Origin of the sequence: Pseudomonas sp. NPDC089530 (genome assembly GCF_050280705.1) — a bacterium.
GTDB lineage: Bacteria > Pseudomonadota > Gammaproteobacteria > Pseudomonadales > Pseudomonadaceae > Aquipseudomonas.
Genome location: NZ_JBNNVU010000002.1, coordinates 114,479 through 171,097, shown reverse-complemented (window position 1 = coordinate 171,097; position 56,619 = coordinate 114,479). Strand labels below are relative to the sequence as shown.

Below are 56,619 nucleotides of genomic sequence, written 5' to 3'. Positions count from 1 at the left end.
CCCCAGCCGATCCAATAATGAGCCGGCCCTGCGCCGAGCGTGCACCGTGAGGACATCCGCCATGCCTCAAACCCTTGCCGTCGAAAGCCTCGATGGCGGCGTTCGACTGATTACCCTGCAACGCCCCGCCGCCCTGAATGCCCTGACCACCGAATTGCTCGGCGAACTGGCCGCCGCCTTGGGCGCCGCCCAGGCCGACAGCGATGTCCAGGTCGTGGTGCTGACCGGCAGCCGCAAGGCATTCGCTGCCGGCGCCGACATCAATGAAATGGCCGAACGCAACCTCACCGGCATCCTCGACGACCCGCGCCAGGCTTCCTGGCAACAGATCACCAGCTTCAGCAAACCACTGATAGCCGCCGTCAACGGCTTCGCCCTCGGTGGCGGCTGCGAGCTGGCCATGCACGCCGACATCCTCATCGCCGGCGAGGACGCACGCTTCGGCCAGCCGGAAATCAACCTCGGGATCATGCCCGGCGCCGGCGGCACCCAGCGCCTGCTGCGAGCGGTCGGCAAGTCCCTGGCGATGCAGATGGTCCTCGGCGGCGAGTCGATCGATGCCCGCCATGCCTTGCGCGCCGGCCTGGTCAGCGAAGTCACCCAACCGGAACTCACGGTCGAGCGCGCCCTGCAGCTGGCACGGCTGATCGCCGCCAAAGCGCCGCTGGCCTTGCGCCTGGCCAAGGAGGCGCTGCTCAAGGCACTGGACACCGACCTCGCCAGCGGCCTGCGCTTCGAGCGCCACGCCTTCACGGTGCTGGCCGGCACCCGCGACCGCGAGGAAGGCATCCGCGCCTTCCAGGAAAAACGCCGACCCAGCTTCACCGGCCACTAAGGCCGCCTTAGCGGCCAACGACTCACACGACCTGTCAGAGAGCGCCAGAACCATGAACTTCGAACACATCCTGTTTTCCGTCGAGGCAGGCGTCGCCCTCCTCAGCCTGAACCGCCCCGAGCAGCTCAACAGCTTCAATGCGCAGATGCACGGCGAGGTCCGCGAAGCACTCAAGCAAGTGCGCGCCAATCCCGGGGCCCGGGTGCTGTTGCTGACCGGCGAAGGCCGTGGCTTCTGCGCCGGCCAGGACCTGAGCGATCGCAACGTGGCCCCCGGCGCAGCAGCGCCGGACCTGGGCGAATCCATCGAACGCTTCTACAACCCGCTGATCCGCCAGTTGCGCGACCTGCCGTTGCCGGTGATCTGCGCGGTGAACGGTGTGGCTGCCGGGGCCGGGGCCAACATTCCCCTGGCCTGCGACCTGGTGCTGGCCGCCCGCTCGGCGAGCTTTATCCAGGCGTTCTGCAAGATCGGCCTGATCCCCGACTCTGGCGGAACCTGGACCTTGCCACGACTGGTCGGCATGGCGCGGGCCAAGGCCCTGGCCCTGCTGGGCAATCGCCTGACGGCCGAACAGGCCGAGCAATGGGGCCTGATCTATCGCTGCGTCGAAGATGCCGAGTTGCGTGAGGAGGCCCTCAAGCTCGCGCGCCACCTGGCCACCCAGCCGACCTACGGCCTGGCGCTGATCAAGCGCAGCCTCAACGCCAGCCTGAACAACAGCTTCGACGAACAGCTGGAACTGGAAAAAGACCTGCAACGCCTGGCCGGACGCAGCGAGGACTACCGCGAAGGCGTGAGCGCCTTCATGGACAAACGCACACCGACCTTCAAAGGACGCTGAGCATGAGCGCACTGACACCCCAGGCCCCTGTCGCGGTGATCGGCGCCGGCGCGATGGGCGCCGGCATTGCCCAGGTCGCGGCCCAGGCCGGCCACCCGGTATGGCTACTGGACAATCGCCCGGGCGCCGCGGCGCAAGCCATAGCCAGCATTGACCGGCAACTCGCCAAGCGCGTGACCAACGGCAAGCTCGATGCCCAGGCTCACACGGCGGCCATGGCCCGGCTGCAGGCGGCCGAAGCCATCGAGCAACTGGCCGACAGCGAGCTGATTATCGAAGCCATCGCCGAGAACCTCGAGGCCAAGCGTGAGCTGTTTCGCCAGCTGGAAAACCTGTGCCGCGACAGCTGCATCCTCGCCAGCAACACCTCTTCGCTGTCGATCACCCGCATCGCCGCTGGCCTGAAGCACCCCGAGCGCCTGCTGGGCCTGCACTTCTTCAACCCGGCACCGGTCATGCCGCTGGTCGAGGTCGTCTCGGGGCTGGCCAGCGACCGACAACTGGCGCAATGCCTGTACGACACCGCCGCCCACTGGGGCAAGAAGCCGGTGCACGCCCGCTCCACACCGGGTTTTATCGTCAATCGCGTGGCCCGGCCGTTCTACGCCGAAAGCCTGCGCCTGCTGCAGGAGGGCGCAGGCGACTGCGCCACGCTCGACGCCCTGCTGCGCGAGGCCGGTGGTTTCGCCATGGGCGCCTTCGAGCTGACAGACCTGATCGGGCATGACGTCAACTACGCAGTGACCCGCTCGGTATTCGAGGCCTACTACGGCGACATGCGCTTTCAGCCGTCGCTGATTCAGCAGGAACTGGTGGATGCCGGGTATTTCGGACGCAAGACTGGCCAGGGTTTCTATGCCTATGCCGAGGGTGCCGAACGCCCCACACCTGTCGAACTGCACAGCGACCTTAGCATCGAGCACTGCGTGGTCGAGGGTGACCTGGGGCTAGCCCAGGGCTTGCTGCAACGCTTGCGCGAGTCCGGTGTGCGCCTGGTCGAGCGCGACGGCCATGGCCTGTTGCGGGTCGGCGACGCGGTGCTGGCCGTCAGCGACGGACGCCTGGCCAGCCAGCGCGCCCGCGACCAAGGCGTGAACAACCTGATCCTGCTTGACCTGGCCCATGACTATGCCAGCGCCGGCCGCCTGGCCATCAGTTGCTGCGCCACCACCAGCCCACTGGCCCGCGATCAGGCGGTGGCGCTGTTGCGGCGCGCCGGGTTCAAGGTCAGCCAACTCAGCGACAGCCCGGGGCTGCTGGTCATGCGCACCGTGGCGATGCTCGCCAATGAGGCCGCCGATGCCTTGCTGCAAGGCGTGGCCTCGGCGATGGACATCGACCTGGCGATGCGCGCCGGCGTCAATTACCCCGAAGGCCCCCTGGCGTGGGCCGACCGCATAGGCCTGCCGAAGGTACTCGAGGTCCTGCAAAACCTGCAGGCCGCCTACGGCGAGGAACGCTACCGACCGTCCCTGCTGTTGCGCCGCCGGGTCGCCGAAGGGAGGACTTTGCATGATTGATCACCCTGCCATGAGCCTGGCCAGCGCTTGCGCCCAGAGCCTGTTCAAGCGCGACAACGCCAGCCAGGCGCTGGGCATGCGCCTGCTGTCGGTGGCGCCCGGCGCCACCCGGCTCGGCATGAGCGTGCGCGAAGACATGCTGCAAGGCCATGGCACCTGCCACGGCGGCTTCCTGTTCACCCTGGCGGACTCGGCCTTCGCCTTGGCCTGCAATACCTACGACGAAGCCACGGTGGCCATCGGCTGCAGCATCGACTACATCGCCCCGGCCCGCCTGGGCGACACCCTGACCGCCGATTGCATCGAGCAAAGCCGCAGCGGCCGGACCGGCAACTACGACGTGCGGATCGAGAACCAGCATGGCGTGCTGATCGCCCTGTTCCACGGCAAATCCTACAAAGTGCGCGGCCCGGTGCTGGCGCAGGAGAATCCCAATGAATGATGCCCTGATCATCGATGCGGTCCGTACCCCGATTGGCCGTTACGGCGGCGCCCTGAGCAGCGTACGCGCCGACGACCTGGGCGCGGTGCCGTTGCGCGCCCTGATGCAGCGCAACCCCGGGGTCGACTGGAGCCGTGTCGACGAAGTGATCTACGGCTGCGCCAACCAGGCCGGCGAAGACAACCGCAACGTGGCGCGCATGTCGGCGCTGCTGGCCGGGTTGCCGGTGGAGGTCCCCGGCACCACCCTCAACCGCTTGTGCGGCTCGGGCCTGGACGCCATCGGCACCGCCGCCCGTGCCCTGCGCTGTGGCGAGGTCGGGCTGGTACTGGCCGGCGGCGTCGAATCGATGTCCCGCGCGCCGCTGGTGATGGGCAAGGCGCAGACCGCGTTTTCCCGCCAGGCCGAGCTGTTCGACACCACCATCGGCTGGCGCTTCGTCAACCCGCTGATGGAGCAAGGCTTCGGCATCGACTCGATGCCGGAAACCGCGGAAAACGTCGCCGCGCAGTTCGGCATTTCCCGCGCCGACCAGGACGCCTTTGCCCTGCGCAGCCAGCAGCGGGCCGCCGCGGCACAAGCCAGCGGACGCCTGGCCAGGGAAATCGTCGCGGTCCCCATTCCCCAGCGCAAAGGCCCGCCGACCCTGGTCGAACACGACGAACACCCGAGGGGTGACACCACCCTTGAACAGTTGCAGAAGCTTGGCACGCCGTTCCGCCAGGCCGGCAGCGTCACCGCAGGCAACGCCTCGGGGGTCAACGACGGTGCCTGCGCCCTGTTGCTGGCCGACGCCGTGACCGCGCAACGCTACGGCCTCAAGGCACGTGGTCGGGTGGTCGCCATGGCCACCGCCGGGGTCGAGCCCCGGATCATGGGCACCGGCCCGGTGCCGGCCACGCGCAAGGTGCTGGAACTGGCCCGGCTGAGCCTGGCGGACATGGACGTGATCGAACTCAACGAGGCATTCGCCGCCCAGGGCCTGGCAGTGCTGCGCGAACTGGGCCTGGCGGACGACGACGGGCGGGTCAACCCCAACGGCGGCGCAATCGCCCTGGGCCATCCCCTGGGCATGAGCGGCGCGCGCCTGGTGACCACGGCGCTGCACGAGCTGGAGCAGCGCCGGGGTCGCTACGCCTTGTGCACCATGTGCATCGGCGTGGGCCAGGGCATCGCCCTGATCATCGAACGACTTTAAGACCAGATACACCCGCGCCCGGAGCCCTGACGGGTATCCTTGGCGCAGGCACTCAAGACCCGTCCGCCGGCGGGTCGCAACACAACAATAATTCGAGTGACGCCATGAATATGCCAATTGCCAAAGCCGTGCCTGATCCCCAGCTGGACCCGCTGGAGACCGCCAGCGTCGACCAGTTGCGCCAGCATCAGCTGGAGCGCCTGCGCTGGAGCCTGAACCATGCCTATCGCAACGTGCCGCTGTACCGCCGGCGCTTCGACGAGCTGGGCGTGCACCCGGACGACGTGCGCAACCTGGAAGATCTGGCGAAGTTCCCGTTCACCAGCAAGTCCGACCTGCGCGACAACTACCCCTATGGCATGTTCGCCGTGCCGCTCCAGGACGTGGTGCGCTTGCATGCCTCCAGCGGCACCACCGGCAAACCGACGGTGGTCGGCTACACCCAGAACGACATCGACATCTGGGCCAAAGTGGTCGCGCGCTCGATCCGCGCCGCCGGCGGCCGGCGTGGCGACAAGGTCCATGTGTCCTATGGCTACGGCCTGTTCACCGGCGGCCTGGGGGCGCACTACGGCGCCGAGCGGCTGGGCTGCACGGTGATTCCCATGTCCGGCGGCCAGACCGAAAAACAGGTGCAACTGATCAGGGATTTCCAGCCGGACATCATCATGGTCACGCCCTCCTACATGCTCAACATCGCCGACGAGATCGAGCGCCAGGGCATCGATCCGCAAAAGCTCGCCCTGCGCCTGGGAATCTTCGGCGCCGAACCCTGGACCGCCGAGCTGCGCAGCGCCATCGAACAGAGACTGGGCATCACTGCGCTGGATATCTACGGACTTTCGGAAATCATGGGCCCGGGCGTGGCCATGGAATGCGCCGAGACCAAGGACGGGCCGACCATCTGGGAGGACCACTTCTACCCAGAGATCATCGACCCGGTGACCGGCGAGGTGTTGCCGGACGGCCAGATGGGCGAACTGGTGTTCACCTCGCTGAGCAAGGAAGCCCTGCCGATGATCCGCTACCGCACTCGCGACCTGACCCGCCTGCTACCCGGTACGGCGCGCCCCATGCGGCGTATCGACAAGATCACCGGGCGCAGCGATGACATGCTGATCATTCGCGGGGTCAACGTGTTCCCGACGCAGATCGAGGAGCAGGTGCTCAAGGTCCCGCAACTCTGCGAATGCTACGAAATCCACCTGTACCGCAACGGCAACCTCGACAGCGTCGAGGTACATGTGGAGCTCAAGCACGAACATCAGCAACTGGGCGATGAACAGCAGAAAGCCATCTGCGGCAAACTAAGCCGGCACATCAAGACCTACATCGGCATCAGCTCGCGTATCGTTTTGCGCCCGGCCTTTTCCATCAAGCGCTCCGAGGGCAAGGCCAGCCACGTGGTGGACAACCGGCAGAGATGAGCCTTTCGCGCTCAAAGCCCCGCTTCGGCGGGGCTTTTTTTGCCCGCGGGAAAGTTCTTGCCGGGCAAAGCGATACAAAAACAAATACAACACGATATTTTGTGTTTGATATTTTTTCTTGTATCACATATAAATTTCTCCATGCCCAGGCAATCCTTCACGGCAGGAGACGCACCATGTACGCACAGCTGGTAGAGACCGGAGTCAAAAGCATCAAGCCCCGTTCGGAGATGTCCGAACAGGAACGCACTTTCCAGGAAAAAATCGATTCGGAAATCAAGATCGAAGCCAAGAACTGGATGCCGGATGCCTATCGGCAAACCCTGATCCGGCAGATTTCCCAGCACGCCCATTCGGAAATCGTCGGCATGCTGCCGGAAGGCAACTGGGTGACCCGCGCCCCGACCCTCAAGCGCAAACTGCAGTTGATGGCCAAGATCCAGGACGAAGCAGGCCACGGCCTGTACCTGTACAGCGCGATGGAAACCCTGGGTGCCGACCGCGACGAGGAAATCGCCAAGCTGCACAGCGGCCGCGCCAAGTACTCGAGCATCTTCAACTACCCGACATTGAACTGGGCCGACGTGGGCGCGGTGGGCTGGCTAGTGGACGGCGCGGCGATCGTCAACCAGGTGGTGCTGCAACGCACCTCCTACGGTCCCTACTCCAGGGCCATGGTGCGTATCTGCAAGGAAGAGAGCTTCCACCAGCGCCAGGGCTACGAAATCCTCCTGACCATGATGCGCGAGGGCAACCAGGCGCAGAAGGACATGGTCCAGGACGCCATCAACCGCCTGTGGTGGCCGGCGCTGATGATGTTCGGCCCCAGCGACGAACACTCGCCCAACAGCGCGCAGTCCATGGCCTGGAAGATCAAGCGCCAGAGCAACGACGAACTGCGCCAGCGTTTCATCGACCAGACCATCCCGCAGCTGGAGCTGCTCGGCTGCACCTGCCCGGACCCGCACCTTGCGTGGAACGCCGAACGCGGTCACTACGACTTCGGCGAAATCCAGTGGGACGAATTCTACGAAGTGCTCAAGGGCAACGGCCCGTGCAACCAGGAACGCGTCGCCACCCGGCGCAAGGCCATCGAGGACGGCGCCTGGGTACGCGAAGCCGCGGTCGCCCACGCCCGCAAGAAAGCCAATAAAAACGCCGCGTGAACCCTGGCCGCCCCCCGCGACCACGGCTACATGGCTACAGCCCCCTGATGTGGAGTCACCCTTATGTCTGAATGGACCCTCTTCGAAGTCTTCGTGCGCAGCAAGCACGGGCTCAACCACAAGCACGTCGGCAGCGTGCACGCCGCCGACAGCGCCATGGCCATCGAGAACGCCCGCGAGCTCTACACCCGCCGCAGCGAAGGCGTGAGCCTGTGGGTGGTGCCCTCGGCGCTGATCGTCGCTTCGTCCCCGGATGAAAAGGACCCGCTGTTCGACCCTGCGGACGACAAGGTCTATCGCCACGCCAGCTTCTACGAGCTGCCGACCGAAGTCGGGCACATGTGAGGTCGACCATGAACACTCGAAGCGAATTGATCCAATACCTGCTGCGCCTGGGCGACAGCGCCCTGATCCAGGGCCAGCGCCTGTGCCAGTGGTGCGGCCGCGCGCCGGCCCTGGAAGAAGAACTGGCGCTGATGAACGTCGGCCTCGACCTGGTGGGCCAGGCCCGCAACTGGCTGGACTACGCCGCCGAGCTGCTGGACGACGGCCGCGATGCCGACCACCTGGCGTTCCGCCGTGACGAGCGGGCCTATCGCAACCTGCTGCTGGTGGAACAGCCCAATGGCGATTTCGCCGTGACCCTGCTCAAGCAGTTTCTCTACGACGCCTGGCACCTGGAAGTGCTCCAGGGCCTGGCCCGGTCCAGCGACGAGCGCCTTGCCGGGATCGCCGCCAAGGCGGTGAAGGAAGTCACCTATCACCTGCGCCGCTCCAGCGAATGGGTCGAACGCCTGGGCGACGGCACCGAGCACAGCCACCAGCGCATGCTGGAAGCGATTCCCCTGCTCTGGCGCTTCACCGTAGAGCTGATCAGCGGCGACGACAGCGAAAACCGCCTGCACGGCGCCGGCCTCATCGCCGATCCCGCGCAGGTCGCCAGCGCCTGGCAGGCCAGGGTGACGCGGATCTTCGCCAGCGCCACCCTGCCCCTGCCACCGGCACCCAGCCATTTCTACCTGGACGCGCGCCGCGGCCTGCACAGCGAGCACCTGGGCATTCTGCTGGCGGAAATGCAGGCGCTGCCACGAGCGTACCCCGATGCGACCTGGTGAGCTGATTTCCAGCGACCGCGGCGCCCGCGCCCAGCAGCCGGGCGACCTGGAAGCCGCCTGGAACGCCCTGGGCGCGGTCATGGACCCGGAGGTGCCAGTGGTCAGCGTGGTGGACCTGGGCATCGTCCGCGACCTCGACTGGCACGACGGCCACCTGCAGGTGGTGGTCACCCCGACCTATTCCGGCTGCCCGGCCACCGAGGTGATCGAGGGCGATATCCGCGCCGCCCTGGAACTCGCCGGATTTTCCGCGCCCCGGCTGCAACGCCGGCTGACCCCGGCCTGGAGCACCGACTGGATCACCGCCAGCGGTCGCGAACGGCTGCGGGCCTACGGAATCGCCCCGCCGCTGGGCAGTAGCAGCAAGCGCAGCCTGCTCGGCGAAAGGGCCGCTATCTGCTGCCCGCAATGCGGCAGCGCCCACACCGAACAGCTCAGCGAGTTCGGCTCGACCGCCTGCAAGGCGCTGTATCGCTGCCGGGACTGCCTGGAGCCGTTCGACTATTTCAAGTGCATCTGACGCCGTGTCAGTGGGAGAACAACAATGAGCAAATTCCACAACCTGACCATCAAGGATGTGCGCAGCGAAACCCGCGACGCGGTGTCCATCGCCTTCGAGATTCCGCAACACCTGCAGGACAGCTTTCATTTCACCCAGGGCCAGCACCTGGTGATGCGCACGCAGCTGGATGGCCAGGAGGTGCGCCGCTCCTATTCGATCTGCGCCGGGGTCAACGACGGCGAGCTGCGCATCGCCGTCAAGCGCGTGGCCGGCGGGCTTTTTTCGGCATTCGCCAATGACCGGCTCAAGCCCGGACATTGCCTGGACGTGATGCCTCCCGCCGGGCACTTCCATGTCGAACTCGATCCCGCGCGCCACGGCCAGTACCTGGCGGTGGCGGCCGGTAGCGGCATCACGCCGATCCTGTCGATCATCAAGAGTACCCTGGAAACCGAGCCCCACAGCCGCGTCACCCTGCTGTACGGCAACCGTTCCAGCTCCTCGGCGCTATTTCGCGAACAGCTGGAAGACTTGAAGAACCGCTACCTGCGCCGCCTGAACCTGATCTTCGTGTTCAGCCGCGAACAGCAGGACGTCGACCTCTACAACGGCCGGATCGATGCCGACAAATGCGCCCGGCTGTTCTCCCGCTGGCTCGACGTCAGGGCCCTGGACGCCGCCTTCATCTGTGGCCCGCAGGAGATGACCGAAACCGTGCGCGACAGCCTGAAAGAGCGCGGCATGGCCGCCGAACGCATTCACTTCGAGCTGTTCGCCGCCGCCGGCAGCCAGCACAAGCGCGAGGCACGCGAGGCGGCCCGACAGCTCGACGCGGCGGTCAGCCAGATCACCGTGATCAGCGACGGTCGCGCCCTGGTCTTCGACCTGCCGCGCAACAGCCAGAACATCCTCGATGCCGGCAATGCCCAGGGCGCCGAACTGCCCTATTCGTGCCGCGCCGGGGTGTGCTCCACCTGCAAGTGCAAGGTGATCGAAGGTGAAGTGGAGATGGACAGCAACCACGCCCTCGAGGACTACGAAGTGGCCGCCGGCTACGTTCTGTCGTGCCAGTCGTTCCCGGTCAGCGACAAGGTGGTGCTGGACTTCGACCAGCTCTGATCGGTAGCCGCTACCGCAGGCTGCGATCGGCCGTGAAGCGGACGTGCTCTTGAGGCCGCAGGAAGGTCCTCCGGAGCTACATAAGCAAAAGGAAATTCACCGCGTTTCAAGCAAAACAAAAACAACATCAAGAGAGCGCTCCCATGACCCCACAAGACATCGAACAGATCCGCCAGCACCCCGACTTCATCCAGCTGGTACGCCGCAAACAGAACCTCTACTGGTCCCTGACCCTGGCCATGCTGGTGATCTATTACGGCTTCGTGCTGCTGGTGGCGTTTTCCCCCAGCACCCTGGGGCGCTCGCTGAGTGGTGGGACGACCACGGTCGGCATGCTGGTGGGCGTGGCGATCGTGCTGCTGGCCTTCGCCCTCACCGGCTTTTATGTCTATCGCGCCAATAACGTGATCGATCCGCTGAACGAAAAACTCAAGCAGGAGTGCGCCCAATGAAGCGCTTGCTGAGGTTGTTCGCCCTGCCGTGCGTGTTCGCCACCGACCTGGCGCTGGCTGCCGAAGGCAGCGCGCGCCCCTTGAACTGGAACGCCATCGGCATGTTCCTGGTGTTTGTCCTGTTCACCCTAGGCGTCACCCGCTGGGCTGCCCTGCGCACCCGCTCGGCCAGCGACTTCTATACCGCAGGCGGCGGCATGAGCGGTTTCCAGAACGGCCTGGCGATCGCCGGTGACATGATCTCCGCCGCATCCTTCCTGGGCATCTCGGCGATGATGTTCCTCAACGGCTACGACGGCCTGCTGTACGCCCTGGGCGTGCTCGCCGGCTGGCCGATCATCCTGTTCCTGATCGCCGAACGCCTGCGCAACCTGGGCAAGTACACCTTCGCCGATGTGGTCTCCTACCGCCTGGAACAGACCCCGGTGCGCCTGACCTCGGCCTTCGGCACCCTGGCCGTGGCCCTGATGTACCTGGTGGCGCAGATGGTCGGCGCCGGCAAGCTGATCGAGTTGCTGTTCGGCATCAGCTACCTCTACGCGGTGATGCTGGTCGGCGTGCTGATGGTGTTCTACGTGACCTTCGGCGGCATGCTCGCCACCACCTGGGTGCAGATCATCAAGGCGGTGATGCTGCTGTTCGGCACCAGTTTCATGGCGTTCATGGTGCTCAGGCATTTCGGCTTCAGCACCGAGGCAATGTTCGCCGGGGCCAGCGCCGTGCATGCCAAGGGCAGCGCGATCATGGCCCCGGGCGGGCTGCTGTCGAACCCCATCGACGCCATTTCCCTGGGCCTGGGCATGATGTTCGGCACCGCCGGCCTGCCCCACATCCTGATGCGCTTCTTTACCGTCAGCGACGCCAAGGAAGCACGCAAAAGCGTGTTCTACGCCACCGGGTTCATCGGTTATTTCTATCTGCTGCTGATCGTGGTCGGCTTCGGCGCGATCGTCATGGTCGGCACCGATCCAGCGTTCCGCGATGCCAACGGCGCGATCATCGGCGGCGGCAACATGATCGCCGTGCACCTGGCCCAGGCGGTGGGCGGCAACCTGTTCCTCGGCTTCATCTCGGCGGTGGCCTTCGCCACCATCCTCGCGGTGGTCGCCGGCCTGGCGCTGTCCGGCGCCTCGGCGGTGTCCCACGACCTGTATGCCTGCGTGCTGCGCAAGGGCCAGGTCAGCGAGAAGGAAGAAATGCGTGTGTCGCGAGTCGCCACCCTGTGCATCGGCGTGCTGGCGATTGTCCTCGGTCTGTTGTTCGAGTCGCAGAACATCGCATTCCTGTCCGGGCTGGTGCTGGCCATCGCCGCCTCGGTGAATTTCCCGGTGCTGTTCCTTTCGATGTTCTGGAGAGGCCTGACCACCCGCGGCGCCGTGACCGGCAGCCTGGCCGGGCTGGTGTCGGCGATCGTGCTGCTGGTGCTGAGCCCGGCGGTCTGGGTCAGCGTGCTGCATCACGAACGGGCGCTATTCCCCTACTCCAACCCGGCGCTGTTCTCCATGAGCCTGGCGTTCTTCAGTGCCTGGCTGTTCTCGGTGACCGATACCTCGGCGCGGGCCGAGGTGGAGCGTGGGCGCTACTTCGCGCAGTTCATCCGCTCGATGACCGGCATCGGCGCCTCCGGCGCCAGCAAGCACTGAACCCGTTCCGTTCGATGACAGGGAATAAAAACAATGAGCCCCGTTTCCATCGCCTCACCGAAACACCTGCTGCCGGCCATGGCCTCGCTGGGCCTGGGCCTGTTCGCCCCCAGCGTACTGGCCGATTTAGCCAGCGACAGCAAGGCACGGATCGAAATGCGCAACCACTACATCAACCGTGACTTCCGCCAGGCCAACGCCGCGCAGTCCAAGGCCGAGGAATGGGCCCAGGGTTTCACCGCGCGGATCGAGTCCGGCTACACCGAAGGCCCCCTGGGTTTCGGCCTGGATGCCCTCGGCGAGCTCGGGCTCAAACTCGACTCCAGCCCCGATCGGCGCGGCACCGGCCTGCTGCCGTACGGCCCGAACAGCCACACACCGGCGGACGAGTTCAGCGAACTGGGCCTGACCGGCAAGCTGCGTCTGTCGAAAAGCGTATTGAAGATCGGCACCTTGCAACCGCTGTTGCCCGTCGCGACTTACAACGACACCCGCCTGCTGGGCTCGACATTCAAGGGCGGCCTGCTGACCAGCCAGGAAATCAGCGGCCTGACAGTGAATGCCGGGCGCCTGACCGAAGCCAACCTGCGGGATTCCTCGAGCAACGACGACATCGGCTATGGCGCCACCCGCAGCGCTCATTTCGACCTCGCCGGCGGTAGCTACGCCTTCAGCCCGCAACTGAGTCTCAGCTACTACTACGGCAAGCTCGAACAGATCTATCGCCAGCACTACCTCGGCCTGTTGCACACCCAGCCCCTGGGCGCAGGCTTCAGCCTGCGCAGCGACCTGCGCTACTTCGACAGCCGTGGCGATGGCGCCGAACGCGCCGGGCGGATCGACAACCGCAACTTCAACAGCCTGTTCAGCCTGATCAAGGGCCCGCACAAAATCAGCGCCACCTGGCAGCAGCTGTCCGGCGACAGCGCCTTCCCGTTTCTCAACGGCGGCGATCCCTACGTGGTCAACCTGGTGACCTACAACACCTACACCCGCGCCGAGGAGGACTCCTGGCAACTGCGTTACGACTACGACTTCGCGGCCATGGGCCTGCCCGGCCTGACCTTCATGACCCGCTACACCGACGGCCGCCACGTCAAGGCGGGCAATGTCGACAACGGCCGCGAGACCGAACGCGACACCGACATCACCTACGTGATCCAGAGCGGACCGCTCAAAGACCTGAGCATCCGCTGGCGCAACGTGACCTTTCGTTCGGGCAACGGCCTGACCACCGACCTCGACGAGAACCGCCTGATCCTCGGCTACACCCTGGCTCTTTGGTAAACCCCACCGGCACGGTCACTGGCCGCGCCGGCCCCACCCATCATCCGGAGGAATTGTGATGCCTCACGCCCCTACCCTGCAAAGCTTCATCGCCGGCCGCTGGATCGGCCAGCACGGCGCCCAGGTGCTGCGCAGCGCCATCGACGGCCACGAACTGGCCCGCACCCACGAAGAGCGCCTGGATTTCGCCGAGGCGCTCGAGCACGGCAGGCGCCAGGGCACTGCCTCGCTGATGGCCCTGGACTTCCAGCAGCGCGCCCAGCGGCTCAAGGTGCTGGCGCTGTACCTGAGCGAACGCAAGGAGCAGCTGTACGCCATCTCCCACCACAGCGGCGCCACCCGCGCCGACAGCTGGATCGATATCGAAGGCGGCAACAGCACCCTGTTCACCTATGCCAGCCTGGGTTCGCGGGAACTGCCCTCGGGCAATATCGTCCACGAAGGCCCGGCGCTGCCGTTGAGCAAGCTCGGCAGCTTCGCCGGCACCCATATCCTGGTGCCCCGCGGCGGCCTGGCGGTGCATATCAATGCCTTCAACTTCCCGATCTGGGGCATGCTGGAAAAATTCGCCCCGAGCTTCCTCGCGGGCATGCCGTGCATCGTCAAGCCGGCCACCGCCACCAGCTACCTGGCCGAAGCCGTGGTGCGCCTGATGGATGAATCGGGCCTGTTGCCCGCCGGCAGCCTGCAACTGGTGATCGGCAGCACCGGCGACCTTCTGGATCGCCTGCAAGGCCAGGACGTGCTGACCTTCACCGGCTCGGCCGACACTGCGGCCAGACTGCGGGCCAACCCGAACCTGATTCGTCATTCAGTGCCGTTCAACGCCGAGGCCGACTCGCTGAACTGCGCCATCCTCGCCCCGGACGTGAGCCCGGACGACGAAGAGTTCGAGCTGTTCATCAAGGAAGTGGCCCGGGAAATGACCACCAAGGCCGGGCAGAAATGCACCGCCATTCGCCGCGCCATAGTGCCGGCCAGACACATCGACGCGGTCGCCAGCCGCCTGCGCGACAGGCTGGCCAAGGTAGTGGTCGGCGACCCGTCGGTGGAAGGCGTGCGCATGGGCGCGCTGGCCTCCCACGATCAGCAGCGGGATGTGGCAGAACGCCTGGAGAGCCTGCTGCAGAGCAGCGACCTGCTGTTCGGCGCCCGGGACGGCTTCGAGCCGCGCGGGGCAAACACCAGCCAGGGCGCGTTCTTCGCGCCGACCCTGTTGCAGGCCCGCGATCCCCATGCCGAAGGCGGCGCTCACGATATCGAAGCCTTCGGACCGGTCAGCACGCTGATGGCCTATGACGATCTCGACGAAGCCCTGGCCCTGGCCGCGCGGGGCAAAGGCAGCCTGGTGGCCAGCCTGATTACCAGGGACCCACGGATCGCCGCCCGCACCATCCCGGTGGCCGCGGCCTGGCACGGCCGCTTGCTGGTGCTGGACCGCGAATCCGCCGCCGAGTCCACCGGCCATGGCTCACCGCTGCCGCAGCTCAAGCACGGCGGCCCGGGACGCGCCGGCGGCGGCGAGGAACTCGGTGGCCTGCGCGCGGTGAAGCACTATTTGCAACGGGCGGCGGTGCAAGGCTCGCCGACCATGCTGGCGGCGGTAACCGGTGAATACGTGCGTGGCGCCAAGGTCATCGAGACCGAGGTGCATCCGTTCCGCCGGTTCTTCCAGGACCTGCAAATCGGCGAGTCACTGCTGACCCACAGGCGCACGGTCACCGAGGCCGACCTGGTGAACTTCGGCTGCCTGTCCGGCGACCACTTCTATATGCACTTCGATGAGATCGCGGCCAAAGAGTCGCAGTTCGGCAAGCGCATCGCCCACGGCTACTTCGTGCTCTCGGCGGCGGCCGGGCTGTTCGTGTCCCCGGCGCCGGGCCCGGTGCTGGCCAACTACGGCCTGGATACCCTGCGCTTCATCAACCCGGTGGGCATCGGCGATACCATCCAGGCGCGCCTGACCTGCAAGCGCAAGATCGACCAGGGCAAGAAGAGCTCGCAGGGCATCCCCCAGGGCGTGGTGGCCTGGGACGTGGAGGTCACCAACCAGCTGGGTGAACTGGTGGCCAGCTACGACATCCTGACCCTGGTGATCAAACGCGAAGACTGAACGCGCGCCCGGATCGCCGGCACACCACCAAACCTGTAGGAGCGAGCTTGCTCGCGATGACGGCCAGCAGAACGACATCGCTCTCAAGGGCCTCATCGCCAGCAAGCCGGCTCCTGCAAAAGCCTGGGTCGGCTTTTGTGGCAAAAGATTTCAGCGAACCTTGATCTTCCAGGGGGCATGCGGCACCTTGCGCGCTTCTTTATTACAAGGAGTAGCCAATGTCCGGTTCACTGGCCCAGGCTTTCGCCCATAACTTTCTCGGCCATTCACCGCGCTGGTACAAAGCCAGCATTGTCGCCTTCCTGCTGCTCAATCCCTTGCTGCTGTTCACGGTCGGCCCGGTGGCGGCCGGCTGGATGCTGGTGGCCGAGTTCATCTTCGCCCTGGCCATGGCCCTCAAGTGCTACCCGCTGATGCCCGGCGGCCTGCTGGTGCTGGAAGCCGTGGCGCTGGGCATGACCACGCCCCAGGCGCTGTACGACGAACTGGTGCACAACTTCCCGGTGATCCTGCTGCTGATGTTCATGGTGGCCGGCATCTATTTCATGAAGGAACTGCTGCTGTTCCTGTTTTCCCGCCTGTTGCTCGGGGTGCGCTCCAAGGCGCTGCTGGGCTTGCTGTTCTGCTTTCTCTCAGCGTTCCTCTCGGCGTTTCTCGACGCCCTGACCGTCACCGCGGTGATCATCAGCGCCGCGGTGGGCTTCTATTCGGTGTATCACCGGGTGGCCTCCGGCAACGACCCGCGCCAGGACAGCGAATACAACGACGACCGGCAACTGCCGCAGTTGCATCACCAGGACCTCGAACAGTTCCGCGCCTTCCTGCGCAGCCTGCTGATGCACGGCGCGGTGGGTACGGCGCTGGGTGGTGTCTGCACCCTGGTCGGCGAGCCGCAGAACCTGCTGATCGGCCATGAAATGGGTTGGCACTTCGCCGATTTCTTCCTCAAGGTCGCCCCGGTGTCCCTGCCGGTGCTGGTGGCCGGGCTGGTGACCTGCGTGCTGCTGGAGAAATTGCGCTGGTTCGGCTACGGCACCCTGTTGCCGGACAACGTGCGCGCGGTGCTGGCCAACTATGCGGCCGAAGACAACGCCGAACGCACCGCCCGGCAACGCGCGGCGCTGCTGGTGCAAGGCGCGGCGGCGCTGCTGCTGATTGCCGCTCTGGCCCTGCATATCGCCGAGGTCGGCCTGATCGGCCTGATGGTGATCGTGCTGATCACCGCCTTCACCGGGATCACCGACGAGCATCGCCTGGGCAACGCCTTCAAGGATGCGATGCCCTTCACTGCGCTGCTGGTGGTGTTTTTCGCGGTGGTGGCGGTGATTCACGACCAGCAACTGTTCACCCCGCTGATCCAATGGGTGCTGGCGCTGCCGGCGGGCCAGCAGCCGGGCATGCTGTTTATCGCCAATGGGCTGTTGTCGGCCATCAGCGATAACGTGTTCGTGGCCACCATCTACATCACCGAAGTGAAACAGGCCTTCGCCTCCGGACAGATGAGCCGCGAGCACTTCGAGACCCTGGCCGTGGCCATCAACACCGGCACCAACCTGCCGAGCGTGGCCACGCCCAATGGCCAGGCGGCGTTCCTGTTCCTGCTGACGTCGGCGATCGCGCCGCTGGTGCGCCTGTCGTATGGACGCATGGTCTGGATGGCGCTGCCCTACACGGTAGTGATGGGCGTATTGGGCTGGTATGCGGTGAGTTACTGGCTGTAAGGCAAGGCCTGTAGCCGCTGCCGAAGGCTACAGGCAGCGGTTTCTTCAGCGCGGCTGGATGAACTGCTCGCCGCCCCTCATCCGAGGCTGTGCCATTCGCGGCCGTCGCGGGTCAGCAGCTCGTCGCCGGCCGCCGGTCCGTCTTCGCCGGCGCGGTAGATATGGACCTTGGCCTTTTCCTTCCAGGCATCGAGGAACGGTTGCACCGCACGCCAGCCGTTCTCGATGTTGTCGGCGCGCTGGAACAGGGTCTGGTCGCCCGTCAGGCAATCGTAGATCAGCGTCTCGTAGCCGGTGGAAGGCTGCATCTCGAAGAAGTTCTTGTAGGCGAACCCCAGTTCGATATTGGCCATGTCCAGGGTCGGCCCGGGCTTTTTCGCCAGCAGGTCGAACCACATGCCCTCGTTGGGCTGGATCTGGATGCGCAGGTAGGTCGGCTGCAAGCGGTCGACCTCGGTATCGCGGAACTGCGCGTAGGGCGCCGGCTTGAAGCAGATGGCGATCTCAGTATCGCGCACGCTCATGCGCTTGCCGGTGCGCAGGTAGAACGGCACGCCGACCCAGCGCCAGTTGTCGATCATTACCTTGAGGGCGACGTAGGTCTCGGTGTTGCTGTCCGGGGCCACGTTGGCCTCTTCGCGGTAGCCGGCCACGGACTTGTCGCCCACCTTGCCCGCCACGTACTGGCCGCGCACCGAGTTGGCCAGGGCCTCTTCGGTGCTCCAGGGACGGATCGCCCCCACCACCTTGGCCTTTTCGCCGCGCACCGCGTCGGCGCCAAAGGCCGCCGGTGGCTCCATGGCGACCATGGCCAACAGTTGGAACAGGTGGTTAGGCACCATGTCGCGCAGGGCGCCGGTGTTTTCGTAAAAGCTGCCACGGGTTTCCACCCCGACGGTTTCCGCCGCGGTGATCTGCACGTGGTCGATGTAATGGTTGTTCCAGAAAGCCTCGAACAGGCTGTTGGAGAAACGGCTGACCAGAATGTTCTGCACCGTTTCCTTGCCCAGGTAATGGTCGATCCGATAGATCTGCTTCTCGCTCATCACCTTGAGCAGGCATTCGTTCAGCGCTTGCGCCGTGTGCAGGTCGGAGCCGAACGGCTTCTCGACCACCACCCGGCGAAAGGCATTGTCGGTTTCGACCAGCAGCCCCGACGCCCCCAGGCGCTGCACCACTTCACTGAAGAAGCGCGGCGCGGTGGCCAGGTAGAACACCGCGTTGCCGGTGCCGCTGGCGGCGATCTTGGCCGCCAGCGCATCGTAGGTGCTGGCGTCCAGGAAGTCGCCCTGGACATAGCTGATGCCGCTGGCCAGCTTGGCCCAGAGGGTCGGGTCCAGCGCTTGCGCGCCGTTGCCGACCTTGGCGGCAGCCTCGGTGCGAATGAAGTCCTCGAGCTTCTTGGCGAAATCCACATCGCTGATCGCGTTGTGATCGACGCCGACAATCTTCAGCCCTTCATCCAGCAAGCCGTCACGGTGCAGGTTGTACAGCGCCGGCATCAGCAGGCGCTTGACCAGATCGCCATGGGCGCCGAACAGGAACAGCGTGGTGGATGGCGCGGGTTGAGCCTTGGACTTCTTTCGCGAGGCGGTCATTTTTTCGGCGTCTCCACGTGGCCGCCGAAGCCGAAGCGCATGGCCGACAGCATCTTGTCGCCATAGGTGCTCTGCTGGCGGGAACGGAAGCGGGCGAACAGCGAGCTCGACAACACCGGTACCGGCACCGCCTGCTCGATGGCGGCTTCGATGGTCCAGCGGCCTTCACCGCTGTCAGCCACTTCGCCGGAGAAACCGTCGAGTTGCGGGTCGCTGGCCAGGGCGTCGGCGGTCAGGTCCAGCAGCCAGGACGACACCACGCTGCCACGGCGCCAGACTTCGGCGATATCGGCCACGTTGAGGTCGAAGCGCTGCTCCGGCGGCAGGTTTTCCGAGGCCTTGGTCTTGAGGATGTCGAAGCCTTCGGCGAAGGCCTGCATCATGCCGTACTCGATACCGTTGTGAATCATCTTCACGAAGTGCCCGGCACCGGCAGGGCCGGCGTGGATGTAACCGCGCTCGGCGCGATCGTCTTCAGCCACGCGGTCCTTGGTCCGCGGGATATCGCCCATGCCCGGGGCCAGTGCGTCGAACAGCGGGTCCAGGCGGCGCACCACCTCGGCGTCGCCGCCGATCATCATGCAGTAGCCACGCTCCAGGCCCCAGACACCGCCGGAAGTGCCGACGTCGATGTAGTTCAGGCCCTTCTGCGCCAGCGCCTGGGCGCGACGGATGTCGTCCTTGTAGTAGGTGTTGCCGCCATCGATGATCACGTCGCCCGGCTCGAGCAACTGGCTCAGGGTGTCGATGGTGTCTTCGGTGGGTGCGCCGGCGGGCAGCATGACCCAGACCGCCCGCGGTTTTTCCAGGCCGGCGACCAGGGCCGGCAGGTCGGCGACGCCCTTGGCGCCTTCGCCGCTCAGGGTGTCGACGAACGCGGTGTTGCGGTCGTAGACCACGGTTTCATGCCCATTGAGCATCAGGCGCCGTGCGATGTTCCCGCCCATGCGGCCCAGTCCGATAATCCCCAGTTGCATGTGCTGATGCTCCTTACTACGAAAAATTTGTGTCAAAAGGTTAGCCCAATGGAGCCAGTGAGAGTTAGTCCAGAGCGTCCGGACTAAGTTTCCCACGCAGTGAGTGGATAACGACGCGAATCGCCCCGAAGGCACAACGACCGCCGAAAATAAAAAAGTTCCCTTTGCCGGCAAAAGAAATCAAAATTGCCGCCGATAGTGGTTCAGGCCCCGGATTCGAGCGGTCGGATCACAGTGGATGCACGCCATTTGCGAGGTGAGCAATGGGCACAGTACTACCGGCACGACCTGCACAAACCCTCTACGTCACTATCCGTCGTGACGAGTTGCGCGACTTGAAGAACGAGCGCGACCAACTCAAGCAAGAGCTGGCGCAACTGCGCCTGGCTTTGCAGAACCAGGGTCAGGTCACCCAACTGCAGGCCTGACCCGGCGAGGAACCCGCCCACCGTGGCCGGTCCTTGCAACAGGTCTTGATTGAAGCCGGCCGAGTCCTTCACGGATCGCCGGCTTCTTTTTACCCGTCGCGTTCACCCTTCCCGCCTCCTGGCGACGGCATTATCTGATACGCAGGTACCAACTCACAAAGTTTTCACACTTTCTTCTGGATACTCCGGCGCATTATTGCCGTCCCCACGGGCGCGGCGCGCGTTCCCGGGGTCGTCGAACCATTCCGGTGAGCGTCATGTTCAATGAGGCTGGAGCGTTCGATGGCAGTGTTTAACCGCGACAAAACGTCTGCGAAAGGATTCGACTGGCTGGGCCTGGGCTGGCTCTTCCTGTTCTTCTGGTACTTCTCCGGCATCACCCAGCTGCTGATCCAGCTGACCGATACCTCCGGCTTCGCGGGTTTCCGCCAGGCCTTCATCATGAGCGCGATCTGGCTGGCGCCGATGCTGCTGTTCCCGGCTCGCACCCGCGTGATGGCCGCGGTCATCGGCGTCGTGCTCTGGGCCTGTTCCATGGCCAGCCTGGGTTACTTCTTCATTTACCAGCAGGAGTTCTCCCAGAGCGTCATCTTCATCATCTTCGAGTCGAACCCCTCCGAAGCCGGTGAGTACCTGACCCAGTACTTCGCCTGGTGGATGGTGGCGGCGTTCCTCGCCCACACCGCGTTCGCCCTGTTCCTCTGGACCCGCGTGCGTCCGGTCTACCTGCCCCGCGGCCGCGCGCTGGTGGCGGCCATGGCGATCCTGATCGCCGTCATCGGTTATCCGCTGATCAAGCAGACCGCCCGCACCGGCAGCTTCGCCGGCGGCCTGGAAAAATTCGAGACCCGCATCGAACCCGCGGTGCCGTGGCAGATGGTGGTGGCCTATCGGCGCTACCGTGAGCAATTGGACAACATGCAGGGCATGCTCGACGACGTGAGCAAGATCCCGCCATTGCACAACCTCAAGGCCAGCATGGCCGACCAGCCGTCGACCCTGGTGCTGGTGATCGGCGAGTCCACCAACCGCCAGCGCATGAGCCTGTACGGCTACCCGCGCCAGACCACGCCGGAACTGGACAAGCTCAAGGACCAGCTGGCGGTCTTCGACAATGTGATCACCCCGCGCCCCTACACCATCGAAGCCCTGCAGCAGGTGCTGACCTTCGCCGACGAAGAAAACCCGGACCTGTACCTCAAGACCCCGTCCCTGGTCAGCGTGATGAAACAGGCCGGCTACAAGACCTACTGGATCACCAACCAGCAGACCATGACCAAGCGCAACACCATGCTCACCACCTTCTCCGAGCAGGCGGACGAGCAGGTCTATCTGAACAACAACCGCAACCAGAACGCCCGCCAGTACGACGGCGATGTGCTCGAGCCGTTCTCCAAGGCCCTGGCCGATAGCGCGCCGCGCAAGTTCATCGTGGTCCACCTGCTGGGCACCCACATGAGCTACCAGTACCGCTACCCGCCGAGCTTCGACAAGTTCACCGACCGCACTGGCGTGCCGGCCGGCGTGCGCGACGACCAGGTGCCGACCTACAACAGCTACGACAACGCCGTGCTGTACAACGACTTCGTGGTCTCGAGCCTGATCAAGGACTACGCCAAGACCGACCCCAACGGCTTTTTGCTGTACCTGTCGGACCACGGCGAAGACGTGTTCGACTCCGCCGGGCACAACACCCTGGGCCGTAACGAAGGCAAGCCGACCGCGCCGATGTACACCATTCCGTTCATGGCCTGGGCGTCGCCGAAGTGGAAACAGAACCATGACTGGAACTTCGCCGGCGACCTCGGCCGTCCGTACAGCAGCTCGCACCTGATCCACACCTGGGCCGACATGGCCGGCCTGAGCTTCGACGAACTGGACCGCAGCAAGAGTCTGGTCAGCGACAGCTTCAAACCGCGCCCGCTGCTGATCGGCAACCCCTACCAGCGTGAGGAAAAGGCCCTGATCGACTTCAGCCTGATGAAGCCCAAGGCGCCGCCGGCTGCCGCGGTGGTACAACAATAAGGCGTGCGAAACCCGCGGGGCCGACACGGCCCCGCAGCGCCTGCCTCCAATGCCCCTTCCTGGGGCATTTTTGCACCCGAAAGATAATAATTATTCTCGTTTAGCCTAAATACCCCTCCTCCTTTTCGTCTCAGTGCAAACGGATTTTTTCCCTCGACGACAAGGAGACGGCCGCGATGTTTGCGCCATTCACCCGTTCCATGACTTTGGCCTTCGGGCTGTGTAGTACGGTGCTGAGCCCCGAGCTGCTGGCCGAAAGCGAACCCCGCCAGCAGTCCAATGCCCTGGAACTCGATGCCACCAGCGTCACCGCCCAGGGCCTGGGGGCGACCACCGAAGACAGCGGTTCCTACACCACCGGCAGCATGAGCACCGCCACGCGCCTGAACCTGTCGATCAAGGAAACCCCGCAGTCGGTGTCGGTGGTGACCCGCCAGCAGATGGACGATTTCAAGCTCGATACCCTGTCCGAGGTGCTGGGACAGACCACCGGGGTGGTGGTCCAGCACCTGGACTCCGACCGAGTGGGCTACTCCTCCCGCGGCTACGCCATCGACAACTTCCAGATCGACGGCATGCTCAACACCTTCAACCGCATGAAGTCCGACTCGGACACCATCATCTACGACCGCATCGAAGTGGTCCGCGGCGCCACCGGCCTGACCACCGGCGCCGGCGACCCGTCGGCCGTGGTCAACATGGTGCGCAAGCGCCCGACCCACGAATGGGCGGCCAAGGCCGGAGTCAGCGGCGGCAGCTACGACAACTACTACAGCTACGTCGATGTCGGCGGCCCCCTGGCCTTCGACGGTCGCCTGCGCGGGCGCACGGTGCTGGCCTATCGCGACAGCCAGTCGTTTCGCGACCACTACCAGCAACAGCGGGAAGTCGGCTACGGCATCCTTGAGGCCGACCTGAGCGACAGCACTACCCTGGCCGTGGGCTACGACTACCAGGACAAACAGGTCCAGGGCACCTCCTGGGGCACCGTGCCCTACTGGAACGCCGCGGGCGGCAAGGCCAAACTGCCGCGCTCCACCAACATGGCGGCGCACTGGAGTTCCTGGCCCCTGCGGGACAAGACCGCCTTCGCCACCCTCGACCAGCGCCTGGGCCAGGACTGGCATCTGAAGGCTGCCTACACCCGGCGCGACAGCGACAGCGACGGCAAGGTCTATTACGGCGGCGCCGGCTTCCCGGAACCCGACCGCTCGGGCATGACCGCCTGGGCCAGCCATATGATCGGCACACAGAAGATGCGCGTGTACGACCTCAACCTGGCCGGCCCCTTCAGCCTGCTGGGCCGCGAACACGAGCTGATGCTGGGCTACGGCGAGGCCGAGCGCAGCGAGTCGTCGCCCTACACGGTCGACGGCCCGAGACCGCCGGACTACAGCCGCATCGCCGACTGGAAATACATGGGCGGCATCGCCAGGTTTCCCGACACCGTGACCAACCTGCCCGGCGACAGCGACAACACCCGACAAAAGGCCGGCTACCTGGCCACCCGCCTGAGCCTGACGGACGACCTGCATGCCGTGCTCGGCAGCCGTTACGGCAGTTGGAGCGCCCACAGCCGCTCCCGCCGCTACGACGCCGACAACCAGCTGACCGGCCTCGATGACACCCGCCAGCAGCACAACGACATGTGGACGCCCTATGCCGGCCTGCTCTACGACCTCACTCCCGAATACACGGTGTATGTCAGCTACACCGATATCTTCAAACCCCAGACCCTGCGCGACGCCAGTCGCAAATACCTGGAGCCGGTGGTCGGCAGCAACTATGAGCTGGGGCTCAAGGGCAGCCTGCTGGAGGAGCGGCTGAACCTGGCCACGGCGCTGTTCTGGAGCAAGCAGGACAACGTCGGCGAACTGGACAGCTCGGTGCCGCCAGACCCGGTCACCGGTGAGGAGTTCTACAAGTCGGGCGGCAAAGGCGGCAAGGTGCAAGGCTTCGAGGCCGAGGTTTCGGGCGAGATCCTGCCGGGCTGGAACCTCACGGCCGGCTACACCTACACCCACGCCCTGAACGGAGACAAGCAGCGTGCCAATGGCGACGAGCCGCTGAACCTGCTGCGCCTGGCCACAGCCTATCGCTTGCCGGGCCAATGGCGGGCCCTGACCGTCGGCGGCACCTGGAACTGGCAAAGCGCAACCTACGGCAACAGCCGGCGGCCGGTGGGGCGCGACGGCAGCGGTAGCATCGTCACCGAAAATGCCCGGATCCATCAGCAGGCCTACAGCGTCGCCGGGCTGATGGCGCGCTACGAGTTCGACTCGCACCTGTCGGCCTCGCTCAACCTGAGCAACCTGTTCGACCAGCACTACTACGAACGGGTCGGCTTCTATAACGGCGTCTACTGGGGCGAGCCACGTACCCTGACCCTGGGCCTGGACTGGAAGCTTTAGTTCGCCCTTCACGCTTATGCCTAAAGGCCTACAGCGCTCTCCCATTGGGGATGACAGAATTGTCATCCCCTCCTCAGCGTCCTGTTAACCCCCCGTTAATAAGATCACAGCAGACTTCGCTCACGGCTTGGTTACAAGGATGTGCGACGGCTACCGATCACTGTTAATGGGACACCGCACATGAAAGCCACCACCCTCCTGCTCGCCGGTCTGCTGCTTGCCAGCTCGGGTGCAGCGTTCGCCGAAGGCGGCGCTGAACGCATGCAACAATACTGGGACAACTTCCCCGTCAGCCAGCAGGCGACGCCCACCGATACCCGACAGGCCTCCTCCGACAGCCAGGGAAAAACCCAGGCCCCCGCCGCGGACCAAAGCCGCGACAGCGCACAGCCGGATGCCTGACATGCCCCGAGCTCTACGCCTCTCCGACAGCAACGCTCCTTTGGCGGAGAGGCTCTTGTGGCGCCCTTTCAGGGCGCCTTTTTTATTCGCCGTCGATATCGGCGACATGACTACCGGCTATCAACTTTCTGGCGCCAAAATGACAATTACGCCATATAACGTAGCTTCGCTGCCGGCTGTATTAACATGAAGTTCCGCCCAACTTTGAAACATGCCGAAACAGTAATATCCGACATGACCCCTTATTGCACTTCGCCAACTGAAAATACCCTGCAAGCAGGCATGGCCTTGGCTTCCGGCTGTCGAAAAACATCACAAGCTGTTGATATCCATCTATTTAATTCTTGACCCTAAAGCCACTTCAGGCTTGAACATTCCTCCGCCCAAGAAGCCAGGACACTGCGTTCGCGGCAACTTCTCGGGTGTTACGGCTGGTCCAACAACAACTTCATATCCAGCGCCATTGAAATCCTTTTAATGATCGAGAGGTCACTCTTCCATGCGCATTCTGGTTGTCGAAGACGAGCGTAAAACGGCCGATTATCTGCATCAGGGCCTCACCGAAAGCGGTTATGTGGTCGACCGCGCCGCCACCGGTGTCGATGGCCTGTACCTGATCGAACAGCAAAACTACGAGCTGGTGATCCTGGACGTGAACCTGCCGGAAAAGGACGGCTGGCAAGTGCTGGAAGACATGCGTAAAGGCAGCAGCACCCGGGTGATGATGCTCTCGGCGCGCGGGCGCCTGGCGGACAAGGTCAAGGGGCTGGACCTGGGGGCCGACGATTACCTGGTCAAGCCGTTCGAGTTCCCCGAGTTGCTGGCGCGGGTGCGCACCCTGTTGCGGCGCAGCGAACATCTGCCGGCGATCGACACCCTGCGGGTCGCCGACCTGGAGCTCGACCCGCGCCGGCACCGGGCCTATCGCGGCTCGCGGCGCATCGACCTGACCACCAAGGAATTCACCCTGCTGCAGGTGCTGATGCGCCAGGCGGGTGAAGTGCTGACCCGCACCCAGATCGTTTCCCTGGTCTGGGACATGAACTTCGACTGCGACACCAACGTGGTGGAAGTCTCCATCAGCCGCTTGCGGGCGAAGATCGACGATGCCAGCGATATCAAGCTGATCCACACCATCCGTGGCGTCGGCTATGTCCTGGAAGTGCGCCAATGAAAGCCGCGCACCGCACCGCCAGCAGCCTGTCCATGCGCCTGGGCCTGACCGTCAGCCTGATGGGCGCCGGCCTGGTGCTGTTGCTCGCGACCCTGGCCTACCTGGCCCTCAGCCATGAGCTGGGCAGCCTGGCCAGGAACAGCCTGGACAGCAAACTCGAACAGATCCGCCACAGCCTGACCACTGACCTTAAGACCGGCGACATCGCCGCCCGGCCGCACTCGCTGCTGGACCTGGTGATGGGCCACGACAACCTGCACCTGAGCATTTTCGGCCCCGACCCCAAGGCCGAACCGCTGCTGGATATCGGCAACCGCAGCCTCGAACCGCTGCCGGCGTCCCTGACCCAGCCGGAAAGCCCGGTCTTCCTCGACTGGCTCGACAGCGCCGGCAACCGCTTGCTCAGTACCACCAGCCTGATCAGCCTGCGCAATGGCGAGCAGGTACGGGTGGTGCTGTCCCTGGACCGAGCCAACGACCAGGCACTGCTCAGCGCCTACCTGCGCTCCACCGTGATCGCCCTGCCCCTGCTGCTGATGCTGATCGGCATCGGCGCCTGGTGGGTGGTGCAGCGCGGCCTGGCGCCGCTGCAGCAGTTCAGCCGGGTGGCGGCCAAGGTCACCACCCAGGACCTGACCCATCGCCTGTCGCCGGACAACCTGCCGCGGGAGCTGGCGGAACTGGCCCACAGCATCAATTTCATGCTGCACCGGCTCGATGGCGGCGTGCAGCAGCTCTCACAGTTCTCCGACGACCTGGCCCACGAGCTGCGCTCGCCCATTACCAACCTGATGGGCAAGGCCCAGGTCACCCTGTCCCGGGAGCGCCCGCCCCACGAGTACAAGGCGGTGCTGGAATCCAGTACCGAGGAGCTGGAGCGTCTGACGCGGATCGTCAGCGACATGCTGTTCCTCGCCCAGGTCAGCCATCCGGCGTCGCAAGTGGCGTTCGAAGAGGTCTCCCTGGGCGAGGAAGCGCGGCGGGTCATGGAGCTGTTCGCCCTGAGCGCCGAGGAAAAACACTTGGGCATCAATCTGTCCGGCGATGCCCGGGTGTACGGCGACCGCCTGATGATCCAGCGGGCGATCTCCAACCTGCTGTCCAACGCCATCCGCCACAGTCCCCGGGCGGCGAGCATCTCGATCCTGGTGGAAGAGCACGACTCGAGCGTGTCGCTGGCGGTGGGCAACCCCGGCGCGGGAATTGCGGAGCAGCACCTGGAGCACCTGTTCGAACGCTTCTACCGGGTCGACAGCAGCCGCTCGCGGGCCGAAGGCGGTACCGGACTGGGACTGGCGATCGTGCGTTCGATCATGAACCTGCACCAGGGCCGGACCGAGGTCAGCAGCGTGCCGGGCAGCTTCACGCTGTTCCGCCTGGTGTTCGCCCGGCTCAGCCACCCGCCGCGGGTATGAGACGCCGCGGGCTTACAGGGACTTGCTCCAGAACAGCATCCGGCCATGGCTCGGGTCGAACGCCGCATCCTCGAAACCGAAGTTGCGGTAGGCCGCCTGGGCTACCGCATTGCCCTCCAGCACTTCCAGGGTGATCTTGCAGCAGCCACGCTGGCGGGCGATCTCCTCGACCTTGTGCATCATTTTCCGGCTCAGGCCCAGGCCGCGGAACCGGTCCACCACCGACACATCATGCACATTGAGCAGGGGCCGGCCGGCAAAGGTGGAAAAGCCCTCGAAGCAATTGACCAACCCGGCCGGTACCCCGCCGACGAAGGCCAGCACGCTGAACGCATGGGGACGCTTGGCCAGTTCGCCGGGCAGTTGCCGCAATACGTCGGGGTCCACCGGTTGACCGCCGCCCATCGGGTCCCGGGCGTAGTGATCGAGCACCAGGGCGATCGCCTCGGCGTGTACCGGGTTGGTGTAGCTGGCCTGGAGTACCAATACGTCTGCAACGTCCATGTCTGTCCTCAACGATTCGATTGACCCGGGCGGGCCCCCGGGAGAGCGATTGTAAACAGCGGCACATGACGAAACGAGCGGCTACCGCGTCAAGCGCTACCGTTATTTTCCTCGACCGCCTCCGCCCCCCAGATCTGCGCTTCGCTCCAACCCAGCTCGGCAAAGTCCTCGGCACGCAATGCCGTCTCGCCGGCGCAGAAAAACTCGTCCAGTTGCGGGGGCGCCACCCGGGTGCCACTGAGCATGGCGTGGACCTGGCCACGGTGATGCAACTGGTGCTCGAACAGGTGTGAAAGCAGGCGCAGCCGGGTATCGCGCTGCGGTTTTTCCCGGGCGATGGTGACGATGCGTTGCAACTCGGCATCCCGTTGCTGCTCGCAGTAGGCGATCAGCCGACGGTCCACCCGTGCCTGCTCGCGCCGCAGGTCGGCGGCCTGGTCGAAGGGTTCCTCGGGCTCGAAAAACCTATAACAATCAGCCCGTGGCGGCTTGCCCCGCAGCTCCCGCTCCAGGGCGTCGACATAGAACCAGTCGCAGGTCAGGATGTGATTGAGGGTGGCCTTCAGGCTGGGAAAGAAGCTCACCCGCGGCGCCGCCAGCTCGCTCGGGCTCAATTGTCCCCAGGCCTTGGCCAGGCGGTGATTGGCCCAGGCGTTCTGGTAGGCCATCGTCAGCAAATGATGGGACAGGGGCTGGTTCACGGTCAGGTCTCCCTTGCAGATAAGCGCAGCATGGGTGAAGGCGGTTTCAGCCGAAACGCTGCAGCTGCATCTCCTTCAGACGACTCAAGGTACGGCGGAACGGAAACGCCAGGTAACCCTCGGTGTACAACGCTTCCATCGGCACCTGCGCGTCGAGGTACAGCGGCACCTTGCGGTCATAGCACTCGTCGACCAGAGCGATGAAACGCCGCACGCTGTCGTCGTGCACCGACAACTGCGGCAGCTCGCGATCGCCGGCCACCACCCGTTCGACACCGTCCTCGGTGCCGCGGGCAATGCGCCCCGGGCGCTGTTGCGCGCTGAGTTCGGGCACTTCGCTGAGCATGAGGGTGCCGAAGCGGTCGCACAGGGCCATGAAGTCCATGGCGGCGAACGGCTGTTCGCACAGGTCGGCGAAACGGCACCAGAGCACCTGCTCGCTGGCCTTGATCACCCGGACCTCGCGGTAGCCCACCGCCAGCGCCGCGCTGGACACCGCCTGGCCCGCCGCCAGTCGTTCGAACACCGGGCCCAGGGCGCTGGGCCGGTCGGCCGGGGTGACCCAATAACGCTGGGTGGCGGCCCCCGGGTGCAGCCGATGGTCCTGGACGCCGTCCACCGCCACCACCTGCATATGCCGCTCGATCGCGGCAATCGCCGGCAGGAAACGCTCGCGGTTGAAGCCGTCGGCATACAACTGCTGCGGTGGCTGGTTGGAGGTACAGACCATCACCACGCCCTGTTCGAACATCGCCTGGAACAGGCGCCCGAGAATGAGCGCGTCGCCGATGTCACTGACGAACAGTTCGTCGAAACACAGCACCCGCACGGCTTCGCCGAGCTCGCGGGCCAGGGCCTGCAACGGGTCGGCGGTGCCGGTCAGCTGGAACGAACGCTGATGCACCCAACCCATGAAATGGTGGAAATGCTGACGCCGCGCCGGCACGTCGAGGCTCTGGTAGAACTGGTCCATCAGCCAGGTCTTGCCGCGCCCCACCGGCCCCCACAGATAGACCCCCTGGATCGGGCGACGCCCTTCCTGCAAGGCGGCATGGCACTGCTGCAGGGCCTGCATCGCCCGCTCCTGGGCTTCGTCGGCGATAAAACCGCGCTCCTGGAGGGCGTATTGATAAGCGCTGAGGGGGGAATCGAAGGGCATGGGGTCCACTCATCCGCAAAGGGGCCCCGCAGTATGCCACGCCCCGCGGCCGCACCGCCTGCGTAGCCGCTGCCGAGCGCCAGCGAGGCTGCGAACGGCAACGCAGTTGCCGCAAAACCTGTATCTGCATTCTGCCTGGAGAAACGCGGACTCAGGGCTGGCGGTTGCTGCGCAACCGATCGCAGCCTCGCTGGCGCTCGGCAGCGGCTACAAGCGGCTACAGCGAAATATCCAGGCGGGCGATCTTGCCCTGATCGTCGAGGCGGAACACATAGCGCAATTCCAGCGGGCTGCCGGGGAAGCTGCCGGAGATCAGGTTGTCCACCAGCACCTTGCCGGTGCGCTGCTGGACCTTGAGCACCTCGAGCCGCGGCCGGTACCGGCGGCCGGTGTCGTCCATCCATTGGGCGATGGCCCGGGTGCCCGCCTGGTGCTGGCCTTCATCGAACACCTGGGCGTCTTCGGCGAAGAAACTGGCGACCGCCGAACTGTCACGGCCATTGGTGGCCGCCAGGTAGGCGGCAATGGCCGGTGCAAGTGAAATGGCTGTAGTGGACATGGTGTTGCAACTCCTTGTTGATCGATGCTGCAACCATGCTAAAACGCCGCTGCGTCAATTCTTGTCAGGAGTGAAACGCCCGCCATCGTCCAGTTGCATGCGCTGGCGCCAGGTGCGCAACAGGTCGCTGCGGCGCCCCGGATAACGTTCGCCCTGCTCACTGGCGACGGCGATGCGGTCGGTGCGAAAGGTGCGGAAGTCATCGCGCAACTCGCACCAGGCGACTATCACCCGCGCCTCGTTCATGAAGCCCAGGGCCAGCGGCCAGATCAGGCGCTGGCTCGGGGTCTGGTTCACATCGGCGTAATCGATGCGCAGCTTGGCCTGCTCGCGGATGGCCTGGCGAAACACGTTCAGCGGCACCACGTTTTCCGGGTAGCGGTAAGCCGGCGGACCGGGCAAGAGCGTCGGGTTATTCAGGGCTTCCTGGGCCGCCGGCGCCAGCACCGCAGCGATCTTTGCCAGGGCATCGGCGGCGGCCTTGCCCAGCACCTCGTCGCCACGCTGGTCGACATAACGCAGGCCAAGGACGATGGCTTCGGTTTCGTCGGCGTTGAGCATCAAGGGCGGCAGGAACAGGCCGCTGCGCAGCACATAACCGATCCCCGCCTCGCCCTGGATTGGCGCCCCCAGGGCGGTCAGCTCGGCGATGTCGCGGTACAGGGTGCGCTCGGACACCTCGAGCTCGGCCGCCAGCGCCGCGGCGGTCACCGGACAGCGCTTGCCACGCAGCACTTGCAACAGGGTCAATAAACGGCTGGTACGCGACACAGTGGCGTGCTCGGCAGGGAAAGATCGGCGCAGCTTAGCAGAGGGTCCTGTCAGGAACTGTCAGCAGTCTGCATCGCGATGCCAGGGGGGCGACGCCACTTCTGTAGGAGCCAGCTTGCTGGCGATGGGGGCAACGCGGTGTGCCTGATACGACGTATCGCGAGTAATCGAACGTCGACCGGCTGCTCCTACAGGAGATGGTGAAATGCCCGGGCGCTCTACAGATCGACCTTATGCCGCGCCGCATACAGGCAGAGCATTTCCATCGCCAGGGTGGCCGCCGCCAGCGAGGTGATTTCCGCGTTGTCGTAGGCCGGGGCGACTTCCACCACGTCCATGCCCACCAGATTGATCCCGCGCAGGCCCCCGAGGATCTCCAGCGCCTGCACGGTGCTCAGGCCGCCGCACACCGGGGTGCCGGTGCCGGGGGCGAAGGCCGGGTCGAGGCAGTCGATATCGAAGGTCAGGTACACCGGCTGGTCGCCGACCCGTTGGCGAATCGCCTCGACTATCGCTTCGCAGCCGCGCCGATGCACCTGCCGGGCATCCAGTACCGCGAAGCCCTGGTGATCGTCGTTGGTGGTGCGCAGGCCGATCTGCACCGAGCACGCCGGGTCCACCAGCCCTTCGCGGGCCGCATGCCAGAACATGGTGCCGTGATCGATGCGCTGGCCCTCCTCGTCCGGCCAGGTATCGCTGTGGGCATCGAAGTGGACCAACGCCAGCGGCCCGTGCTTGCGGGCGTGGGCCTTGAGCAGCGGATAGGTGATGAAGTGGTCGCCGCCGAAGGTCAGCATCGCGCTGCCGCTGGCGAGGATCCGCTCGGCATGGGCCTCGATGCTCTCCGGCACCGACTGCGGCACCCCGGAGTCGAAGGCGCAGTCGCCATAGTCGACCACCGCCAGATGGTCGAACGGGTCGAAGGTCCACGGCCAGTGGCGTTCCCAGGCGATGCCGGTGGAGGCGGCGCGGATGCCCCGCGGGCCGAAGCGCGCGCCGGGGCGGTTGCTGGTGGCGGTATCGAACGGCACACCGCTGACCGCCACGTCCACGCCGCGCAGGTCGCGGCTGTAGCGCCGGCGCATAAAACTGGTGATGCCGGCGTAGGTGCTTTCGGCGGCGGTGCCGTACAGGCTGTCGCGGGTCAGGGCCTGGTCGTTGCGGTTGGCGATATCCATGGATTCGTCCTTAAGGTTGGCGGCTAACGAACGGTTACGGATGCCTCGGCGCAGATCGTCATCGAGGAGTCTGTGGCGGCAGCTTGCACCGACCGATACATTGGTAAAATATCAAGCGTATTAACCTGACATTCACCCGGAGTAATGTTTGATGCTCGGCCAACTGCACGATCTCGACCTGCATCTGCTGCGGCTGTTCGTCTGCGTGGTCGAATACGGCGGCTTCAGCGCCGCCCAGGGCGAACTGGGGCTGAGCCAGTCGAGCATCAGCCAGCAGATGGCCAAGCTGGAAACCCGCCTCGGCTATCGTCTGTGCAGCCGCGGCAAGGGCGGCTTCCGGCTGACGCCCAAGGGCGAGCAACTGCTGCTGGCGACTCGCGGCCTGTTCGCGTCCATCGAGCAGTTTCGCCATCAGTCCAACGGCGTCGCCGGGCGCTTGCTCGGCGAGGTGCGCCTGGGCTTGTCGGAGGCACTCGACCCGGCGGTGCTGCACAAGGTCGCTGAAGCGATCCGGCGCTTTCGCCAGCGCGACGAGTCGGTGCGTATCGAGTTGATGAGCGCCATGACCGGCGAAATGGAACGCTTGCTGTTGCAGCAGCGGCTGGACCTGGCGATCGGCTATTTCTCCAAGGTGCAGCACGCCTTCGATTACCGCCAGCTGTTCACGGAAACCCAGCACCTGTACTGCGGACGCGGCCATCCGTTGTTCGCCCAGGACAATCCGGACCTGCAAGCCCTGCACCGCGCCGACAAGGTCGACCATCACTACCGGTTGCTGAAAAACGACGAGCCGTTCCAGGGAGTATCCGGTTCGGCTTGCTCGCAGCAGGTCGAGGCCACCCTGACCTTTATCCTCTCGGGCCAGCATATCGGCTACCTGCCCAGCCACTTTGCCCGCGACTGGGAGGACAGAGGACTGCTCAAGACGCTGCGCCCCGAAGAACTCAGCTACGACGTGGGCTTCTTCCTCGCCCGCCACCGCGCCCAGGTTCCCGGCGACGCCCAGCGGGCCTTCGAGGAAGACCTGCTGGCCGCCTTCGGACAAGCCCTGTAGCCGCTCAGGCAGATCGCGGGTTCAGGTTTTGCGGCAACTGCGTTGCCGTACGCAGCCTCGCAGGCTCGGCAGCGGCTACACAGACAACGCAATCCCTGTAGCCGCTGCCGCAGGCTGCGTACGGGCGCGCAGCGGTCGCTGCGGGCGATGCAATCCCTTCGGCGCAGGTGCGAGTCCCCTCAATAATTCGTCGAAGTTTTCTTCCGCGAGCCCGTCAGCCCTTCTGACCCGGCCACCTTTCTGGCATCCTGCGCCTCCATTTTTCCGACCGGGTCCGCAGAGGTTGCCTTGCGCCCTGTGCCACCTCGCGTCGCCCCCTTTTTTCCACGTGTTTCATGCCCTATCGACACGTCATTGGCAGGCTCTTTCCCATGACCGCACCTGAACGCTCCACGCCACGCTACAAGTCCGACCTGATCTACGGCCTGGAGGACCGCCCGCATTTCAGCGCGGCGATCTTCGCCGCGCTGCAACACGTACTGGCCAGTTTTGTCGGCATCATCTCCCCCACCCTGATCTTCGGCGGTGTGCTGGGCCTGCAGAATGAAACGCCCTACCTGATCAGCATGGCGCTGTTCGTCTCGGGCCTGGGCACCTTCGTCCAGGCCCGGCGCCTGGGGCCGATCGGCTCCGGCCTGCTGTGTGTGCAGGGCACCAGCTTTTCCTTTATCAGCGTGCTGCTCAGCGCCGGCCTGATGGTCAAGGGCCGCGGCGGCAGCAATGAAGAGATCCTCTCGACCATCTTCGGCATCTGCTTCTGCGCGGCCTTTATCGAGATGTTCCTCAGCCAATTCATCGGCAAGCTGCGCAAGCTGATCACCCCAGTGGTGACCGGCACCATCATCACCCTGATGGGCCTGTCGCTGATCAAAGTGGCGGTCACCGACATGGCCGGCGGCTTCGGCGCCCCCGACCTGGGCGCCGCCAGCAACCTGGGGCTGGCCGCCCTGGTGCTGCTGACCATCGTGGTCCTCAACCGCTTCAGTCATCCGATGCTGCGCCTGGGGTCGATCGTCATCGGCCTGACCCTGGGCTTCGTCGTCGCCTGGCTGCTGGGCCGGGTGGACATGGCGACGATGCCGGAAGTGCCGATGGTCAGCGTGCCGGTGCCGTTCAAGTACGGCTTCTCCTTCGACCTGATCGCCTTTATCCCGCTGGCGGTGATTTTCCTGATTTCGCCCCTGGAAGCGGCCGGCGACCTGACCGCCAACTCGATGATTTCCCAGCAGCCGGTCAAGGGCCCGCTGTACATCAAGCGCATCAAGTCCGGCCTGCTGGCCGACGGTTTCAACTCAATGGTGGCGGCGGTGTTCAACAGCCTGCCGATGGTCACCTTCGCCCAGAACAACGGAGTGATCCAACTGACCGGCGTGGCCAGCCGCCATGTGGCGTACTTCATCGCCGGCCTGCTGGTGCTGCTGGGGCTGTTCCCGGTGATCGGCGCGGTGCTGCAACTGATGCCCAAGCCGGTGCTGGGCGGCGCGACCCTGATCATGTTCGGCACCGTGGCCGTGGCCGGGATCAAGATCCTCGCCGAAGCCGGGCTGCATCGGCGCAACGTGCTGATCGTGGCCATCTCCTTAGGGATGGGCCTGGGCGTGGCGGCGGTGCCGGAAGTCCTGCGCGAGCTGCCCAAGGCGCTGCACAACATTTTCGAATCGCCGATCACCGTCGGGGCGATGTGCGCGATCCTGCTGAACATCTTCCTGCCGGAAGAATTCATCGAGCTGGAAGAAGACGAATTCGACCCGGAAGCGGCGACCCTCAAGGTCATGCAGGACCCGGACATGGGCGCCAAAAGCAACGCCTGAGCACGCCTTTTGCAGGAGCGAGCGGGCGGCGATCCGACGTGCCCGCGATGCAGGCGCTGCGGTGTGTCGGGCCGGACGCTATCGCGAGCAAGCTTCGCTCCTGCAGAAGCAGGGGCGAGGCAGCGGCAAAACGGTCTGCGGTTTGTAGCCGCGGCCGGCTCGCGCTAGATTCAACAGTGCCTCCTTCCTCGCAGAGACCGCCTCGATGCGCAGACTCCTCAGCCTCACCCTTTCCCTGCTGTTGCTCAGTCTCAGCGCCTGTGCCCTGTTTCCCCAGCGCGATCAGGTGCACATCAATGTGGTCGGGATCGATCCCCTGCCCAGCCAGGACCTGGAAGTGCGCTTCGCGATCAAGCTGCGCCTGCAGAACCCCAATGAAACCGCGATCAGCTACAACGGCGTGGCGCTGGACCTGGAGGTCAACGGCCAACCGCTGGCGACCGGGGTCAGCAACCAGACCGGCAGCGTCGGGCGGTTCTCTGAAAGTGTGCTGGTGGTGCCGGTCAGCGTTTCGGCCTTCACCGTGCTGCGCCAGACCCTGGGCCTGACTCAGACCCAAAGCCTCGACGACCTGCCCTACGTACTGCGCGGCAAGCTCGCCGGCGGCCCGACCGGCACCCTGCGCTTCGTCGACAAGGGCCAGCTGAGCCTGCCGAAGAGCGCGAACGTCATCTGGTAACCGCCGCCCTGTAGCCGCTGCCGAGCGACAGCGAGGCTGCGATCGGCAACGCAGTTGCCGCAAAACCTGAGCCTGCAGTGTGTCAGGTAAAACGCGAACTCAGGGCTGGCGGTTGCTGCGCAACCGAGCGCAGCCTCGCTGTCGCTCGGCAGCGGCTACATAAACGCTGCGTTGCCTGGCAGGTCCGGTAGCAGACCGTCTCTAGAACACCGACCAGCCAATGCGTTGGCTCAGCAATTCCAGCGCCGCCATGCCCACCAGGGAGTTGCCCGCGGCGTTCAGTTCCGGTGACCACACGCACACCGTGAACTGCCCCGGCACCACCGCGACTATGCCGCCGCCTACGCCGCTCTTGCCCGGCAGGCCGACGCGGTAGGCGAAATTGCCGGCTTCGTCGTACAGCCCACTGGTGGCCATGATCGAGTTGACTTGCTGGGTCTGGCGCGCCGTGAGGATCTGCTCGCCGCTGTGCTTGCAGAAACCATCGTTGGCCAGGAAGCAGAACGCCCGCGCCAGGTCGACGCAGCTCATGCGTAGCGCGCAGTGGCTGAAGTAGCTGCGCAGCACCGCCTCGACATCGTTGTGGAAGTTGCCGAAGGACTGCATCAGGTAGGCCATCGCCGCGTTGCGCGCGCGGTGCTGGTATTCCGACTCGGCGACGCGGCCGTCCACCAGCACCTGCATATTGCCCGACAGGCGCCGCACGAAATCGCGCATGGACAGCGTCGGCGCTGCGAAACGCGACTGGTTGATGTCGCAGATCACCAGCGCCCCGGCGTTGATAAAGGGGTTGCGCGGACGGCCGCGCTCGAACTCCAGCTGCACCAGGGAGTTGAACGGCTGCCCGGAGGGTTCATGGCCCAGACGCTCCCAGATCGCCTCGCCGGAATGCCCAATGGCCTGCACCAGGCTGAAGACCTTGGAAATACTCTGCACCGAGAACGGCGTATCGGCATCGCCGGCGCTGAACACCTGGCCATCGTTGCCGTACACGGCAATCCCCAGCTGGTTGGCCGGCACGTCGGCCAGCGCCGGAATGTAGCTGGCCACTTTGCCCTGGCCGATCAGAGGACGGACTTCGTCGAGGATCTCGTTCAACAACGCTTGCATGTTCAAACTCGCACTCACTGCCCCGCACCGCTGCGAAGCTATCGCTGCTAGACGCGCCCCGCCGCGTCGAGAACACAGTTATCGCCACTTGCCCACTCGCGTGGATGAAACCACCGATAAAAATCCTCCGCCAGCCGCGCATTTTTGATCGGGAAGAGCCGCAACTGATAGGCTTTCCCTCATCTTCGACAGGGAGCGCTCATGGATCTCAACGCCGCCAGGATGTTTGTCAGCGTGGTCCAATGCGGCAGCATTTCGTCCGCCGCCCACCTGCTGCAATTACCGCTGGCCACCATCCGCCGGGGCATCCGCGAACTGGAACGCAGCCTCGACGTGCAACTGCTGGAACGCTCCTCCCGTGGCACCCGGCTGACCGCTGCCGGTAGCCAGCTCTACGAACACGCCAGCCGCGGTATCGAAGCCCTGGCCGAGGGCGAACAGGCTGTCAGAAATGATCGAGTGCGCTTGCGGGGGCGCCTGAGCGTCTCCGTGCCCGCGGCCTTCGAGAGCTGGTGGAAACTGCTGGCGGCCTTCCAGCGGCGCCATCCCGAGGTCCAGGTGGCGGTCTATACCAGCGAACGGGGCCATGAACAGGAAAGCGACCTGGTGCAGGACGAGGTGGACGTCGCCCTGCGCGCCGGGCCGCCGCTCGACGAAGACCGCCCCGCGCGCCTGCTGGCCAGCTACCGCCATCTGCTGGTCGCCAGCCCGCTGCTGCTGGAGCGCCTGGGAACCCCGCAAACGCCTGCGGACCTGCGGGGTTTTCCCTGCGCCGTCTGGTCGCGCCAGCCCTATGCCCGGGAGCAGTGGCAACTGGGGGAGCATACCTACAGCCCCGATCCGCTGTTCGCCGCCAACGATTACCTGCACCTGCGCCAACTGGCATTGACCGCCAAGGTAGTCACCGAACTGCCGGCGTTTCTCGCCGCCGAAGCCCTGCGCGACGGCCGTCTGCGGGTTGTGCTGCCCTGGCTGCCGATGCCGGAACAGCAGCTGCACCTGTTGTATCCGCCCCACCAGCCGCCCTCGAACATCGTGCGCGCCTACCTGGATTTCGCCCAGGACTGGCTGCGCGAACACCCCTTGCCGGCCTATTGAGCGGGCGCTGATACAGATCAGTCCGGGGTTGTCGGACCGCCAGTAAAATACGGTTCAGGCTGCGCCCCCCATGGTGAGATAAAGGCGGGGCAGCCCTCGACCCACCCTGCGCGTCGACGCCTGCGCCGGCGCCATCCCCTCCGGAGGCGTCCTCCCCGTGAAAACCCGCTATGTGGTGCTCGGCACCCTGCTGATCACCAGCTTCACCGTCCTGTTGGAAATCCCCTCCGATACCTGGTTGACCTCCGCCACCCTGAGCCTGATCCTCGGCGCCAATGCGCTGGCCTGCATGGCCCTGTCCTGCCTGCTGGCCAGCCGCTGGCGCTGGGTCGAGCGCCTGTTCGGCGGCCTCGACCGGGTCTATGAAACCCACAAATGGCTGGGCATATGGGCGCTGGTCGGGGCCAGCTATCACTTGGTGTTCAAGGCCAACCTGGATGTCTGGGGCAGCGTGCCGATCATCGAGTTCTCCAAGTACTGGACGCGGATGGTGCGGCAACTGAGTTATGTCGCCCTGGGCCTGATCGTGCTGCTGGCGCTGAACCGCAACATTCCCTACGGCCAGTGGCGCTGGTGGCACAAGCTGTCCGGGCCGCTGTTCGCCATCGTCATCCTGCACTGGCTGAGCTTCAAATCGCCGATCGCCCTGGATAACCCCTCGGGAATCTGGCTGACCCTGCTCTGCGGTCTGGGCCTGCTCGGCGCCCTGTACAAGCTGCTGCTCTACCCTCTGCTGGCCCGGGCCGGCGAATACCGGGTCAGCGCGGTCACCCAGGAAAAGAACGCCCTGCACCTGGAACTGACCCCGCTGCGTCGCGGCTTCGCCTTCCAGGCCGGGCAGTTCGCCTTCCTCGCCATGCAGGAAAAAGGCCTGCGCGAACCGCACCCCTTCACCATCGCCAGCGCCCAGGCCAGCGACGGCCACATCGCGTTCGTGATCCGCGCCCTGGGGGACTACACCCAGAAGCTGCGCCGGCAGGTCAAGGTCGGCATGCGTGCCGACCTCTACGCGCCCTATGGCCGCTTCAAGCGCCGGCTCGACGCCGGCCGGGAAATCTGGATCGGCGGTGGCGTGGGTATCTCGCCCTTTATCTCGTGGCTACAGGATGCCGGCGCAGGGCGCTTCGACCGGGCGACCCTGGTGTACTGCTTCAACCCGTCCCGGGCCTTCCCCAGCGCCGAAACCCTGCAAGCGCTGGCCGCGGAACGCGGGGTGGATTTCATCGGCCATACCGGTGGCGCCGACCGCTTGGGCGAAACCTTGAAACGGGTCGCCGGCGAAACCGATCCACGGCAGATCCAGATCAGTTTCTGCGGACCGAAAGGGCTGCTGGCGCGGGTCAAGGAGTCGATGCGCGACTGCGCGATTCCCGAAGAAAACCTGCACTACGAGTTCTTCGAGTTTCGCTGATACATGCCGTGCTCCACGCCTGCGGCGCTGGTGCAAAGTCATTCGCACCACTGCCGCCCCCTCCGACCGGTGCACAGCGTGCCTGTTCGCTTATTCCTTTGGAGCACGCAGGAAACAACTAGAAACATCTTGTCGCATCACCCCTAAGTTATTTGGCTTTTATCGTTTTACCATCCGCCTTCGAAAAACCTGCACAGAAATAGTGCAGTCACAGGAACAGACCGCTATTTGGAAGCAGGATCTTTTCGATAGCCGTCTCACATTTTTCATGCCTGAGCGCTTCTTGCTTGGGCGATTCGCTCTTTTGCCCAAGGAATGGTGTATGCGACAGAGGGATCTGAGATTCACATTTGCCGTGCTCTCCAGCCAGATAGAGTTCGACGTCGTCGAGTTCACACTGGAGGAAGCTCTTAGCGAGCCCTTTCGGTTGATACTGGACCTGTCCAGTTACAGCGCGGCGATAAATTTCGAGCAGGTACTCGATTGCCCGGCACTGCTGACGATCTGGCACGGCAATCAGGCCGTGCGCTATGTGCATGGCCTTGTCTCGAGCTTTACGCAGGGAACGACGGGATTTCACCGAACGCGCTATCGCGCGGTAGTCGAACCGCAACTTTCCCGGCTTGGCCTGTGTTCCAACTGGCGAATCTTCCAGCAAAAAAGCGTTCCCGAAATCCTCAAAAGTGTGCTTCGCGAACATGGCATCCTGCATTACGAACAACATCTGACGAATGAAAACCTGGCTCGCGAGTACTGCGTTCAGGCAGGAGACACCGATCTTTACCTGCTGGAACGACTCGCGGCCGAAGAAGGGCTTTACTACTCCTTCTCCTTTACCGCCGACAGTCACACCCTGCACCACGGCGACCGGCTCTACATCCACCGTCGGGTCGAGGGCGATCCCGTACTCTACAACAACGCGCCTGCCGGCGATGCTCCCCAGCCAGTACTGTATGCGTTCAGCTACACCGAAAATGTTCGCACCGCCCAGCAGACTCAACGCGACTACACATTCAAACGCCCCTCCTATACCCAGCACCACAACGTTGCAGGCGAACAACTGGAGCATCAGGCGCAGACCTACGAGCGCTATGACTATCCAGGCCGCTACAAAGTCAGCAGCGCTGGCAAGCCGTTCACTCAGAACCGCTTGCGCGGTCATCGTCGAGATGCCCAGGTCGCTCTTGTCGAAGGCGATGATCCGCGCCTGATACCGGGCGTGGGTTTCCAGCTCGCGGGCCACCCCAGGCCCGACTTCAACCGTTGGTGGCGACCCGTACGCATCACCCATAAGGGCGTGCAGTATTCCAGCCAGGAGGATGAGGCTGCGCAAATGGGTGTGAGCTACGACTACGTGGCCGAGATCATCTCGGAGGATACGGAGTGGCGGCCGGAGCCCATGCCGAAACCCGCTATCGAAGGACCTCAGATAGCCACAGTGGTAGGCCCTGAGGGTGAGGAAATCTATTGCGACGAGTGGGGCCGGGTGAAGGTCCAGTTTCCATGGGACCGAGAAGGCACGCATAACGAATTCAGTTCCTGCTGGATACGCGTGGCCCACAACTGGGCCGGGGCCGACTGGGGTCATATCGCCATTCCCCGGATAGGCCAGGAAGTCATTGTCAATTACCTCGATGGCGACTGCGACCAACCGATCGTCACTGGACGGACCTATCGGGCGACCAACCCTCCTCCTTACGAGCTGCCCCGTCACAAGACGCGCATGACGATCAAGAGCAAGACCCACAAGGGCGAAGGCTTCAACGAGCTGCGTTTCGAGGACGAAAAGGACCAGGAGGAAATCTACGTCCATGCACAAAAGGACCAGAATATCCACGTCAACCATGACGAGACGACCTATGTCGGCCATGACCGCAGCGAGCAGGTGGAAAACGACGAAACCATTGCGATCGGCCATGACCGTCGCGAAACGGTAGGCAACGACGAGCAGGTCACCATTGGCCGCGATCGCCGCCATAACGTCAGGCAGGATGACTTCCTCACCATCGCCCGCAACCATACCGTTCATACGGGGAAGGACCGTACAGAGGAAGTCGGTAACAACCGGCGCGACAAGACAATAGCCAACCACTGGATTGAAGTCGGTGGACACCGCGAAGAGGCTGTTCAGGGCCATCACCGTATCGAGGCGGGACAAAGCATCGAGCGGCGAACGCAACGCTATGAGCTAAGGTCCAGCAGCAGCGTGGTCATCAAGGGCCCGGGGGGAAGCATTACCATCGATGAATCAGGCATCACGCTCGATGGCATCGCCATTCGCTTCAAGGGAGCGGTCAACCACGCCTCGTCCGGCAACAACAATCCTTTCGCCGTAGTCGGCACCCCGGCCTCCGGCAAGCCTCTGGACCGGTTATGCGGCAAGCGCCCGGACGGCACCTGCCTGCTGGAAGACTGCACGTGTCTGAAGGGAAGCGCGAAATGAACAGGGATGATGGCACCGCTCCACCTACCAACCTCCCCGTGCAATTGGGCGACATCGATCCACGTCTGGCGCTGCCTGCGACATCGCGGGTCTATCTGCTGCTCAACACCCAACGACTGGAGGATTGGGCTTATCGACCTTCGCCGCCGGATGCTGCAGTAGCCTCGGCGGTGGCACCGTCGGTAGTCGAGTTAGTTCGTGCGCTCGAGTCTTTCGCCCCACGCCGGTGGTTATGGGCCAACGGCCCGTTGTCGGACATGGAGGAACGCGGCCCTCTGCTGGTCGATGCGACAGGCAAACCCGCTTTGCTGGAGCATGCCGTCGCAGACTGGTCCGACGCCAATGGCGTGATCATCATCGGCACCCAGGTGGACCTTGACACCCTTGCCCGTCATCTGGGCAACCTCGTGCAGATCACCCTCCCCGATCACAGCCAGGCAACGTTCAACTTTCAGCCCACGATGCTGGAGCCCTGGTTATCGGCGCTCGGTCAGCCACATCGCAAGCAGTGGCTGGGCCCGATTCAGCAGTTGCTCTGGCGCACCCATTGGCACCGCCGCATCAGCTGGTATCGGCTCGAGCATCCGGAAGCAGCGTCAACTGCAGACCATCAAGAAAGGCTGCACCTGCACCCTCTGGAGATGGCTGCGTTCGACGCCAATACCCAGGATTACTTCATCATCAGCCTGGCCGAGGAAGTTCAGGCCATACCGCAGTACAACGTATTCAGCCTCGAACAGATCTGCGAGAGCGTCCGCGAGAAAGTTCGAGAAGCGGCCAGCGTCAATATCGAGCGCGACACGGATGTGCGCGACTTTGTCCTTTTGCATGCCCGCTACCCGGAGCCAATGGGTTCCGAGCAGGCCAAGGCATTGCTTGAAGACCCTGTTGAATCACCCGTCAGCCGGCTGCGCAACCTGACGGCCCTTATCGGTGAAAAGGAGTTCCAGAATGAATGATTCCACGGTTGGCAGTGCGGCCGGAGCTCCCGGTTGCGGCTCCCGTATCCCGCTTGTGCCAATCCGCTACGCCGTATTACCCGGGGATGGCAAGGCGGCGCAGTATAACTACAGCGCCAGCGGGTACGAGCTCGAGAAAGGTTTCCCCGCCTTGCGCGAGGCCAGTTATACACTGCGAGCCCTGCGCCCGGGCTATGTCTACGTGTTCATGAGCGGACCGAAAGGCGAAAAAATGGTCGTGCACGAACACGACGGCCAAGGCCATTACAAAGAGCTCAATTACACCGGACTGGAGAATTACCACAAGCGCGATGCGTTTCGGGCCGGACGCAGCATGTCCTGGGTCTGGGCGGACACCTGCCCGGATACCGCGAGCGAGGTCTGGATTGCCTACAGCACCCATCTCTGGAGCAATCGCATCACCACAAGGATCTGCAGTGACAAAAGCGCACGAGCGATTCACATGCAGAAAGTGGACATGAAGGAGCTGACCAGCGGTGAAAAAAGCCCCTCCAAGCAAAAACATGTCCTGCCTGCGGAAGGCCTGGGCAAGTGGGTGGAGGATTACAAGCCGAAGGACAAACGCCTGCCCCTGGACTGGAGCTGTCACTCCATCGGCGATGACTTGCCTCTGGGCACCATTATTGCCGAGGGCAGAAACTATCCGTTTACACAACCGAGAGTCCCGGCTGTCGTCGCTCTTTTCGACCCACAGGGCATCAGCATCGACCTTTCGTTGATCGCCGCGGCTCGAAAACACCAGATCCTCGATGTGCAGGCAAAGAAGACTGTCGAAGGCCAACAGGAACTGCCCGCCTGCATGCGACTGGACGTGGAGAAGCTGGCCATTGGCAGCGCAGACTTCCATCGCAAGAACCTGACCGCCACCATTCTCGAAGAAACCTTGAAACTGGTGTCGACCACCCCATCAAAGGATGTGGACCGCATCGTCAAACAGCGGTCCGACTGGCATCGGGCTCAACCCAAGGGGCATCGGGTTCCCAGCAATGACGAACTGGCCTATCAGGTACTGACCGATAAAAACCTTTCACCTGGCGGTGAGCGTCTGGCCAAACGGATCGATACCGGCAAATACAATGAATTCCTGACCCTGCGAAAACAGGCCGACCAGGAACTGAAAACATTGATGGCCCATTTCGATGTCGCGTGCTCCAACCACGACTCGTGGCTGGCGACCGCCGAAACCGAACACAAGGCCACCGCCCACAGCATTGCTGCAATGCTGGACCTGCATGACCGCGACAACAAGATCTCCGCTCAGGGGCTCGAGCAATCCATCGCCATTCTGATGAATGGAATGGGTGCACCGTTACCGGGACGTCACGATCAAGATCCCAGGTTCAAGCGCCTGGAACGCTGGGTCAACAATGATGGCAGCCCCATCTACATCGCCCTCGCCGCCTACAACCCGTTCAAGGAAAAGGCAGATGCGGTGGGCGGTCTCCTGGGGGCGAAGGATCAGGTCATAGAAGAGCTTTATGGACGTTTCCCGGCGACGGTGAATGCCACTGACCTGATTGCCCAGGACGTCACCACCGTGGTGATGAAGAAGCTGCACGGAAAGACCCGCTGGGATCGCAGCCAGACACTACGTCAACAAGTCCAGGCTGCAGCGCAAGAAGCCAACGCCCAGAAGGTCCTGGGATTGTTGTCCGCCCGCTATCGAATCACTGACACGCAGGTAAATCTTGATCCCCTGTCGGTGGAGGTTAAGAACTACCTCGACAAAGGCATGGCAGAAATAAAGCAAAGTACCGCGGTTGTCGCCGCCGGCAGCCGGACCGTGACCATCAAACAAACCCAGACCATCAGAGTCCGACCGACCCTCAAGTCGCTGGGGGTCACCAGCGGTGGCGGCATACTCAACGCCGGCATGCTGTATTTCAACATGATCAACCTGACCATCGCGTTGGAGAAACTCAAGAAAGAGTCCTCCACGTCGGATGTACTCAATTTCATGTCTGCCATTCTTGGCACCGTTTCGGCGATGGCCGCCGCGGGGGTAAGCCTGCGCAGCATTTACGTGGCATCGGCGGCACGTTTTACTCAAAGTCTTCCCGGAGCAGCCTTCGGAGCTGGTGTAACCAAGGCCCTTTCGAGCAAGCTGTTCGGACGGTCGTTGGGATGGCCGGGAATTATCCTGGGCGTGATCACCGACGGTTATTCAGGGTATGAAAAACTCAACGCAGGGAACTCGACAGCCGCAGCTTATACATGGGGCGGAGGCATCGCCCTGGCCATCGGCAGCGCGGCGATGCTCGAGGGAGGCATTGCTTTGGGGAGCGCCATGGCCGGAGTAGGTACGGCTGCCGGCGCCTCTGCGACCATTCCTGTCGCCGGCTGGATCGCTGCGGCGGTGATATTGATCGGCGGCGCAATGGTCATAGGCGCCATGTGGTTGATGTCCAGGGCCAACAAGGAAAACCATACCCCCATGGAGCTGTGGGCCGCCCGCAGCGTCTTTGGTAATCGCAAGAACGATGGGCAAGTACGTCAGGGAATCAAGCTCGACAGCCAGAAGCGCCTTCCTGGTTACGCTTCCCTCAGCGATGAAATAAAGGGTTGGTATCAAGGCTATTTCGGCCCTGTACTACTCGACGCCAGCCAGGCCAAGTCCTTGGGCTGGAATGGAATCGACAGTGCCTGGCAGGACAACTACCTCGAGGCCGACCAGGCCGAGTTTGCCGTGCTTTTCCCGGGTTTTGTGCAGGACCAGAGCACCTGGCAAGGCAAGCTTGCGAGCCGCGCGCCCCTGCCAATAACTGACGCGACAACTCAATGCCGGCACGTTAAAGCGGGATTGATCCTGCACTTCAACCATAAAATAGGTGCTAACGATAGCGACAGGATCTCTCTTGAGGTTACCTACAAGCCCAACCAGGGCTGGGACGAAACCGCCGTCGCAACTGCGAAGTTTGAGCTGATCGACTAAGGAGCTACAGATGACCATCAGCTGGACCTGGACACCAGGAGACAAGGAAGCAGCCACACCGTCTATCGGTGACCAGTACATTTCCATGGGGAAAAACGTTTTGTGCCTGCGCAACCCGATGCCCGCGGACTCGGCGTTCATGGCGAAGATGTTTTCCGCCACGATCGTCATCACGCTTGTGCTTTGGTTATGGATGTTCTGCGCCGTTATCGATGACATGCCGGTTGATGAGACGTGGATTCTTTTCATTCCCCTGCTCTTGCCACTGGGGATTTCGTTGTTTCTGTTTTACCGGATTCACTTGATCAGGAGTCAATCGAACTTCTATTTCAATCGCCACACTCAAAAAGTCTATTACTTCAAAGGCAAGACACTGCTTGTCGGTGACTGGAGCAATGTCAAAGCTGGAATATCTGATCGAACCGAGTTTTCCGGTCGTTCGTTCAGTACGACGACGTCATTGATCCTCAACGCGTTCGGTACCGATCAAGGCAGCCCACAAGCCAGGCAGATCGCAAAATCCTGGGCGCCGACCTATAGCATCTGCATCGACAGCAATGAGCCCAGCGATCCCCGACCGATCTTCGTTGCACAAGTGTGGGAGTACATTCGCCAGTTCATGGCCCGTGGCCCGGATAAGCTGCCCGTCCCCCAGGAGCCTCATTGGTGGTATGTCCCTCATAACAATATCTACCTGACGCCGCGCCAGGCATTTCGTCATTACGTACCTTGGTACACCGGAGAACCGGGGGAAAAACAGGGCAAGAAATGGTGGTTGATGCCTTTTTGGCTGGTGTTTTTCCCCTACAACTTCTTCGTTGCCCTTTGCTGGTGGATGACCTGTCGCCTGTTGCGCGTAAGCCCGGCGCCGCCGCCGCCACAAGCGCTCGAAGGCGAGCCTGGCCAACACCCATAGACATGACCGGCAAGATCATTGGGTCATAGCCTTTGGCGAGCGCTTTTGAAAAACGGAACGCTATCGAAATCATCGTGTATTAACGACAGCCCGGCCTTTATGGGGCGAAGTCGATCGACTCAAGGAGGGAGCTTGCATGAAACCGGTTGTGCTGGTTGGTCATAGCCACGATTGCCCGATACACGGCGCCGGAACGGTCGTCAGTGGATCGGCAAGCGCCTCTGTCAATGGCAAAGCCGTCGCCCGGGTAGGCGATAGCATCAGTTGCGGGGCGGTCATACAAACCGGCTCACCGACAGAGGACATTGAGGGGAAGCCTGTCGCCAGGCTAGGCGACACCACCAGTCATGGAGGTGTTCTTACCGAAGGCGACGGTAGCTGGATGCTCGACTAGACAGCACAGATCGGGCTCCACTTGAAGCCAATGCCCATCATGGAGAAAAACTTTCACATGACGCCGCCCACCCTCTACACCCAACGCCTGATCCTGCGTCCGCTGGAACTGGCCGATGCCGAGGCCATCCAGCAGCAGTTCCCGCACTGGGAAGTGGTGCGTTACCTCAATGCGCGGGTGCCCTGGCCCTATCCCGCCGACGGAGCCCTGAGCTATCTGCGCGACATTGCGCTGCCAGCCATTGCGCGTGGCGAGGAATGGCACTGGTCGATCCGCCTGAACAGCGCGCCGGTGCAGTTGATCGGCAACATCAGCCTGATGGACGAAGCCGATAACAACCGTGGCTTCTGGCTGGGTCCGGCCTGGCAGGGCCAGGGCTATATGAGCGAGGCCTGCGCAGCAGTCACCGAGTACTGGTTCGAGGTGCTGGGGCGCGACGTGCTGCGGGTGCCCAAGGCCGCGCCCAACCTGGCCTCGCGGCGGATTTCCGAACGCGCTGGCATGCGCCTGGTCGGCAGCGACGAAGACGATTTCGTCTGCGAGCGACTGCCCCGGGAAATCTGGGAAATCACCCGCGAACAGTGGCGCCGCCTCAGATGAAACGCACGCCGGCCTTGGCCCGTTCGTCCACCGTCAGTTCGAACACATCCGGGCGCGCATAGTGCCCGACCACGTCGTAGTCGTAGCGCGCCCGCACCAGCTCGGCAGTGTCGATCTGCGCCGTCAGCAGGCCGGCGCGGTCCAGCAGCGGCCCGGCCAATACGTCGCCCATGGGTCCGACGATCACACTGCCGCCGGCGATCAGCGGGCGCTCGGCCGGCCAGTTGGCGATCTCCAGCCCCAACGCCTGCGGTGACGCCTGCACCTGGCAGGCGCTGACCACGAAGCAGCGGCCTTCATGGGCAATGTGGCGCATGCTCACCTGCCACATCTCGCGCTCGTCCACGGTCGGCGCGCACCACACCTCGACGCCCTTGGCGTACATCGCGGTGCGCAGCAGCGGCATCATGTTCTCCCAGCAGATCACCGCCCCGACCCGGCCGACCTGAGTGTCCAGTACCGGCAGGGTCGAACCGTCGCCCTTGCCCCAGATCAGGCGCTCGGTGCCGGTGGGCATCAGCTTGCGGTGCTTGCCCACCAGGCCATGCTGCGGATCGAAATACAGGGCCGTGCAATACAGAGTGCTACCGGCGCGCTCGATCACCCCCAGCACCAGGTTGGCCCCGGTGCGTGCCGCCAGGCCGGCCAGGGCCTCAGTCTCCGCGCCCGGCACGTCGACGGCGTTGGCGAAATAGCGGGCGAAGGCTTCCCGGCCTTCCGGCAGGCGATAGCCGAGCTGAGTGCCAAAGCCCTCGCCCTTGGGGTAACCGCCGAGCAGCGCTTCGGGCATCACCACCAGTTGCGCGCCGGCCTCGATGATGGCGGCCTCATAGGACAGGATCTGTTCCAGGGTGGCGGCCTTGCCTTCTGGCAGGGAGCCGATCTGCAGCGCGGCGACAATGGACTTGGGCATCGGGATAACTCCTGTGGCGATGAAGGGTTGCCCATTGTCCGGCCGGCGCCGATCATGCAGAAAGCCCATCCTGATACTGAATGATATGAACCAGATGAATATCGCCCAGGTCGATCTCAACCTGCTTAAGGCTTTCGAAGCCCTGCATGACGAATCCAGCGCCAGCCGCGCCGCCCTGCGCCTGGGGGTCACCCAATCGGCCATGAGCGCGGCGCTGCGGCGCCTGCGCGAGCTGTACGGCGATCAGTTGTTCGTGCGCACCGGGCGCGGTTTGGCCCCGACGCTGCGGGCCAACCAGCTCAAGCCGGTGGTCAGCGAGGCCCTGAACAAATGCCGGCAGAGCCTGGCCATGGTCGATCCCCACGCCAGCCACTATCAGGGGCGTTCGGTGGCGATCGGGCTGTCGGACGATTTCGAGATCGCCTACGGCCGGCGGCTGATCGAGGAAGTCGCCAAACGCGCGCCGAAGCTGCGGCTGATCTTTCGCCAGAGCCACAGCCAGATCGTCGGTGAAACGCTGTTGCAGCGCGGCATCGACCTGGCCATCAGCGCTGGCGGTTTCGCCGAACGCATGCTCAGCCGTCAGGTGTTGGGGGAAGGCAGCTACCTGTGCCTGGCGGACCCGGCGAGCCTGCGGCCGGGCCAGCAGGCCATCGACCTCGATGAGTTCGTCGCCCGCGAGCATGTGCTGGTGTCGTCGCAAGGGTTTATCGGGATTACCGACGAGGGGTTGGCGGCGCTGGGGCTGAGCCGCCAGGTCTGCGCCTCGACCACGCATTTCGCCGCGCTGCCCCATCTGCTCAAGGGCAGCGAGGCGGTGGCGACCATTCCGGCCCATGCCGCGCAGAGCATCGCCGCGCTGACCGGGCTGGCGTTGCTGCCCTGCCCGCTGGACCTGCCGCGCTACCCGATCGAGCTGGGCTGGCGCACCAGCGCGCAGATCGACCCGGTGGTATTGAAAGTGCGGGAGGCGATAGTCGCCAGTTTCGAGGCTACTTGTTCGCCGCCATCAGGCGATTGACTTCACTGCGCACCATGTTGGAGTACTCTGGCGGCGACATGCCGTCGAGCTCGGCACGCACCCACTCGGCCCACTTGCCCTTGCGCTTGGCGCGCTCGCCGAACAACCGTGCGGCTTCGCCCTTGGCCTTGCCCAGGTTGCTCTGCCACAGTTCGAACAGACGGGACTTTTCATCTTCGATCTCTGCGCGCTCGGCGAGAGTCTTGTTGGCCAGATTGAAGCTCATGGGAATTTCCTGCTGCGTAAAATAACCGACATCTTACACTGTGACGGCCGGGGTTTTCCCGCCGGCATCGGGCCGGCGGGGAAAATAGCTGCAACGTTGCGCCGCCCCCAGGGCTCCATTGTCCATCCCATCACCGACCCGCAAGGAGTAACGCAAATGGCTCGTAGAACCGCCGCCCAAGGGGCAGACGAACAAATCAAGGACCAGGTCTTCAGCGAACTGCAGGCGCTGATCGAGGAATCGGAAAAGCTGCTGAAGAGCAGCGCGTCGCTGGTTGGTGAGGAAGGCGAGACCCTGCGCCAGCAGGCAGGGCTGAAACTCAAGCAGGCGCTGGATTCAGTGTCCAGCGTGCGCGAACGCAGCAAGCCAGTGGTGGACGCCACCGAGCGCTACATCGGCGGCCATCCCTGGCAGACCGTGGCCATCTCCGCCGGCGTCGGCCTGCTGGTGGGCCTGTTGTTGGGGCGTCGCTCGTAACGCTCGTTGCCCCCGCCCCTAAAAAGTCGCAAAGAAAGGACCAGGCCTCGCGCCTGGTCCTTGCGTCTGGAGGGGTTGTTTTTTTACAGCCCCGCCAGCTCCCGCAACTGCTGGAGCTCGGTGACAGGCAAGGCGATCCCGTCGCGCAGGGATTTCTCCCGCTGCAGATGGCGCCGGTCCCCCGGCAGGCGCTTGAGCCCTACCCCATGCATCTGCCTGACCAGTTCCTGGCTGCGCTCGGCAAAATTCTGCCCGGCGCCCTTGCTCGGATCGATGACGATCAGCAACTGGCCGGTCCAGGGCGTCTTCGCTCCCGGGTGGTTGGACCAGTCGAACTCGAACGAGAAGTTGCCGCCTGTCAGTGCTGCGGCCAGCAGCTCGACCATCATCGACAGCGCCGAGCCCTTGTGCCCGCCGAACGGCAACAGCGCGCCGCCTTCGAGAATGGCTTTCGGGTCGTCGGTGGGCTGGCCGAGGGCGTCCACCCCCATGCCCGGCGGCAGGCGCTCGCCCTGACGCGCGGCGATCTGCACATCACCGTGGGCGATGGCGCTGGTGGCCAGGTCGAAGACGATGGGCGCGCCACCGGCCTGGGGCGCGGCGAAGGCAATCGGGTTGGTGCCGAACAAGGGGCGGTCGGCGCCGTGGGGCACCACGCAGGTCATGCTGTTGACCACGCTCAGGGCCACCAGCCCTTCCTCGGCGAACGGCTCGACGTCCGGCCACAGCGCGGCGAAATGATGGGAATTGCGAATCGCCAGAATGGCAATGCCAGCATGGCGCGCCTTCTCCACCAGCAGCGCCCGCGCTGCCGCCAGCGCCGGCTGGGCGAAGCCGTTGCCGGCATCGACCCGGACAAAGGCCGCGGCCACGTCCTCGACCACCGGCACGGCCTGGCCGTTGACCCAGCCGCTCTTGAGGGTCGACACGTAACCGGGAATACGGAACACACCATGGCTGTGGGCACCGTCGCGCTCGGCGCCGGCACAGTTGCGCGCCAGGCTGTGCGCCACTTCGGCGCTGGTGCCATGACGCAGGAAGATGCTTTCCAACAGCTTCACCAGCGCCTCGAGCGACAGGTGTTCAACGGGCGTTTCAACAGCCAGGGGCGATACAGACATCTGAAGCTCCGGATTAATTATTGGAATGGGCTACAGGGTATGAGGAGGCACCCGAGTGGGTGCGTCCGGCGATTAAACAACGCTTTGCGCGCGTCCTGTCAACCTCGGCCATGACCTGAACCAGCGCCTGACGGCGGCAACCGGGTTTTTGATCATTTTTTCACGCCTGTCGTGGATACTGCCCGTCTACGCCCGATTTCCAGGGCGCCTGGGCAAAAAATAAGTCCCACTTCGATAGGCCTTGGCCAAGACGGCTGTTCTCCAAGCCTGGCTGCGAAGGGTAGAATGCGCGAAACCAGGAAGAGTCAATGAGCGAACAGCACCTCACAGAAGCCGAATACGACGCCATCACCGATGCCGCCGCGCAGTGGTGCATGCGTCTGCATGCCGCGGACTGTACGGCCGCCGAACGCGAGGCCTTCGAGCAATGGCGTGATGCCCATCCCGCGCATGCCTTCGAATACGAAGCGATGCAGGAGATCTGGGACGTCGCCGAGCACCTGCCACGGCCAGCCGCCCCTGCCCTGCCCCTGCCGGCCCCACGCAAACCGTGGCGGGCCTACGGCATGGCCGCGGCGATCAGCATGCTGGCCCTGCCCCTGGCGGCCTACAGCGGCTGGAGCCTGGGCTGGCTGCCCTCCTCCTACGAGCGTTTCCAGGCCGATGGCAGCGTGCGCCAGGTGACCCTGGCCGACAGCAGCCAGGTCGAACTCAACCTGGGCACCGAGCTGACCTACAGCAACTACAAGGACCAGCGCCGGGTCACCCTGAACAAAGGCGAAGCCTTCTTCAAGGTCGCCCACGACCGCAGCCACCCGTTCGTGGTCAAGGCGGCCAGCGGCGAGGTCCGGGTCACCGGCACCCAGTTCAACGTGTGGCTGTACCAGGATCAGGTGCGGGTCACCCTGCTCGAAGGTTCGGTGCTGGTGAACAGCGACAGCAGCCACCCCGACGGCGGCTTCCGTCTCGACCCGGGCATGCAGGCGCGCTATCGCCAGGGCGATTACCAGCCGCAGATCAGCCAGACCTATGCCCACGACAGCTCGCTGGCCTGGCGCCAGGGCAAGCTGGTGCTGGACAATCTGGCGCTCGGCGAAGCCCTGCCGCTGATCAACCGTTACCTGAGTACCCCGGTGATGCTGGCCGACAATGCCACCGGCGACATTCGCGTCGGCGGCATCTACGACATCACCGCGGTCAAGAGCCTGGTGTCTACGCTGCCCAAGGTGCTGCCGGTGTACCTGACCCGCAACCAGGACGGCAACCCGGTCATCAACTCGCTGCCCGGCACCACGCCAAAAAGCTGAAGGCCGCTACCCTCGCGGGTGCGGCCTTCGGTTGACGCCGGGTTGCAGTCGCTTACTGGGTGGCGACCTTGTTCAGTCGTTCATCCCCTTCACGAATCACCTGCAAGCGATACTGCGGGTCCGCCTGGATCTGCTGTTCGGTGAACGGCAGCACACTCCATTGCTTCTTCGAGAACGCCTCGGTCTGGTCCCGCGAGTGCGGCGACGCCGGATCGCTGGACAGTGAAAACGCCAACAGGCCCTGGGCATGGGGCCCCTGGTCGTCGAAGGTCACCACTTGCAGGTAGCTGGTGCCGCTGACCACCTCACGCTTGCCGTCGGCCGCGGGCACGCTCTGAATCGCGTTGTACACTCCGAGAGCGGCCGGCCCGCCATGGATTGGCGTCTGCCGGTCGCCACTGCTGACCACCTGGACATCGCCCCAGCGGCTATCGGCTTTCAGGCCCGCCTCGGCCACCTGCTGGACCGAGGCCAGCATCGCCTCGCGCAGCGCCTTGGCCACCGCCGGCCGGTCGATCGCCAGGCCACGGGGCGTGTGCCGCGGGTCCTGCGCATCGAAGGGCACGCGCCAGCGCTCATCGACCGCTTCCAACTGCTCCATGACGTTCTGGAAATGCACGAAGCCCAAGCCGCTCTGCAGGTTGGCGGTGCGGTCCCAAGCCTTGAGGCTGGCGCACAACGGCGCCAGGGCTTGCGCGTCGCGGCCCAGGTCTCCGGCACAGAACTGCAGCAGGTCCGGCATCACTTGCCCGGCCTGGTACACCTGATCGTCCATCACCATGTGCTTGAGGTCGGCGGCGCTCAGCGGCTCGCCCTGGCCGGTGCCGATCAGGCGGTTCAGGGCAAAACGCGCCCGTTGCCCCAGCGGCAGGTCCTGCTGGCTGATCAGCGGCGAGAAGCCCTGCAACGGCGCGGCCGGGTTGACCAGCCACGCCGAATCGTTGGAGTTCTGCACGTAATCGCTGCGCAGTAATTGCGGCAGCTGGCTGGCCGGGTAGATGCCTTTCTGCGCGGCGGTCGGGTCGATGTCCCAGGCGCAGGCGCTGCGGGAACCGTCAAGGACAATCAGTTGCGTGCCGATCCGTGGGTCGCTGCAGCGCGCCAGTTTTTCCGCACTGACGTTGGGCACCACCGACTGGTTCATGTACAGGGCCTGGCCCTGGTCATCCACGGCCAGGGTGTTGACCCAGGGAATGCCCTGCAGCTGGTGCACGGAGGCTTGCAGTTCCTTGAGGTTGCGGGCCTGGTTCATCGCGTACCACTGCTGCAGCACCCGGTCGTTGTCCAGGTTGGCGTCGCGCAGGCTGTAGGCGAACCGGTTGTCCCAATCCAGCTTGCCGGGCCATTGCACCAGCGGGCCGAACGCCGAGCTGTAGACACTGTGACTGAGGGTCTGGAGCTGGCCGTCCTCGCCTTTGACCTGGACGCTGAGCGTCTGTTTTTCCAACGGCAGGGACTTGCCATCGAGCAGGTAGCGGGTCGGATCCTTCGGGTCCAGTTGCAGGCGATACAGGGTGAAGTGCTTGGAGGTATCCACGGTGTGGGTCCAGGCCAGGTGCTGGCTGAAGCCGATATTGATCAGCGGCAGGCCAGGCAAGGCGGCGCCCATCACATCCAGCTTGCCGGGAATGGTCAGGTGCATCTGATAGAAGCGCATGCCGCCCACCCACGGGAAATGCGGGTTGGCCAGCAGCATGCCGCGACCATTGAACGAGCGCTCGCGCCCCACGGCCACAGCGTTGCTGCCACGGTCCAGGGCAAAGCGCTGGTTGCGCCCCTCGGCCTGGGCGAAGGCCTGGGCCGAGGGTGCGACCTGCACAGTGGCGGACGGCGGCGTCGCGGCCACCAGGGCCTCGGCGAACTGGCCGACGCCGCCTTCCACCAGCAGCCGTCGGGTCAGTTTGACTAAGTCCAGGGCGGTCAACGGCCGCACCCAGCCGCCCTGGCACTGCTCAGGCAGGACCTGGGCCTGGCGCTCGGCCAGGGAGCGGTTGTAGCCGGCGACATAACCTTCGATCAGTTGCCGCACCTGGGGCGTCTGCGCCTGCCAGAAGCCGAACACCGCTTGCGGGGTGTTGAGCCAGTTGAAGAACAGGTCGCTGGCCAGGTTTTCCCGCTGTTCGAGGGTCTGTTGCCGCGGGCCGAAATACTTCGAACGCTCGCCATTGACCGTCAGTACTTCATTGGCCAGCAGGCACAGGTTGTCCTGGGCGTAGGCATAGCCAATGCCATAACCCAGCCCGCGTTCGTCGGCAGCGCGAATATGCGGGACCCCAAAACCGGTGCGGCGAATATCGGCACTCGCCGCGCCGGACGGGGCCTCGCGCCCCTGAGCCGCCAGGCTCAACCCCAGAAACAAACCCGCAAGGCAAAACCTGGGCAACCGCCTGGAAATAATCACGCCGACTCCTGATCGAAAAAATGCCGAACCTGGGCTGGCGTGACCTGCGCTGCGCGCGCAGGGAGCACGGGGTCCAGCCCGCAAAGAACCGCGGGGGTCGGCATCAGCCAGGCCCCGCCTGCCCTTACAGACGAACCCGACGGGAAAAATTTAACCCCGGCACACCCGATGCAAAACGCCCGTCAACCTGGCGATCACGGGCCCCTCACGAATTTTCTACATCCGGCGCTTCATGATTTGCGTGGCTCGTTCGTCTAGTGAATAGCAGCCGTCATTTTCCTGATCAGGCTCTGAAAAGGAGTTTTTGCATGTACGACCCGCAACTGCCAATGGATGGCCACACCGCACAACCCGCGTCCTCCCTGAACGTCGGGACCGGTGTCTTCGGCAAGCACGCCGAGCGCAATCGCAACGAACGCATCCGGCACCTGCTCAAGAGCTACGGCCTGCGCACCAGCCTGATTCGCCTGAAAGTCATCGACGCCTTGCTCGAGGCAGCCGAAAGCCATCGCGCCCTGGGGGTGCGTGGCATTCACAGTCAGTTGCTGGAGCTGGATATCCCGCTGTCGTTCCTCAGCGTGCGCGAGGTGTTGAAGCGGCTGTGCAGCGAAGGCGTGATCACCCTCAATGCGGACAAGAGCTTCAGCCTGCATCAACAGGCTGAAGCCATACTCGACGGCCGCGACTGAGGCCGTCGGGGGGAGTTTCTCAGGGCTTGACCTTGCGCCGCATCACGCCGTTGAGTACGACCACGGTCACCGCCACGCCGATGGCGATGTACTGGAAGGTTTTCTCGGTGATCACTCCGGCGTTCTGCAGGTAGGACAGGCCAAGCATGATTCCCAGTACCGCCAGGGAAATCACAATCGAATAGATCAAGCGTTGCTTCTGGGTCATTACGGGTTCCTGAGCCGAATGTATCGGCCTTGTATCGAAACAGATACCAAGCGCCTACCGAGAATCGGGGATGGGCGCGGGCAAACGGGGTCTCATGTTACAGCCGCCGGAGCATTTTCGCTGCACCGTGGCGGTTTTAACC

General features: G+C 64.1%; 51 protein-coding genes. 37 read left to right on the top strand and 14 right to left on the bottom strand.

The annotated features are described in order from the left end of the window. Nucleotides 1-61 precede the first annotated feature (61 nt). From paaF to nhaB, 16 genes are all read left to right on the top strand, one after another. Nucleotides 62-835 carry a 2,3-dehydroadipyl-CoA hydratase PaaF gene (paaF, locus tag ACQKQA_RS01795; protein WP_427552868.1) on the top strand — a complete coding sequence of 258 codons (774 nt, stop codon included), beginning with the start codon at nt 62-64 and terminating at the stop codon, nt 833-835. 52 nt (nt 836-887) lie between these two features. Further along, nucleotides 888-1,679, top strand: a complete 792-nt coding sequence (gene paaG / locus ACQKQA_RS01790; protein ID WP_427552866.1) for a 2-(1,2-epoxy-1,2-dihydrophenyl)acetyl-CoA isomerase PaaG — start codon at nt 888-890, stop codon at nt 1,677-1,679. 2 nt (nt 1,680-1,681) lie between these two features. Then, nucleotides 1,682-3,199, top strand: coding sequence for a 3-hydroxyacyl-CoA dehydrogenase PaaH (paaH, locus tag ACQKQA_RS01785; RefSeq protein WP_427552864.1), 1,518 nt, complete (start codon nt 1,682-1,684; stop codon nt 3,197-3,199). After that, on the top strand, nt 3,192-3,641 hold the full coding sequence (gene paaI, locus ACQKQA_RS01780) for a hydroxyphenylacetyl-CoA thioesterase PaaI (RefSeq protein WP_427552861.1): 450 nt from the start codon (nt 3,192-3,194) through the stop codon (nt 3,639-3,641). The genes paaH and paaI overlap by 8 nt, the downstream gene beginning before the upstream one ends. Next, nucleotides 3,634-4,839: a 3-oxoadipyl-CoA thiolase gene (gene pcaF / locus ACQKQA_RS01775; RefSeq protein ID WP_427552858.1), complete on the top strand. Its 1,206-nt coding sequence runs from the start codon at nt 3,634-3,636 to the stop codon at nt 4,837-4,839. Before paaI ends, pcaF begins: the two co-directional genes overlap by 8 nt. Before the next feature lie 104 nt (nt 4,840-4,943). Continuing rightward, nucleotides 4,944-6,266 carry a phenylacetate--CoA ligase PaaK gene (paaK, locus tag ACQKQA_RS01770; protein ID WP_427552855.1) on the top strand — a complete coding sequence of 441 codons (1,323 nt, stop codon included), beginning with the start codon at nt 4,944-4,946 and terminating at the stop codon, nt 6,264-6,266. Nucleotides 6,267-6,442: 176 nt separating this feature from the next. Beyond that, nucleotides 6,443-7,432 carry a 1,2-phenylacetyl-CoA epoxidase subunit PaaA gene (gene paaA / locus ACQKQA_RS01765; protein ID WP_427552852.1) on the top strand — a complete coding sequence of 330 codons (990 nt, stop codon included), beginning with the start codon at nt 6,443-6,445 and terminating at the stop codon, nt 7,430-7,432. Nucleotides 7,433-7,495: 63 nt separating this feature from the next. After that, nucleotides 7,496-7,777 carry a 1,2-phenylacetyl-CoA epoxidase subunit PaaB gene (gene paaB / locus ACQKQA_RS01760; protein WP_427552849.1) on the top strand — a complete coding sequence of 94 codons (282 nt, stop codon included), beginning with the start codon at nt 7,496-7,498 and terminating at the stop codon, nt 7,775-7,777. An 8-nt stretch (nt 7,778-7,785) separates the two neighbouring features. Continuing rightward, on the top strand, nt 7,786-8,547 hold the full coding sequence (gene paaC, locus ACQKQA_RS01755) for a 1,2-phenylacetyl-CoA epoxidase subunit PaaC (protein ID WP_427552845.1): 762 nt from the start codon (nt 7,786-7,788) through the stop codon (nt 8,545-8,547). Then, nucleotides 8,534-9,067 carry a 1,2-phenylacetyl-CoA epoxidase subunit PaaD gene (gene paaD, locus ACQKQA_RS01750; RefSeq protein ID WP_427552842.1) on the top strand — a complete coding sequence of 178 codons (534 nt, stop codon included), beginning with the start codon at nt 8,534-8,536 and terminating at the stop codon, nt 9,065-9,067. Before paaC ends, paaD begins: the two co-directional genes overlap by 14 nt. 24 nt (nt 9,068-9,091) lie before the next feature. Then, the gene (gene paaE / locus ACQKQA_RS01745) at nt 9,092-10,168 is read left to right on the top strand and encodes a 1,2-phenylacetyl-CoA epoxidase subunit PaaE (protein ID WP_427552839.1); all 1,077 of its coding nucleotides are present in this window, start codon (nt 9,092-9,094) and stop codon (nt 10,166-10,168) included. 143 nt (nt 10,169-10,311) lie between these two features. Further along, on the top strand, nt 10,312-10,620 hold the full coding sequence (locus tag ACQKQA_RS01740) for a DUF485 domain-containing protein (RefSeq protein WP_427552836.1): 309 nt from the start codon (nt 10,312-10,314) through the stop codon (nt 10,618-10,620). Continuing rightward, nucleotides 10,617-12,263: a cation acetate symporter gene (locus ACQKQA_RS01735; protein WP_427552833.1), complete on the top strand. Its 1,647-nt coding sequence runs from the start codon at nt 10,617-10,619 to the stop codon at nt 12,261-12,263. The genes ACQKQA_RS01740 and ACQKQA_RS01735 overlap by 4 nt, the downstream gene beginning before the upstream one ends. 33 nt (nt 12,264-12,296) lie before the next feature. Beyond that, nucleotides 12,297-13,550, top strand: coding sequence for an OprD family porin (locus ACQKQA_RS01730; RefSeq protein WP_427552830.1), 1,254 nt, complete (start codon nt 12,297-12,299; stop codon nt 13,548-13,550). A 58-nt stretch (nt 13,551-13,608) separates the two neighbouring features. After that, nucleotides 13,609-15,663 carry a phenylacetic acid degradation bifunctional protein PaaZ gene (gene paaZ / locus ACQKQA_RS01725; protein ID WP_427552827.1) on the top strand — a complete coding sequence of 685 codons (2,055 nt, stop codon included), beginning with the start codon at nt 13,609-13,611 and terminating at the stop codon, nt 15,661-15,663. 218 nt (nt 15,664-15,881) lie between these two features. Next, complete coding sequence (gene nhaB, locus ACQKQA_RS01720; protein WP_427552824.1) at nt 15,882-17,384, top strand: sodium/proton antiporter NhaB; 1,503 nt, start codon at nt 15,882-15,884, stop codon at nt 17,382-17,384. A 77-nt stretch (nt 17,385-17,461) separates the two neighbouring features. Here the strand turns inward: nhaB and zwf are convergent, their stop codons facing one another. Then, on the bottom strand, nt 17,462-18,982 hold the full coding sequence (zwf, locus tag ACQKQA_RS01715) for a glucose-6-phosphate dehydrogenase (RefSeq protein ID WP_427552821.1): 1,521 nt from the start codon (nt 18,980-18,982) through the stop codon (nt 17,462-17,464). Continuing rightward, the gene (gene gnd / locus ACQKQA_RS01710) at nt 18,979-19,986 is read right to left on the bottom strand and encodes a phosphogluconate dehydrogenase (NAD(+)-dependent, decarboxylating) (RefSeq protein WP_427552913.1); all 1,008 of its coding nucleotides are present in this window, start codon (nt 19,984-19,986) and stop codon (nt 18,979-18,981) included. Before gnd ends, zwf begins: the two co-directional genes overlap by 4 nt. A 236-nt stretch (nt 19,987-20,222) precedes the next feature. On the opposite strand from gnd, the gene ACQKQA_RS01705 reads away from it, so the two are divergent. The 6 genes from ACQKQA_RS01705 to ACQKQA_RS01680 all read left to right on the top strand — a co-directional run bounded on the left by ACQKQA_RS01705 (nt 20,223) and on the right by ACQKQA_RS01680 (nt 27,814). Continuing rightward, nucleotides 20,223-20,387, top strand: a complete 165-nt coding sequence (locus tag ACQKQA_RS01705; RefSeq protein ID WP_427552818.1) for a DUF6026 family protein — start codon at nt 20,223-20,225, stop codon at nt 20,385-20,387. Nucleotides 20,388-20,669: 282 nt separating this feature from the next. Next, nucleotides 20,670-22,412, top strand: a complete 1,743-nt coding sequence (locus ACQKQA_RS01700) for a phosphoethanolamine transferase CptA (protein ID WP_427552815.1) — start codon at nt 20,670-20,672, stop codon at nt 22,410-22,412. A gap of 176 nt (nt 22,413-22,588) precedes the next feature. Beyond that, nucleotides 22,589-24,823 carry a TonB-dependent siderophore receptor gene (locus tag ACQKQA_RS01695; protein WP_427552813.1) on the top strand — a complete coding sequence of 745 codons (2,235 nt, stop codon included), beginning with the start codon at nt 22,589-22,591 and terminating at the stop codon, nt 24,821-24,823. A gap of 180 nt (nt 24,824-25,003) precedes the next feature. Next, nucleotides 25,004-25,225: a hypothetical protein gene (locus ACQKQA_RS01690; protein ID WP_427552811.1), complete on the top strand. Its 222-nt coding sequence runs from the start codon at nt 25,004-25,006 to the stop codon at nt 25,223-25,225. Between the two features lie 499 nt (nt 25,226-25,724). Next, nucleotides 25,725-26,399 (top strand): heavy metal response regulator transcription factor, encoded by a 675-nt coding sequence (locus ACQKQA_RS01685; protein ID WP_427552809.1) that lies wholly within the window; start codon nt 25,725-25,727, stop codon nt 26,397-26,399. Further along, nucleotides 26,396-27,814, top strand: a complete 1,419-nt coding sequence (locus ACQKQA_RS01680; protein ID WP_427552807.1) for a heavy metal sensor histidine kinase — start codon at nt 26,396-26,398, stop codon at nt 27,812-27,814. The genes ACQKQA_RS01685 and ACQKQA_RS01680 overlap by 4 nt, the downstream gene beginning before the upstream one ends. A 12-nt stretch (nt 27,815-27,826) precedes the next feature. Here ACQKQA_RS01680 and ACQKQA_RS01675 read toward each other — a convergent pair whose 3' ends face one another. The 6 genes from ACQKQA_RS01675 to speB form a co-directional block, all read right to left on the bottom strand. Continuing rightward, the gene (locus ACQKQA_RS01675) at nt 27,827-28,318 is read right to left on the bottom strand and encodes a GNAT family N-acetyltransferase (protein WP_427552804.1); all 492 of its coding nucleotides are present in this window, start codon (nt 28,316-28,318) and stop codon (nt 27,827-27,829) included. Between the two features lie 89 nt (nt 28,319-28,407). Further along, on the bottom strand, nt 28,408-29,019 hold the full coding sequence (locus tag ACQKQA_RS01670; protein ID WP_427552802.1) for a DinB family protein: 612 nt from the start codon (nt 29,017-29,019) through the stop codon (nt 28,408-28,410). Nucleotides 29,020-29,065: 46 nt separating this feature from the next. After that, on the bottom strand, nt 29,066-30,178 hold the full coding sequence (gene zapE, locus ACQKQA_RS01665; protein ID WP_427552800.1) for a cell division protein ZapE: 1,113 nt from the start codon (nt 30,176-30,178) through the stop codon (nt 29,066-29,068). A gap of 217 nt (nt 30,179-30,395) precedes the next feature. Beyond that, nucleotides 30,396-30,737: a nuclear transport factor 2 family protein gene (locus ACQKQA_RS01660; RefSeq protein WP_427552798.1), complete on the bottom strand. Its 342-nt coding sequence runs from the start codon at nt 30,735-30,737 to the stop codon at nt 30,396-30,398. 54 nt (nt 30,738-30,791) lie between these two features. Next, on the bottom strand, nt 30,792-31,508 hold the full coding sequence (locus tag ACQKQA_RS01655) for a helix-turn-helix transcriptional regulator (RefSeq protein WP_427552796.1): 717 nt from the start codon (nt 31,506-31,508) through the stop codon (nt 30,792-30,794). 218 nt (nt 31,509-31,726) lie between these two features. After that, the gene (gene speB, locus ACQKQA_RS01650) at nt 31,727-32,686 is read right to left on the bottom strand and encodes an agmatinase (RefSeq protein WP_427552794.1); all 960 of its coding nucleotides are present in this window, start codon (nt 32,684-32,686) and stop codon (nt 31,727-31,729) included. Nucleotides 32,687-32,837: 151 nt separating this feature from the next. Here speB and ACQKQA_RS01645 point away from each other — a divergent pair, with 151 nt between their 5' ends. From ACQKQA_RS01645 to ACQKQA_RS01635, 3 genes are all read left to right on the top strand, one after another. After that, the gene (locus tag ACQKQA_RS01645) at nt 32,838-33,740 is read left to right on the top strand and encodes a LysR family transcriptional regulator (protein WP_427552792.1); all 903 of its coding nucleotides are present in this window, start codon (nt 32,838-32,840) and stop codon (nt 33,738-33,740) included. 371 nt (nt 33,741-34,111) lie between these two features. Further along, nucleotides 34,112-35,551: a nucleobase:cation symporter-2 family protein gene (locus tag ACQKQA_RS01640; RefSeq protein ID WP_427552791.1), complete on the top strand. Its 1,440-nt coding sequence runs from the start codon at nt 34,112-34,114 to the stop codon at nt 35,549-35,551. A gap of 205 nt (nt 35,552-35,756) precedes the next feature. Next, nucleotides 35,757-36,230: an LEA type 2 family protein gene (locus tag ACQKQA_RS01635; RefSeq protein WP_427552789.1), complete on the top strand. Its 474-nt coding sequence runs from the start codon at nt 35,757-35,759 to the stop codon at nt 36,228-36,230. A 201-nt stretch (nt 36,231-36,431) separates the two neighbouring features. Here ACQKQA_RS01635 and glsB read toward each other — a convergent pair whose 3' ends face one another. Then, on the bottom strand, nt 36,432-37,340 hold the full coding sequence (gene glsB, locus ACQKQA_RS01630) for a glutaminase B (protein ID WP_427552787.1): 909 nt from the start codon (nt 37,338-37,340) through the stop codon (nt 36,432-36,434). A gap of 201 nt (nt 37,341-37,541) precedes the next feature. Between glsB and ACQKQA_RS01625 the strand changes: the two genes are divergently transcribed. The 8 genes from ACQKQA_RS01625 (at nt 37,542) to ACQKQA_RS01590 (ending at nt 48,114) form a co-directional block, all read left to right on the top strand. Beyond that, complete coding sequence (locus ACQKQA_RS01625) at nt 37,542-38,438, top strand: LysR family transcriptional regulator (protein ID WP_427552785.1); 897 nt, start codon at nt 37,542-37,544, stop codon at nt 38,436-38,438. A gap of 157 nt (nt 38,439-38,595) precedes the next feature. Next, nucleotides 38,596-39,849 carry a ferredoxin reductase family protein gene (locus ACQKQA_RS01620; RefSeq protein ID WP_427552783.1) on the top strand — a complete coding sequence of 418 codons (1,254 nt, stop codon included), beginning with the start codon at nt 38,596-38,598 and terminating at the stop codon, nt 39,847-39,849. 322 nt (nt 39,850-40,171) lie between these two features. After that, the gene (locus tag ACQKQA_RS01615) at nt 40,172-42,292 is read left to right on the top strand and encodes a type VI secretion system Vgr family protein (protein ID WP_427552781.1); all 2,121 of its coding nucleotides are present in this window, start codon (nt 40,172-40,174) and stop codon (nt 42,290-42,292) included. Then, the gene (locus tag ACQKQA_RS01610; RefSeq protein ID WP_427552779.1) at nt 42,289-43,251 is read left to right on the top strand and encodes a DUF4123 domain-containing protein; all 963 of its coding nucleotides are present in this window, start codon (nt 42,289-42,291) and stop codon (nt 43,249-43,251) included. The genes ACQKQA_RS01615 and ACQKQA_RS01610 overlap by 4 nt, the downstream gene beginning before the upstream one ends. Then, nucleotides 43,244-46,204 carry a T6SS effector BTH_I2691 family protein gene (locus tag ACQKQA_RS01605; protein ID WP_427552777.1) on the top strand — a complete coding sequence of 987 codons (2,961 nt, stop codon included), beginning with the start codon at nt 43,244-43,246 and terminating at the stop codon, nt 46,202-46,204. Before ACQKQA_RS01610 ends, ACQKQA_RS01605 begins: the two co-directional genes overlap by 8 nt. 10 nt (nt 46,205-46,214) lie before the next feature. Beyond that, nucleotides 46,215-47,120 (top strand): hypothetical protein, encoded by a 906-nt coding sequence (locus tag ACQKQA_RS01600; RefSeq protein WP_427552775.1) that lies wholly within the window; start codon nt 46,215-46,217, stop codon nt 47,118-47,120. A gap of 136 nt (nt 47,121-47,256) precedes the next feature. Then, a complete protein-coding gene (locus ACQKQA_RS01595) occupies nt 47,257-47,514 on the top strand; it encodes a PAAR domain-containing protein (RefSeq protein ID WP_427552773.1) in 258 nt (85 codons plus the stop codon). A 57-nt stretch (nt 47,515-47,571) separates the two neighbouring features. Continuing rightward, entirely contained in the window at nt 47,572-48,114 is a 543-nt protein-coding gene (locus ACQKQA_RS01590; RefSeq protein WP_427552771.1) for a GNAT family N-acetyltransferase, read from the top strand. Here the strand turns inward: ACQKQA_RS01590 and ACQKQA_RS01585 are convergent. After that, a complete protein-coding gene (locus ACQKQA_RS01585) occupies nt 48,107-49,027 on the bottom strand; it encodes a carbon-nitrogen hydrolase family protein (protein ID WP_427552769.1) in 921 nt (306 codons plus the stop codon). The two genes, ACQKQA_RS01590 and ACQKQA_RS01585, sit on opposite strands and share 8 nt — an antisense overlap. Before the next feature lie 85 nt (nt 49,028-49,112). Between ACQKQA_RS01585 and ACQKQA_RS01580 the strand changes: the two genes are divergently transcribed. After that, nucleotides 49,113-50,048 (top strand): LysR family transcriptional regulator, encoded by a 936-nt coding sequence (locus ACQKQA_RS01580; protein WP_427552768.1) that lies wholly within the window; start codon nt 49,113-49,115, stop codon nt 50,046-50,048. Here the strand turns inward: ACQKQA_RS01580 and ACQKQA_RS01575 are convergent. Then, a complete protein-coding gene (locus tag ACQKQA_RS01575) occupies nt 50,020-50,274 on the bottom strand; it encodes a hypothetical protein (protein ID WP_427552766.1) in 255 nt (84 codons plus the stop codon). The two genes, ACQKQA_RS01580 and ACQKQA_RS01575, sit on opposite strands and share 29 nt — an antisense overlap. Nucleotides 50,275-50,430: 156 nt before the next feature. Between ACQKQA_RS01575 and ACQKQA_RS01570 the strand changes: the two genes are divergently transcribed. Then, nucleotides 50,431-50,751: a DUF883 family protein gene (locus ACQKQA_RS01570; RefSeq protein WP_427552764.1), complete on the top strand. Its 321-nt coding sequence runs from the start codon at nt 50,431-50,433 to the stop codon at nt 50,749-50,751. 83 nt (nt 50,752-50,834) lie between these two features. Here the strand turns inward: ACQKQA_RS01570 and ACQKQA_RS01565 are convergent, their stop codons facing one another. Further along, nucleotides 50,835-51,872 (bottom strand): Ldh family oxidoreductase, encoded by a 1,038-nt coding sequence (locus ACQKQA_RS01565; protein WP_427552762.1) that lies wholly within the window; start codon nt 51,870-51,872, stop codon nt 50,835-50,837. A 308-nt stretch (nt 51,873-52,180) separates the two neighbouring features. Between ACQKQA_RS01565 and ACQKQA_RS01560 the strand changes: the two genes are divergently transcribed. Next, a complete protein-coding gene (locus tag ACQKQA_RS01560; RefSeq protein WP_427552760.1) occupies nt 52,181-53,179 on the top strand; it encodes a FecR family protein in 999 nt (332 codons plus the stop codon). A gap of 52 nt (nt 53,180-53,231) precedes the next feature. Here the strand turns inward: ACQKQA_RS01560 and ACQKQA_RS01555 are convergent, their stop codons facing one another. Continuing rightward, complete coding sequence (locus ACQKQA_RS01555; protein WP_427552758.1) at nt 53,232-55,580, bottom strand: acylase; 2,349 nt, start codon at nt 55,578-55,580, stop codon at nt 53,232-53,234. A 308-nt stretch (nt 55,581-55,888) separates the two neighbouring features. Between ACQKQA_RS01555 and ACQKQA_RS01550 the strand changes: the two genes are divergently transcribed. After that, a complete protein-coding gene (locus ACQKQA_RS01550; RefSeq protein ID WP_427552756.1) occupies nt 55,889-56,269 on the top strand; it encodes a fe2+ zn2+ uptake regulation protein in 381 nt (126 codons plus the stop codon). Nucleotides 56,270-56,288: 19 nt separating this feature from the next. Here ACQKQA_RS01550 and ACQKQA_RS01545 read toward each other — a convergent pair whose 3' ends face one another. After that, nucleotides 56,289-56,477 (bottom strand): hypothetical protein, encoded by a 189-nt coding sequence (locus tag ACQKQA_RS01545; protein WP_427552754.1) that lies wholly within the window; start codon nt 56,475-56,477, stop codon nt 56,289-56,291. Nucleotides 56,478-56,619 lie beyond the last annotated feature (142 nt).

Excerpts from the sequence above, each read along its gene's own strand:
- paaF (WP_427552868.1), top strand. The coding sequence starts at position 62 with ATGCCTCAAACCCTTGCCGTCGAAAGCCTCGATGGCGGCGTTCGACTG.
- paaG (WP_427552866.1), top strand. The coding sequence starts at position 888 with ATGAACTTCGAACACATCCTGTTTTCCGTCGAGGCAGGCGTCGCCCTC.
- paaH (WP_427552864.1), top strand. The coding sequence starts at position 1,682 with ATGAGCGCACTGACACCCCAGGCCCCTGTCGCGGTGATCGGCGCCGGC.
- paaI (WP_427552861.1), top strand. The coding sequence starts at position 3,192 with ATGATTGATCACCCTGCCATGAGCCTGGCCAGCGCTTGCGCCCAGAGC.
- pcaF (WP_427552858.1), top strand. The coding sequence starts at position 3,634 with ATGAATGATGCCCTGATCATCGATGCGGTCCGTACCCCGATTGGCCGT.
- paaK (WP_427552855.1), top strand. The coding sequence starts at position 4,944 with ATGAATATGCCAATTGCCAAAGCCGTGCCTGATCCCCAGCTGGACCCG.
- paaA (WP_427552852.1), top strand. The coding sequence starts at position 6,443 with ATGTACGCACAGCTGGTAGAGACCGGAGTCAAAAGCATCAAGCCCCGT.
- paaB (WP_427552849.1), top strand. The coding sequence starts at position 7,496 with ATGTCTGAATGGACCCTCTTCGAAGTCTTCGTGCGCAGCAAGCACGGG.
- paaC (WP_427552845.1), top strand. The coding sequence starts at position 7,786 with ATGAACACTCGAAGCGAATTGATCCAATACCTGCTGCGCCTGGGCGAC.
- paaD (WP_427552842.1), top strand. The coding sequence starts at position 8,534 with ATGCGACCTGGTGAGCTGATTTCCAGCGACCGCGGCGCCCGCGCCCAG.
- paaE (WP_427552839.1), top strand. The coding sequence starts at position 9,092 with ATGAGCAAATTCCACAACCTGACCATCAAGGATGTGCGCAGCGAAACC.
- ACQKQA_RS01740 (WP_427552836.1), top strand. The coding sequence starts at position 10,312 with ATGACCCCACAAGACATCGAACAGATCCGCCAGCACCCCGACTTCATC.
- ACQKQA_RS01735 (WP_427552833.1), top strand. The coding sequence starts at position 10,617 with ATGAAGCGCTTGCTGAGGTTGTTCGCCCTGCCGTGCGTGTTCGCCACC.
- ACQKQA_RS01730 (WP_427552830.1), top strand. The coding sequence starts at position 12,297 with ATGAGCCCCGTTTCCATCGCCTCACCGAAACACCTGCTGCCGGCCATG.
- paaZ (WP_427552827.1), top strand. The coding sequence starts at position 13,609 with ATGCCTCACGCCCCTACCCTGCAAAGCTTCATCGCCGGCCGCTGGATC.
- nhaB (WP_427552824.1), top strand. The coding sequence starts at position 15,882 with ATGTCCGGTTCACTGGCCCAGGCTTTCGCCCATAACTTTCTCGGCCAT.
- zwf (WP_427552821.1), bottom strand. The coding sequence starts at position 18,982 with ATGACCGCCTCGCGAAAGAAGTCCAAGGCTCAACCCGCGCCATCCACC.
- ACQKQA_RS01705 (WP_427552818.1), top strand. The coding sequence starts at position 20,223 with ATGGGCACAGTACTACCGGCACGACCTGCACAAACCCTCTACGTCACT.
- ACQKQA_RS01700 (WP_427552815.1), top strand. The coding sequence starts at position 20,670 with ATGGCAGTGTTTAACCGCGACAAAACGTCTGCGAAAGGATTCGACTGG.
- ACQKQA_RS01695 (WP_427552813.1), top strand. The coding sequence starts at position 22,589 with ATGTTTGCGCCATTCACCCGTTCCATGACTTTGGCCTTCGGGCTGTGT.
- ACQKQA_RS01690 (WP_427552811.1), top strand. The coding sequence starts at position 25,004 with ATGAAAGCCACCACCCTCCTGCTCGCCGGTCTGCTGCTTGCCAGCTCG.
- ACQKQA_RS01685 (WP_427552809.1), top strand. The coding sequence starts at position 25,725 with ATGCGCATTCTGGTTGTCGAAGACGAGCGTAAAACGGCCGATTATCTG.
- ACQKQA_RS01680 (WP_427552807.1), top strand. The coding sequence starts at position 26,396 with ATGAAAGCCGCGCACCGCACCGCCAGCAGCCTGTCCATGCGCCTGGGC.
- ACQKQA_RS01675 (WP_427552804.1), bottom strand. The coding sequence starts at position 28,318 with ATGGACGTTGCAGACGTATTGGTACTCCAGGCCAGCTACACCAACCCG.
- zapE (WP_427552800.1), bottom strand. The coding sequence starts at position 30,178 with ATGCCCTTCGATTCCCCCCTCAGCGCTTATCAATACGCCCTCCAGGAG.
- ACQKQA_RS01660 (WP_427552798.1), bottom strand. The coding sequence starts at position 30,737 with ATGTCCACTACAGCCATTTCACTTGCACCGGCCATTGCCGCCTACCTG.
- speB (WP_427552794.1), bottom strand. The coding sequence starts at position 32,686 with ATGGATATCGCCAACCGCAACGACCAGGCCCTGACCCGCGACAGCCTG.
- ACQKQA_RS01645 (WP_427552792.1), top strand. The coding sequence starts at position 32,838 with ATGCTCGGCCAACTGCACGATCTCGACCTGCATCTGCTGCGGCTGTTC.
- ACQKQA_RS01640 (WP_427552791.1), top strand. The coding sequence starts at position 34,112 with ATGACCGCACCTGAACGCTCCACGCCACGCTACAAGTCCGACCTGATC.
- ACQKQA_RS01635 (WP_427552789.1), top strand. The coding sequence starts at position 35,757 with ATGCGCAGACTCCTCAGCCTCACCCTTTCCCTGCTGTTGCTCAGTCTC.
- glsB (WP_427552787.1), bottom strand. The coding sequence starts at position 37,340 with ATGCAAGCGTTGTTGAACGAGATCCTCGACGAAGTCCGTCCTCTGATC.
- ACQKQA_RS01625 (WP_427552785.1), top strand. The coding sequence starts at position 37,542 with ATGGATCTCAACGCCGCCAGGATGTTTGTCAGCGTGGTCCAATGCGGC.
- ACQKQA_RS01615 (WP_427552781.1), top strand. The coding sequence starts at position 40,172 with ATGCGACAGAGGGATCTGAGATTCACATTTGCCGTGCTCTCCAGCCAG.
- ACQKQA_RS01610 (WP_427552779.1), top strand. The coding sequence starts at position 42,289 with ATGAACAGGGATGATGGCACCGCTCCACCTACCAACCTCCCCGTGCAA.
- ACQKQA_RS01605 (WP_427552777.1), top strand. The coding sequence starts at position 43,244 with ATGAATGATTCCACGGTTGGCAGTGCGGCCGGAGCTCCCGGTTGCGGC.
- ACQKQA_RS01600 (WP_427552775.1), top strand. The coding sequence starts at position 46,215 with ATGACCATCAGCTGGACCTGGACACCAGGAGACAAGGAAGCAGCCACA.
- ACQKQA_RS01595 (WP_427552773.1), top strand. The coding sequence starts at position 47,257 with ATGAAACCGGTTGTGCTGGTTGGTCATAGCCACGATTGCCCGATACAC.
- ACQKQA_RS01590 (WP_427552771.1), top strand. The coding sequence starts at position 47,572 with ATGACGCCGCCCACCCTCTACACCCAACGCCTGATCCTGCGTCCGCTG.
- ACQKQA_RS01585 (WP_427552769.1), bottom strand. The coding sequence starts at position 49,027 with ATGCCCAAGTCCATTGTCGCCGCGCTGCAGATCGGCTCCCTGCCAGAA.
- ACQKQA_RS01580 (WP_427552768.1), top strand. The coding sequence starts at position 49,113 with ATGAACCAGATGAATATCGCCCAGGTCGATCTCAACCTGCTTAAGGCT.
- ACQKQA_RS01575 (WP_427552766.1), bottom strand. The coding sequence starts at position 50,274 with ATGAGCTTCAATCTGGCCAACAAGACTCTCGCCGAGCGCGCAGAGATC.
- ACQKQA_RS01570 (WP_427552764.1), top strand. The coding sequence starts at position 50,431 with ATGGCTCGTAGAACCGCCGCCCAAGGGGCAGACGAACAAATCAAGGAC.
- ACQKQA_RS01565 (WP_427552762.1), bottom strand. The coding sequence starts at position 51,872 with ATGTCTGTATCGCCCCTGGCTGTTGAAACGCCCGTTGAACACCTGTCG.
- ACQKQA_RS01560 (WP_427552760.1), top strand. The coding sequence starts at position 52,181 with ATGAGCGAACAGCACCTCACAGAAGCCGAATACGACGCCATCACCGAT.
- ACQKQA_RS01550 (WP_427552756.1), top strand. The coding sequence starts at position 55,889 with ATGTACGACCCGCAACTGCCAATGGATGGCCACACCGCACAACCCGCG.
- ACQKQA_RS01545 (WP_427552754.1), bottom strand. The coding sequence starts at position 56,477 with ATGACCCAGAAGCAACGCTTGATCTATTCGATTGTGATTTCCCTGGCG.